Source organism: Haloarcula sp. Atlit-7R (assembly GCF_003666065.1).
In the GTDB taxonomy this organism is placed as follows: domain Archaea; phylum Halobacteriota; class Halobacteria; order Halobacteriales; family Haloarculaceae; genus Haloarcula; species Haloarcula taiwanensis.
On record NZ_QXIK01000004.1, the window covers coordinates 1 to 54,694 of the forward strand.

Annotated in this window: 59 protein-coding genes and 1 rRNA gene (1 of these 60 cut by a window edge); 28 read left to right on the plus strand and 32 right to left on the minus strand. The window is 64.8% G+C overall.

Annotated elements, in window-relative coordinates:
- From rrf to D3D01_RS10120, 3 genes are all read left to right on the plus strand, one after another.
- Window positions 1–117 (plus strand): 5S ribosomal RNA (rrf, locus tag D3D01_RS10110); the annotation flags it as partial.
- 145 nt (window positions 118–262) lie between these two features.
- The gene (locus D3D01_RS10115; RefSeq protein WP_101350316.1) at window positions 263–682 is read left to right on the plus strand and encodes a CopG family ribbon-helix-helix protein; all 420 of its coding nucleotides are present in this window, start codon (window positions 263–265) and stop codon (window positions 680–682) included.
- Between the two features lie 99 nt (window positions 683–781).
- On the plus strand, window positions 782–1,696 hold the full coding sequence (locus D3D01_RS10120) for a PLP-dependent cysteine synthase family protein (RefSeq protein ID WP_121512111.1): 915 nt from the start codon (window positions 782–784) through the stop codon (window positions 1,694–1,696).
- Here D3D01_RS10120 and D3D01_RS10125 read toward each other — a convergent pair.
- The 5 genes from D3D01_RS10125 to cyaB form a co-directional block, all read right to left on the minus strand.
- Window positions 1,693–2,538, minus strand: coding sequence for a winged helix-turn-helix domain-containing protein (locus tag D3D01_RS10125; protein ID WP_121512112.1), 846 nt, complete (start codon window positions 2,536–2,538; stop codon window positions 1,693–1,695). The two genes, D3D01_RS10120 and D3D01_RS10125, sit on opposite strands and share 4 nt — an antisense overlap.
- Before the next feature lie 124 nt (window positions 2,539–2,662).
- The gene (locus D3D01_RS10130) at window positions 2,663–3,172 is read right to left on the minus strand and encodes a DUF5804 family protein (protein WP_121512113.1); all 510 of its coding nucleotides are present in this window, start codon (window positions 3,170–3,172) and stop codon (window positions 2,663–2,665) included.
- A 27-nt stretch (window positions 3,173–3,199) separates the two neighbouring features.
- The gene (locus D3D01_RS10135) at window positions 3,200–4,387 is read right to left on the minus strand and encodes a tRNA sulfurtransferase (protein ID WP_121512114.1); all 1,188 of its coding nucleotides are present in this window, start codon (window positions 4,385–4,387) and stop codon (window positions 3,200–3,202) included.
- A gap of 47 nt (window positions 4,388–4,434) precedes the next feature.
- Window positions 4,435–5,637: a methionine adenosyltransferase gene (locus D3D01_RS10140; protein ID WP_121512115.1), complete on the minus strand. Its 1,203-nt coding sequence runs from the start codon at window positions 5,635–5,637 to the stop codon at window positions 4,435–4,437.
- Between the two features lie 59 nt (window positions 5,638–5,696).
- The gene (gene cyaB, locus D3D01_RS10145; RefSeq protein WP_233563305.1) at window positions 5,697–6,239 is read right to left on the minus strand and encodes a class IV adenylate cyclase; all 543 of its coding nucleotides are present in this window, start codon (window positions 6,237–6,239) and stop codon (window positions 5,697–5,699) included.
- A gap of 80 nt (window positions 6,240–6,319) precedes the next feature.
- Between cyaB and D3D01_RS10150 the strand changes: the two genes are divergently transcribed.
- The 3 genes from D3D01_RS10150 to D3D01_RS10160 all read left to right on the plus strand — a co-directional run bounded on the left by D3D01_RS10150 (window position 6,320) and on the right by D3D01_RS10160 (window position 8,706).
- Window positions 6,320–7,345: a threonine/serine dehydratase gene (locus tag D3D01_RS10150; RefSeq protein WP_121512117.1), complete on the plus strand. Its 1,026-nt coding sequence runs from the start codon at window positions 6,320–6,322 to the stop codon at window positions 7,343–7,345.
- Window positions 7,346–7,427: 82 nt separating this feature from the next.
- Window positions 7,428–8,375 carry a peptidylprolyl isomerase gene (locus D3D01_RS10155; protein ID WP_121512118.1) on the plus strand — a complete coding sequence of 316 codons (948 nt, stop codon included), beginning with the start codon at window positions 7,428–7,430 and terminating at the stop codon, window positions 8,373–8,375.
- Between the two features lie 130 nt (window positions 8,376–8,505).
- Window positions 8,506–8,706 carry a hypothetical protein gene (locus D3D01_RS10160; protein ID WP_053969274.1) on the plus strand — a complete coding sequence of 67 codons (201 nt, stop codon included), beginning with the start codon at window positions 8,506–8,508 and terminating at the stop codon, window positions 8,704–8,706.
- Window positions 8,707–8,708: 2 nt separating this feature from the next.
- On the opposite strand, the gene D3D01_RS10165 is transcribed toward D3D01_RS10160, so the two are convergent.
- The gene (locus D3D01_RS10165) at window positions 8,709–9,338 is read right to left on the minus strand and encodes a hypothetical protein (RefSeq protein WP_004960685.1); all 630 of its coding nucleotides are present in this window, start codon (window positions 9,336–9,338) and stop codon (window positions 8,709–8,711) included.
- 28 nt (window positions 9,339–9,366) lie between these two features.
- Window positions 9,367–9,993: a CDP-4-dehydro-6-deoxy-D-gulose 4-reductase gene (locus D3D01_RS10170; protein WP_121512119.1), complete on the minus strand. Its 627-nt coding sequence runs from the start codon at window positions 9,991–9,993 to the stop codon at window positions 9,367–9,369.
- A gap of 248 nt (window positions 9,994–10,241) precedes the next feature.
- On the opposite strand from D3D01_RS10170, the gene D3D01_RS10175 reads away from it, so the two are divergent.
- From D3D01_RS10175 to pyrI, 4 genes are all read left to right on the plus strand, one after another.
- A complete protein-coding gene (locus tag D3D01_RS10175) occupies window positions 10,242–11,180 on the plus strand; it encodes a sugar phosphate isomerase/epimerase (RefSeq protein WP_233563307.1) in 939 nt (312 codons plus the stop codon).
- Between the two features lie 60 nt (window positions 11,181–11,240).
- Window positions 11,241–12,377, plus strand: a complete 1,137-nt coding sequence (locus D3D01_RS10180; RefSeq protein WP_233563309.1) for a VCBS repeat-containing protein — start codon at window positions 11,241–11,243, stop codon at window positions 12,375–12,377.
- 135 nt (window positions 12,378–12,512) lie between these two features.
- Window positions 12,513–13,427, plus strand: a complete 915-nt coding sequence (gene pyrB, locus D3D01_RS10185) for an aspartate carbamoyltransferase (protein ID WP_121512120.1) — start codon at window positions 12,513–12,515, stop codon at window positions 13,425–13,427.
- Window positions 13,424–13,891 (plus strand): aspartate carbamoyltransferase regulatory subunit, encoded by a 468-nt coding sequence (gene pyrI, locus D3D01_RS10190; RefSeq protein WP_101350305.1) that lies wholly within the window; start codon window positions 13,424–13,426, stop codon window positions 13,889–13,891. The genes pyrB and pyrI overlap by 4 nt, the downstream gene beginning before the upstream one ends.
- A gap of 23 nt (window positions 13,892–13,914) precedes the next feature.
- Here pyrI and D3D01_RS10195 read toward each other — a convergent pair whose 3' ends face one another.
- The 7 genes from D3D01_RS10195 to D3D01_RS10225 form a co-directional block, all read right to left on the minus strand.
- A complete protein-coding gene (locus tag D3D01_RS10195; RefSeq protein WP_121512121.1) occupies window positions 13,915–14,919 on the minus strand; it encodes a PAS domain-containing protein in 1,005 nt (334 codons plus the stop codon).
- Window positions 14,920–15,163: 244 nt separating this feature from the next.
- On the minus strand, window positions 15,164–16,030 hold the full coding sequence (locus tag D3D01_RS10200; RefSeq protein ID WP_121512122.1) for a DUF58 domain-containing protein: 867 nt from the start codon (window positions 16,028–16,030) through the stop codon (window positions 15,164–15,166).
- Between the two features lie 49 nt (window positions 16,031–16,079).
- The gene (locus D3D01_RS10205; RefSeq protein ID WP_121512123.1) at window positions 16,080–17,021 is read right to left on the minus strand and encodes a MoxR family ATPase; all 942 of its coding nucleotides are present in this window, start codon (window positions 17,019–17,021) and stop codon (window positions 16,080–16,082) included.
- Window positions 17,018–17,974: a hypothetical protein gene (locus D3D01_RS10210; RefSeq protein WP_121512124.1), complete on the minus strand. Its 957-nt coding sequence runs from the start codon at window positions 17,972–17,974 to the stop codon at window positions 17,018–17,020. The genes D3D01_RS10205 and D3D01_RS10210 overlap by 4 nt, the downstream gene beginning before the upstream one ends.
- The gene (locus D3D01_RS10215) at window positions 17,974–18,636 is read right to left on the minus strand and encodes a DUF1664 domain-containing protein (protein ID WP_121512125.1); all 663 of its coding nucleotides are present in this window, start codon (window positions 18,634–18,636) and stop codon (window positions 17,974–17,976) included. Before D3D01_RS10215 ends, D3D01_RS10210 begins: the two co-directional genes overlap by 1 nt.
- Window positions 18,633–20,999: a VWA domain-containing protein gene (locus D3D01_RS10220; protein ID WP_121512126.1), complete on the minus strand. Its 2,367-nt coding sequence runs from the start codon at window positions 20,997–20,999 to the stop codon at window positions 18,633–18,635. Before D3D01_RS10220 ends, D3D01_RS10215 begins: the two co-directional genes overlap by 4 nt.
- Window positions 20,999–22,792, minus strand: coding sequence for a VWA domain-containing protein (locus tag D3D01_RS10225; protein WP_121512127.1), 1,794 nt, complete (start codon window positions 22,790–22,792; stop codon window positions 20,999–21,001). Before D3D01_RS10225 ends, D3D01_RS10220 begins: the two co-directional genes overlap by 1 nt.
- Window positions 22,793–23,025: 233 nt before the next feature.
- Here D3D01_RS10225 and D3D01_RS10230 point away from each other — a divergent pair, with 233 nt between their 5' ends.
- From D3D01_RS10230 to D3D01_RS10255, 6 genes are all read left to right on the plus strand, one after another.
- On the plus strand, window positions 23,026–23,664 hold the full coding sequence (locus tag D3D01_RS10230) for a helix-turn-helix domain-containing protein (protein WP_101350297.1): 639 nt from the start codon (window positions 23,026–23,028) through the stop codon (window positions 23,662–23,664).
- Window positions 23,665–23,893: 229 nt separating this feature from the next.
- Complete coding sequence (locus D3D01_RS10235) at window positions 23,894–24,136, plus strand: 4Fe-4S ferredoxin N-terminal domain-containing protein (RefSeq protein ID WP_121512128.1); 243 nt, start codon at window positions 23,894–23,896, stop codon at window positions 24,134–24,136.
- Window positions 24,129–26,624: a molybdopterin-dependent oxidoreductase gene (locus D3D01_RS10240; protein WP_121512129.1), complete on the plus strand. Its 2,496-nt coding sequence runs from the start codon at window positions 24,129–24,131 to the stop codon at window positions 26,622–26,624. The genes D3D01_RS10235 and D3D01_RS10240 overlap by 8 nt, the downstream gene beginning before the upstream one ends.
- A 2-nt stretch (window positions 26,625–26,626) precedes the next feature.
- On the plus strand, window positions 26,627–27,457 hold the full coding sequence (gene dsrO, locus D3D01_RS10245) for a sulfate reduction electron transfer complex DsrMKJOP subunit DsrO (RefSeq protein ID WP_121512130.1): 831 nt from the start codon (window positions 26,627–26,629) through the stop codon (window positions 27,455–27,457).
- Window positions 27,457–28,758, plus strand: a complete 1,302-nt coding sequence (gene nrfD / locus D3D01_RS10250; RefSeq protein WP_121512131.1) for an NrfD/PsrC family molybdoenzyme membrane anchor subunit — start codon at window positions 27,457–27,459, stop codon at window positions 28,756–28,758. Before dsrO ends, nrfD begins: the two co-directional genes overlap by 1 nt.
- Window positions 28,755–29,342 (plus strand): molecular chaperone, encoded by a 588-nt coding sequence (locus tag D3D01_RS10255; RefSeq protein WP_121512132.1) that lies wholly within the window; start codon window positions 28,755–28,757, stop codon window positions 29,340–29,342. The genes nrfD and D3D01_RS10255 overlap by 4 nt, the downstream gene beginning before the upstream one ends.
- Before the next feature lie 223 nt (window positions 29,343–29,565).
- Here the strand turns inward: D3D01_RS10255 and D3D01_RS10260 are convergent, their stop codons facing one another.
- The 12 genes from D3D01_RS10260 to D3D01_RS10315 form a co-directional block, all read right to left on the minus strand.
- Window positions 29,566–30,177: a trimeric intracellular cation channel family protein gene (locus D3D01_RS10260; protein ID WP_101350291.1), complete on the minus strand. Its 612-nt coding sequence runs from the start codon at window positions 30,175–30,177 to the stop codon at window positions 29,566–29,568.
- Window positions 30,178–30,369: 192 nt separating this feature from the next.
- On the minus strand, window positions 30,370–31,608 hold the full coding sequence (locus D3D01_RS10265; RefSeq protein ID WP_121512133.1) for a P-loop NTPase: 1,239 nt from the start codon (window positions 31,606–31,608) through the stop codon (window positions 30,370–30,372).
- A 2-nt stretch (window positions 31,609–31,610) separates the two neighbouring features.
- The gene (locus D3D01_RS10270) at window positions 31,611–32,462 is read right to left on the minus strand and encodes a HEAT repeat domain-containing protein (RefSeq protein WP_101350289.1); all 852 of its coding nucleotides are present in this window, start codon (window positions 32,460–32,462) and stop codon (window positions 31,611–31,613) included.
- Complete coding sequence (locus D3D01_RS10275) at window positions 32,459–33,310, minus strand: phosphate ABC transporter permease (RefSeq protein WP_121512134.1); 852 nt, start codon at window positions 33,308–33,310, stop codon at window positions 32,459–32,461. Before D3D01_RS10275 ends, D3D01_RS10270 begins: the two co-directional genes overlap by 4 nt.
- Window positions 33,307–33,987: a molecular chaperone TorD family protein gene (locus D3D01_RS10280; RefSeq protein WP_121512135.1), complete on the minus strand. Its 681-nt coding sequence runs from the start codon at window positions 33,985–33,987 to the stop codon at window positions 33,307–33,309. Before D3D01_RS10280 ends, D3D01_RS10275 begins: the two co-directional genes overlap by 4 nt.
- A complete protein-coding gene (locus D3D01_RS10285; RefSeq protein ID WP_121512136.1) occupies window positions 33,987–34,820 on the minus strand; it encodes an ethylbenzene dehydrogenase-related protein in 834 nt (277 codons plus the stop codon). The genes D3D01_RS10280 and D3D01_RS10285 overlap by 1 nt, the downstream gene beginning before the upstream one ends.
- A complete protein-coding gene (locus D3D01_RS10290) occupies window positions 34,813–35,889 on the minus strand; it encodes a 4Fe-4S dicluster domain-containing protein (RefSeq protein WP_101350286.1) in 1,077 nt (358 codons plus the stop codon). Before D3D01_RS10290 ends, D3D01_RS10285 begins: the two co-directional genes overlap by 8 nt.
- Window positions 35,886–38,744 carry a molybdopterin-dependent oxidoreductase gene (locus D3D01_RS10295; protein WP_121512137.1) on the minus strand — a complete coding sequence of 953 codons (2,859 nt, stop codon included), beginning with the start codon at window positions 38,742–38,744 and terminating at the stop codon, window positions 35,886–35,888. The genes D3D01_RS10290 and D3D01_RS10295 overlap by 4 nt, the downstream gene beginning before the upstream one ends.
- Window positions 38,737–38,919 carry a hypothetical protein gene (locus D3D01_RS10300; RefSeq protein WP_101350284.1) on the minus strand — a complete coding sequence of 61 codons (183 nt, stop codon included), beginning with the start codon at window positions 38,917–38,919 and terminating at the stop codon, window positions 38,737–38,739. The genes D3D01_RS10295 and D3D01_RS10300 overlap by 8 nt, the downstream gene beginning before the upstream one ends.
- A complete protein-coding gene (locus D3D01_RS10305; RefSeq protein WP_121512138.1) occupies window positions 38,916–40,310 on the minus strand; it encodes a cytochrome bc complex cytochrome b subunit in 1,395 nt (464 codons plus the stop codon). Before D3D01_RS10305 ends, D3D01_RS10300 begins: the two co-directional genes overlap by 4 nt.
- Window positions 40,310–40,966 carry a ubiquinol-cytochrome c reductase iron-sulfur subunit gene (locus D3D01_RS10310; RefSeq protein WP_121512139.1) on the minus strand — a complete coding sequence of 219 codons (657 nt, stop codon included), beginning with the start codon at window positions 40,964–40,966 and terminating at the stop codon, window positions 40,310–40,312. Before D3D01_RS10310 ends, D3D01_RS10305 begins: the two co-directional genes overlap by 1 nt.
- The gene (locus tag D3D01_RS10315) at window positions 40,963–41,538 is read right to left on the minus strand and encodes a hypothetical protein (protein ID WP_121512140.1); all 576 of its coding nucleotides are present in this window, start codon (window positions 41,536–41,538) and stop codon (window positions 40,963–40,965) included. The genes D3D01_RS10310 and D3D01_RS10315 overlap by 4 nt, the downstream gene beginning before the upstream one ends.
- 179 nt (window positions 41,539–41,717) lie before the next feature.
- Between D3D01_RS10315 and D3D01_RS10320 the strand changes: the two genes are divergently transcribed.
- From D3D01_RS10320 to moaC, 6 genes are all read left to right on the plus strand, one after another.
- Window positions 41,718–42,377, plus strand: coding sequence for a helix-turn-helix domain-containing protein (locus tag D3D01_RS10320; protein ID WP_101350280.1), 660 nt, complete (start codon window positions 41,718–41,720; stop codon window positions 42,375–42,377).
- Between the two features lie 85 nt (window positions 42,378–42,462).
- Window positions 42,463–43,128 carry an HD domain-containing protein gene (locus D3D01_RS10325; RefSeq protein ID WP_121512141.1) on the plus strand — a complete coding sequence of 222 codons (666 nt, stop codon included), beginning with the start codon at window positions 42,463–42,465 and terminating at the stop codon, window positions 43,126–43,128.
- Between the two features lie 120 nt (window positions 43,129–43,248).
- Window positions 43,249–43,566 (plus strand): DUF5783 family protein, encoded by a 318-nt coding sequence (locus D3D01_RS10330; RefSeq protein ID WP_101350278.1) that lies wholly within the window; start codon window positions 43,249–43,251, stop codon window positions 43,564–43,566.
- A 138-nt stretch (window positions 43,567–43,704) separates the two neighbouring features.
- Window positions 43,705–44,223, plus strand: coding sequence for a TRAM domain-containing protein (locus tag D3D01_RS10335; protein WP_101350277.1), 519 nt, complete (start codon window positions 43,705–43,707; stop codon window positions 44,221–44,223).
- 105 nt (window positions 44,224–44,328) lie between these two features.
- Window positions 44,329–44,889, plus strand: coding sequence for a molybdenum cofactor biosynthesis protein B (locus tag D3D01_RS10340; protein ID WP_101350276.1), 561 nt, complete (start codon window positions 44,329–44,331; stop codon window positions 44,887–44,889).
- 44 nt (window positions 44,890–44,933) lie between these two features.
- Complete coding sequence (gene moaC / locus D3D01_RS10345) at window positions 44,934–45,407, plus strand: cyclic pyranopterin monophosphate synthase MoaC (protein WP_101350275.1); 474 nt, start codon at window positions 44,934–44,936, stop codon at window positions 45,405–45,407.
- 24 nt (window positions 45,408–45,431) lie between these two features.
- Here the strand turns inward: moaC and D3D01_RS10350 are convergent, their stop codons facing one another.
- The 3 genes from D3D01_RS10350 to D3D01_RS10360 form a co-directional block, all read right to left on the minus strand.
- Window positions 45,432–45,707 (minus strand): HalOD1 output domain-containing protein, encoded by a 276-nt coding sequence (locus D3D01_RS10350; RefSeq protein WP_101350274.1) that lies wholly within the window; start codon window positions 45,705–45,707, stop codon window positions 45,432–45,434.
- Between the two features lie 8 nt (window positions 45,708–45,715).
- A complete protein-coding gene (locus tag D3D01_RS10355) occupies window positions 45,716–46,066 on the minus strand; it encodes a hypothetical protein (protein ID WP_101350273.1) in 351 nt (116 codons plus the stop codon).
- A 73-nt stretch (window positions 46,067–46,139) separates the two neighbouring features.
- Window positions 46,140–46,799 carry a helix-turn-helix domain-containing protein gene (locus D3D01_RS10360; RefSeq protein WP_121512142.1) on the minus strand — a complete coding sequence of 220 codons (660 nt, stop codon included), beginning with the start codon at window positions 46,797–46,799 and terminating at the stop codon, window positions 46,140–46,142.
- Between the two features lie 165 nt (window positions 46,800–46,964).
- Here D3D01_RS10360 and D3D01_RS10365 point away from each other — a divergent pair, with 165 nt between their 5' ends.
- Window positions 46,965–47,792: a molybdopterin synthase gene (locus D3D01_RS10365; protein WP_121512143.1), complete on the plus strand. Its 828-nt coding sequence runs from the start codon at window positions 46,965–46,967 to the stop codon at window positions 47,790–47,792.
- A gap of 28 nt (window positions 47,793–47,820) precedes the next feature.
- On the opposite strand, the gene D3D01_RS10370 is transcribed toward D3D01_RS10365, so the two are convergent.
- A complete protein-coding gene (locus D3D01_RS10370) occupies window positions 47,821–48,621 on the minus strand; it encodes an ABC transporter permease (protein WP_121512144.1) in 801 nt (266 codons plus the stop codon).
- Window positions 48,596–49,477 carry an extracellular solute-binding protein gene (locus D3D01_RS10375; RefSeq protein WP_121512145.1) on the minus strand — a complete coding sequence of 294 codons (882 nt, stop codon included), beginning with the start codon at window positions 49,475–49,477 and terminating at the stop codon, window positions 48,596–48,598. The genes D3D01_RS10370 and D3D01_RS10375 overlap by 26 nt, the downstream gene beginning before the upstream one ends.
- A 117-nt stretch (window positions 49,478–49,594) precedes the next feature.
- Between D3D01_RS10375 and thiC the strand changes: the two genes are divergently transcribed.
- Both thiC and D3D01_RS10385 read left to right on the plus strand, forming a co-directional pair.
- Window positions 49,595–51,031: a phosphomethylpyrimidine synthase ThiC gene (thiC, locus tag D3D01_RS10380; RefSeq protein WP_101350268.1), complete on the plus strand. Its 1,437-nt coding sequence runs from the start codon at window positions 49,595–49,597 to the stop codon at window positions 51,029–51,031.
- Between the two features lie 286 nt (window positions 51,032–51,317).
- Window positions 51,318–52,142, plus strand: a complete 825-nt coding sequence (locus tag D3D01_RS10385) for a hypothetical protein (RefSeq protein ID WP_121512146.1) — start codon at window positions 51,318–51,320, stop codon at window positions 52,140–52,142.
- A 19-nt stretch (window positions 52,143–52,161) separates the two neighbouring features.
- Here the strand turns inward: D3D01_RS10385 and D3D01_RS10390 are convergent, their stop codons facing one another.
- On the minus strand, window positions 52,162–52,731 hold the full coding sequence (locus tag D3D01_RS10390; RefSeq protein WP_101350266.1) for an NUDIX hydrolase: 570 nt from the start codon (window positions 52,729–52,731) through the stop codon (window positions 52,162–52,164).
- A 634-nt stretch (window positions 52,732–53,365) separates the two neighbouring features.
- On the opposite strand from D3D01_RS10390, the gene D3D01_RS10395 reads away from it, so the two are divergent.
- The 3 genes in view from D3D01_RS10395 to D3D01_RS10405 are tightly spaced (at most 7 nt apart) and all read left to right on the plus strand, a layout consistent with a single transcriptional unit that may run on beyond the window.
- On the plus strand, window positions 53,366–53,551 hold the full coding sequence (locus D3D01_RS10395; protein WP_004515500.1) for a hypothetical protein: 186 nt from the start codon (window positions 53,366–53,368) through the stop codon (window positions 53,549–53,551).
- Between the two features lie 7 nt (window positions 53,552–53,558).
- Entirely contained in the window at window positions 53,559–53,984 is a 426-nt protein-coding gene (locus D3D01_RS10400; RefSeq protein ID WP_121512147.1) for an RNA-binding protein, read from the plus strand.
- Window positions 53,984–54,694: the 5' portion of an RNase P subunit p30 family protein gene (locus D3D01_RS10405; RefSeq protein WP_121512148.1), read on the plus strand. The gene runs 9 nt beyond the window's last position; the window shows 711 of its 720 coding nt (coding positions 1–711); it begins with the start codon at window positions 53,984–53,986; the stop codon falls past the right edge of the window. The genes D3D01_RS10400 and D3D01_RS10405 overlap by 1 nt, the downstream gene beginning before the upstream one ends.

A 54,694-nucleotide genomic window follows, 5' to 3' on the forward strand; every position in this document is an offset into this window, starting at 1 on the left:
GGCCACAGCGGCGGGGTTGCCTCCCGTACCCATCCCGAACACGGAAGATAAGCCCGCCAGCGTTCCGGGGAGTACTGGAGTGCGCGAGCCTCTGGGAAATCCGGTTCGCCGCCACCATTCATACCTTTCATAGCCCACTCAGGAGAGCCATCCCTCCCCGGTGGGCTTTCTGTACGTATAGACGAGCGCATGCGGACAGCCGCAGCGCCGTCCGATGCGTTGGATATGAAATATTAATACCCCAACGCGACCGAGTTATTACATGGGCGTAGTCAGCATCTCGATGCCGGACGAACTGGAAGAGCGAATCGACACGTTCGCCGACGAACACGGATACACGGGTCGCAGCGAAGTAGTTCGTGAAGCAGTCCGGAACCTGATGGGCGAGTTCGAGGACAAGCGACTGGAGGACCGCGAACTGATGGCGGTCGTCACTGTGTTGTTTGACTACGAGACGACCACGGTTGAGGAGAAGATGATGCACCTCCGCCACGACCACGAGTCGATCGTCGCGTCGAACTTCCACAGTCACGTCGGCGACCGGTACTGTATGGAACTGTTCGTCTTGGAGGGACAACTCGACGACATCTCCGCGTTCGTCGGCAAGGTCCGGGCGACGAAGGACACGCTGTCGGTTGATTACTCGGTACTGCCGGTCGACGACATAAACATGTTCACCTGAATGGTGTCGACGCCGGAAAGCGCTGCCGCGGCCCGGGAGACAACGAACTGTTTGGGACCTTCAGTAGGCGTTTAAGTCGGGGCCGCGTAGCCGGCGGCGATGAAAGACTCCATTCTCGATACAATCGGGTCCCCGCTGGTCTCGGTCCGCGCGCCGGAGGGGGCAACCGTCGCGGCGAAGGTCGAGTCGTTCAATCCCGGCGGCTCCGCCAAGGACCGGCCGGCCAAGTACATGATAGACGACGCCGAGCAAAACGGGGCACTCGAACCGGGTGATACGCTCGTCGAACCGACAAGTGGGAACACCGGCATTGGGATGGCGATGGTCGGGTCGACGAAGGGGTACGACGTGGTGCTGGTGATGCCGGCCTCGAAGTCGCCCGAGCGCCGCCAAATAATGAAGGCCTACGGCGCGGACATCGAACTGGTCGAGGGCGACATCTCCGACGCGAAAGAGCGCGCCGACGAACTGTGTGACCGCGACGACCACGTCCAGCTCCGGCAGTTCGAGAACCCGGCGAACCCGCGGGCACACTACGAGACGACGGGCGAGGAGATACTCGAACAGGTCGGCGACCGGACCGTCGACGCCCTGGTCGCGGGCGTCGGGACCGGCGGGACCCTCACCGGAACCGGCCGCCGGCTGCGCGAGGCGTTCCCCGAGATGGACATCGTCGCGGTCGAGCCGGCGGACAACGCCGTCCTCTCGGGAATGGAACCGGGAACCGGCGAGGATAGTTTCCAGGGGATGGGGCCGGGGTTCGTCAGTGACAACCTCGACACCGACTTGCTGGACGACGTGGTGACGGTCGAACTCGCGGACGCGGAAGACGAGTGCCGCCGCCTCGCCCGCGAGGAGGGCATCCTCGTCGGTCAGTCCTCGGGCGCGTCGAACCTCGCCGCGCGGGAGGTGGCCGGGCAACTCGTCGCCGACGGCGTCGACGACCCGCTTGTCGTCACGGTCTACTGGGACAGCGGCGAGCGGTACATGTCGACCGGGATGTTCGACGACTAGTCGAGCGGGCGCGCGTCCCGCCTGTAGGCCTCGTACTTCTCGCGGGCCCACTCGTTCATCGCCGCGGTGTCGTTGTTGATGGTCCCCTTGATACCCGTCTCCGTGTAGACGACGATACCGCTGACGGCCCCATCGGCCCTGTCGGCGGTCCAGACCGCGTACGGCATCGGTTCCCCGGTCACGTACAGCGAGACGTTCGATAGGTCTTCCAGCGTCTCACGTCTGTCGGAGAGCGCGCTCTCCAGCGACTCGGCGACGGCTTCCGTCACCACCAGTTCGACGTCGACGGTCGTGTCGCTCCACAGGGACTCGATGACATCGACGTAGCGCGGGAGGACGGCCGGGCCGGTCCCCTGAAACGACGTCGTTCCGTCCAGGACGTCGACGGTCTCCTCGGTCGGGACGGTCGGTGCGGCCGGCGACGCGGTCTCTACGTCCGCGCCGTGGAGGACAGCCGGGTCGATGTCGACGTCGGCGGGCAGCGCGGAGAAGACGGGATGGGTACGCTGGAGGGCGTCGAGCCGGTCGCGGAACCCCTCGTAGGCTACTGTCGCCTGTCGGCCGGCGTAGGTGACGACGTACTCGCTGCCGGTCCGTTCGACGAGGTCGGCCTCGCGGAGCGCGCCGACCGCCCGGTCGACGGTGGACCGCGACCGGTCGAGTTCGGTCACGAGTTCGGGCTTCGTTTTCGGCGCTGATAACGCGACGAGAAACTCGTATCGCTTCGTGACGACATCGACCACCGGTGAGGGCTGTCCCATGTCCGTCTCATCGTTCGTCGCTATCCGGTATCGTTCTTGCTCTTCGCCCCAGTATTTCGGAAAACAGGCATTGATACTCATGGGTCGGGGACTTTACCGGCCATTCGGTATATACGGTTCGGACGAGTGGTGGGGACCGTGGGCAAACAGCCCGCCGGCAGCGCCCACTCGGAGTGCCCGTGCCTCTGACACCCGGGCGCTTTTTTCACGCACCGAACTCTGACTCGGTCACCCGCACGACGAGCGTGTCGTCCACGTCCTGCAGGTCGTACTCGGGAATCGTGTCGCCGGTCCGCGTCAGAAGCATCGGCTCGACCAGTTCCGGCGGTCGCTCGGCCGCTGCCTGGGTGTCAGCCGTCTCGTCCGCGTCCGATGTCTCGCTCTCGACGATGCCGTACACGTTGAGAAAGCGCCCGGTGTCCTCGGGGGCAATGTCGTCGTCCCGAATCGCGGCGGCGAGGTCTCGGGAGAGCCACTCCGTCTCGCTGATGGAGGGGTCGCGGACGAAGGCGGCGTCGGCGAAACGGACGAGATACCAGTTCAGGTCGTTCAGGAGCGCCACCGCCGCCCCCAGGCTCACGGTGTCGACGGCGACGGTGTTCGCGAACGGTTCCTGCAGGTCGTAGGTGGCAAGCGCGTTCCGTGCGGTCTCGCGCGAGAGGAGTTCGTACCGGAGGTTCACGTCCTCGCTCCCGACGAGACAGACCTGCGTCATGGCTCAACTCTGGCCCGCCCCGGAAATTTAGCTTTCGATGGGGACGACGGCGCGGTCCCGGGCGCGGGCCTCGGCTCGGTCGAGCAGGTCGTCGGGTTCGGCCGCTCGGACCGCTTCGAGCGAGGCGTTGGTCTCGGGGTGTGACGGCGCGACACGGTTGCAGCCGGTGTCGATTGTCGAGTCCTCGAAGGTTCCGATGGCCCGCGCGCGGTCGGTTATCTCGGATTTGTCGACGGTGAGGTTCGGCCGGTGGACCGGGAGCGTCGTCGCGGCGTCCGTGACCGCGATGTTCGCGCTGGTCTGGCTGGACTTCTGGCCGATGGCCTCCCCGGTGACGATGCCGACGGCGTCGCGCTCGCGGGCGATAGCCTCGGCGACCGCGAGCATGAACCGGCGGAGTGCGAGCATCCGGAGCGACCCGAGGTCTTCCGAGAGGTCGGCGACGACGTCCCCGGCGTCGACCACGGAAAGCGAGAGGTCGTGTCCAGGCGCGTAAGCGGCGAGCGCCTCGACGGTCGAACGGGCCCGGGCCCGGTGGTCGGGGCCGCCGTAGTCACCGAGGTCGACGTAGACGGGAATCACCGGCGCGCCGCGTTTCATGAGCTTCCAGGCGGCGACGGGCGAGTCGATGCCGCCGCTGACGAGCGCGACGACGGGTCGCTGGGTCCCCAGCGGGAGCCCGCCCGGGCCGGCGCGCTTCTCACAGAAGACGTACGCTTTGTCGGCGCGACACTCGACAAACAGTTCGAAATCGGGCTCGTCGAGGTTGACAACGGGCTCGCCGCCTATGTCGGTTATTGTTTCCCCGACAGCGGTCCCGCCGGTGGACTCGATGTCCGAACTCGAAAAGGGATGTGCCGATGGTGGCCCCGCCCGGCGGGCCTCAACGGCAAATGTGCCACCGTCGTACTGCTCTCGCGTGGTTTCGGCCAATGCGTCTGCGATTTCGGATAGCGTCGGGTCGGTCGTCGCGACTGCCGATGCGGAGGTGACGCCGAACGTGTCGGCCGCAGCCGCAGTCACGCCCTCGGGGTGGTCGGTGTGGATGAACAGTCGGTTCCGCCGCTGGTCGATATCTCCCGGCAGGTCGCGGGCGTCGAGCATCGCACGGAGGTTGTCCGCCAGCTGGTGTTCCATCTTCCGGCGGACCTGGTCGCTTTTGACGCCGAGCTCGCCGTGGCGGACGAGTACGCTGTCGGCGTCTGGGGGATGCATGTCTGCGAGTTGGCTACCAGCGAGTAAAGGGATATCGCTTGGCCGTCTCAGAACGTCGAGAGGTTCCCCTCGATGACTTGTCGCGTAATGTCGGTCACGTCGGCCAGTTCGTCGTCAATCGTGGCCTGAATCTCCGATTCGACGTCGCCGACCGCGATACCGTCTTCGGTGACAACTGTGGCATCGGCGACGTGGGGTTCGTCAATCGGTGACCCGATCTGTGAGAGAAGGCGCATCTGGACCTGTCGGATGCCGTCAACCTCATTCGCGACGGACTGTGCTATTTCTGTCGAGAGAAGATTATATATTTTTCCGATGTGGTTAACTGGGTTCTTGCCGGATGTCGCCTCCATGCTCATCGGGCGGTTCGGCGTGATGAGCCCGTTCGCGCGGTTTCCGCGCCCGACGGAGCCGTCATCGCCCTGCTCGGCGCTGGTCCCAGTGGTCGTGAGATAGATGGACTCGGCGTCGTAGTCGTCGGCCGTGTTGACGTGGACCGTTACGTCACGGTCGGTGTACTCCTCTGCGAGGTCGGTAACGAATGCTTGAACGTCCGAAACAGCGGTTTTGTACGCTTCGAGGTCCGGGACGTGTTCGTCGACCATTGCGACGGCCACGGTCACATCGATGTGGTCGCCCTCGCGCTTGCCCATCACCTTGACGTCCTGGCCGACGACCGGGTTTGCCTCGGCGTATTCGCCGGTCAGTTTCTGCTCGGTGTTTCGGACGATCTGTTCTGTTTCCGTTAGCGGAGCGTGGCCGACGCCATAGCTCGTGTCGTTTGCCATCGGAACTGCCGCCTCCTCGCCGAACACTGTCTGGAGATCGCCCGACCCTTCGCCGAACTGAACGTCGACGATGACATCGGACCCGAGGTCGAGATGTGGGAACTGCTCGTCGAGGTAGTCGCGTGCGGCCCGGAGAGCGATGCTTTCGGCCGGGATGCGTTCGCCGTCGAACTTCTTCGTCGCTCGACCGACGACCAGAATGTAGATCGGCTCAAGCACCTCGCCGCCGCCATACGCCGGGGCGGCGGTGCCAGCGACGAGCTGTGTCTCGTCTGTGTTGTAATGCAAGACTGTGCCAAAGCGGTCGATGTACGTCTGTGCCAGCGCACGCGACACCGTCTCCGCGATGCCGTCACAGATTGAGTCCGGGTGGCCGATACCCTTTCGCTCTACGACTTCGATGTCTTGATCTTCGACGGCGAGCCCGCTCGCGGGTTGGACGTGAATGTTCCGCTCAGTCATTGCCTCGACTTCGTCTGGCCGGGTTCTATAACTTACGGGAACAGATAACGGCTGAATGATTACTCGTTCGCATCGTTAAGTAGCATACCGAGATAGGAGGTCCGTTGCTGCTCGTCGGGATTCAGACCGAGGTCCCGAAGCACCCTGTAGGCCCCCTCTCGAACGGGTTCGATGTCGCCGTCGGTCTCTCGTTCGACTTCAACGAACTCGCCGACACCGTCGACCGCGTCAAGCGTGACGTCGTATTCCCGGACTTCGTACACCCGGCGGTTCTTCCGGACGGTCGCCGCCGGCTCGAAACCGAGGTGCTGGACGATTGCGTCGATATCGTCGCCGTTCTCGACGCCTGTTTCGAACTCCTCTCGGCTCTTCGACTCCGCTTCGAGGAGTGGGCCCTTATAAGTAACTTTCGCGTCCGTTTCGCCTTTTCTGGTTTCACGGCGGACCCGGAACGCCTCGTCTGTCTCGGCGAAATTCCGGTGGGGCGCATCGTAGTACGTGTCCGTCTGTATCACCGTATCGACCTGCTCGGCCCCGAGTTCGTCGAGTCGCTCCGCGACAGCCTCGATGTCCGCTGGCACTTTCACCTCGACTTCGTACATACTGTGGGGCTGGGCCGGGCCGCTGAAAAACGCTCCCGTCGACCGCGCCATTTACTGTGTCCGCTCTCTCGGGTAGTAGTATGGCCGGTCGCTACGAGCCGATCGACTCCCCGGACGAGACGACCCTCTTTCCGTACCACGACCTGACGCCGCCGACAGTTGCAACGGTCGCGCGCGCCCGGCAACGCATCCGGCAGCATCTCCCGGAAACGCCGCTGGTCCGCAGCGAAGCCCTCTCCGAAGCCCTCGACGCGGATGTTCTGCTCAAGCGGGAGGATACGCTCCCGACTGGAGCGTTCAAAGTCCGTGGGGGTGTAAATCTCGTCGCCTCCCTAGACGAGGAGTTCCGAGACGCTGGACTGCTCGCCGCGAGTACGGGGAACCACGGCCAGTCTATCGCCTGGGCCGGCCGCGAGTTCGACGTACCGGTCACCATCGGTGTCCCGGAAGAGGCCAACGCCGGAAAAGTCGATGCGCTGGAGCAACTCGGCGCAGAAGTCATTCAGCATGGCGAGGACTACGACGAGGCCCGCGAACACATCGAGACCCTGGCGACCCAGCGTGCGGCGCGCTACGTCCACTCGGGCAACGAACCGAAGTTGCTCGCTGGCGTCGGCACTGCCGGGCTGGAGGTCCTCGACGAGCGCCCCGATGTCGACCGCGTGTTCTGCCCCGTCGGCGGCGGCACCGCCGCAGCCGGGTACTGCATCACGCTCGGGGCGATGACCGACGCCGCCGTCGTCGGTGTCCAGGCGGCGGGTGCGCCCGCGGTGTACCGCGCTTGGAACGAGGAGACGCTGGAGCCCCTCGACAGCGTCGACACCATCGCCGAGGGCGTCGCGACCCGGGTGCCGTTCGCGCTCCCGACGCAAATACTGCAGGCGGGACTCGCTGACTTCCGGCTCGTCTCCGAAGACGAAATTGCGGACGCCGTGGCACGCCTGTTCGAGACGGACCGAATTGTCATGGAAGGGGCCTGTGCGACGGCTGTCGCTGCGGCGCTTCAGGCTGGAGACGAACTACGGGGTGAAACGGTCGTTCTCCCCATCTCGGGGCGGAACATCGGCCGAGAGAAGTTCGACCGACTGCTGGCTGAAAGCGAGTAGTAGCTGGTCACTTCCGAAGTTGCTCGACCGCTGTTGACCGGGAAACGTTGTCCTTAAGAGTGCCACGACTGACGAACAGGGTATGAGCAACGAGTCTGAGACTGAAGTCGATGAAGAAACCGCAGACGAAGAAGAACAGGCGGAGGGACTCCAGAAGGGCGATGTTGTCAAGCTCGCCTACACCGCCCGCACCGTCGACGGCGGCCAGCTTGTCGACACGACTGACGAAGCGGTCGCCGAGGAAGACGGCATCGATACCGAACAGCAGGAGTTCGGCCCGCGAACCGTCGTGCTGGGCGAAAACCACATCTTCCCGGACGTCGAGCAGGACATCTACGGCAAAGAGGTCGGCGACGAGGGCAACGTGACCGTTGCAGCAGCCGACGCCTTCGGCGAGTACGACGAGGAAGAAGTCCGGACGGTCTCAAAGGACAAGATCCCCGAGGATGACCGCTATCCCGGTGCACACGTCGACATCGAGGGCGAGCACGGTCACGTCGAGACCATCATCGGCGGGCGCGCGCGAGTGGACTTCAACCATCCGCTGGCCGGTGAAGACGTCGAGTACGACTACGAGATTCTCGAAGAGGTCACAGACCGCGAGGAGAAGGCACAGGGCATCATTCAGATGATGCTCGACATGGAACTTGACGTGTGGTTCCAGACCGACACCGTCGAGGAAGAACAGCTCGTCGAGAGTGAAGACGACGAAGACGAGGACGAAGAGTCCGAGCCTGAGTACGAAACTGTCGAAGTCGAGAAAGAAACGCTCTACATCGAGGCGACGCCGCAGCTGACGATGAACCAGCAGTGGATGATGGGCAAACAGCAGATCGCCCAGCAGCTCACCCAGCTGCTCGACATCGATCGCATCATCGTCCAGGAGGAGATCGGCGGTGGCGGCATGGGCATGCCCGGTATGATGGGCGGCATGGGCGGTGCCGGCGGCGCAGACATCGAAGACGCGCTGGAAGACGCCGACGTAGACGCCGAGGAGATCGTCGAAGAGATCGAAGGCGCTGAAGAGTAACTGCGCCGCGAACACGCCGATCGGGTCTGCAGGGCTGTGCGCCAGCGAGCGGCTTTATGACTCCGAGCGACTGCTATTCTCTGAGGACACACGGGCGAACCGTTATACGCACGACACGTCATCACTACGCATGCGAGTGTCGTTGGTGTACCCGTCACTGCTCGCGTTCCCGCCGGGAATCGCCTTCGGCGTCGGAACGGTCGTGTTGACTGGAAGCATCGGCACCGGACTGGCAGCGGGTGCCGGTGTTGGTCTCGGACTGTTCCTGTTGATACTTGTCGGTACTGAGTTCGGGTCGACAGACAGAGAGCCACGGCCCGGCGGCGAATAGAATCAGGCGATGTCGCGGCTGGTGTCGATGCTGACCTCTTCGACGAGGTTGAGCTTGATGATGTCTGTGGGGGCGCGCCCGCCACGGAACTTCGGAATCGCGAGGCGGTTTTCCACCTCGTCACCGTTCGTTGTGGTGTTGAGCTGGAACACCACGTCCGCGAAGTGCTCGGTCGTATCCCGGAGCGGTGGCACGTCACGTCCATCGAGGCAGTGAACGATAGCGAGGCTGCCGGTGTTGACGATGTGGTTCTGTAGGTCGTTCATGAACGCCCGAAAACGCGAGTGTGGCTCCTGTGCTTCCAGTACGTCTAGTGGGTCAACGATGAGGTTCGAGGTTTCCGGCAGCGCCGAGACGAGCTTGCCGGCGTTATCGAGGGGTGCTTCGCCGGAGATGTGCCGCACCGTCGGATCTCCAGTGTTGGCCGGCGTCTGCTCGATGCTCGCGATGACAGATTCGGCGGTCCGGTCGAGTGACAGCCACAGCGTCCCGCGCGTGGCGGTGAGTTCGTAGAGGAACAGCTCCGCCTGGCTAGCCGGCTGGGCAGAGAGCACGACGATACTCCCCGCAGGGATGCCACCATCGAGCTTTCTGTCGAGGACATCAATCCCCGTTCGCAACCGGTTGGCCATACCACTGAGAATTTATTTTCCCACGAGATTAAGTATTCCGCTTGGTGAGAACGTCCGCTATCTCGACGTATTGTGCCCTCGCCCGGTCCGATTCCAGCGGCTTCGACACCGACGGGACGTGAATCGTTTCCGGGCAGCACAGCAGGGTCGACGGGTCTACGGACCCGTCGCTGCCGACGAGGACCGTAAGCGCAGGCGGTGCATCGAGCGCGCGGGCCATCGCCGCAGTCTTGGCGGTGTCGGTGAGACTCTGGCGTGTTGGTGTACTTACGAGCACTGTTCTGTCAGCCCCCCGTAGCGGACGAGCGGCGTCCGGACCAGCACCGGCCGGGCAGTCGAGTACTACGGGCCGATCAGGTCGGGACAACCTGTTGATGGCATTGTCGATAGCGGTCCCGGCTGCGGTCTGACAGGGGAGTACGTCGACGCTTTCGACGGCCGTCGCGCGCTGTGCAACTGCGGTCGGCTCAGCCGAGGCCGTGACATCTGTGATTCCGGGCGACGGATTGACCCCAGCACGTCGGTGGAGGTTTGGCATATCACGGTCGGTGTCCACGACCAGCGCCGGTCTAGTCGGCGTCCCCAGTGCTTGCCCAACGCCGAGGGCAATGGTCGTTTTGCCACAGCCACCTTTGCCGCCAGCGATTGCGAGCATACTGTGGCTGGACTGTCTATCGGGTTTGAATCCTTGTGTCGGCCGTCACGAACAGGACTACCGTGGGCTGAAAGGACTGACTTACGACGGTTGGTTGTTGCCTACTTTTATACGGTCGTTGTTGGCACACCCCCTGTCCACGGTAGGTCTGTGCCTTCGATGGCGGCGATCCCAACAGGCGAACTGTTCGAGCCGTCCTCAGTGCGGGTTGATAACGTGTATGTAACAATAATGAGTACACTCCAACTATGGATATGTGCAGTGGACCAAACACGGCCCTTCAGTTATACAGTATCCGTACCCTATCCGAACCGCTCCCTGAAATCCTCCGCCGTGTCGGGGCTGCAGGCTACGATGGAGTCGAATTCGCACACCGGTTCCACGAGGAATCGCCCAGAGATATCGCAACGGCACTTGATGACGTCGGTCTTGAACCGGTTGCTGTCCACGCGGACCTTCCCGAGGTTGAGGCTGCGCTGGATGGTGAGTCAGACCTGCTGGTCCGGTGTCGAACAGTGGGGTGTGAGACACTCGTTATCCCACATCTCTCGGCGTCCGAGCTTCAGACCCGGAGCGACATCCGGTCGCTCTCCCACCGGCTCCGCGACGCCGCTGCCGGCCTCAAAGCGTGTGATATGCAGCTGGGGTATCATACGGGACGGCGGACGTTCCGCCCCTTGCTTCCGGACGCGGCGGGACGGCTCATCGACGAAACGCCGATACCCACCGCTGTCGGGGAGTACACACACCGGTTGCTGACCGCTCTCCGGGCACACGACCCGACAACGATACCGAGCGAGACGCCTATGTGGAACCTCGTTGCCCGGACCAAGCCGGCGGCGCTCATGTTCGAGCCGGAGGTCGCGGAGATTCGTGAAGCCGGCTACGACCCGTGTGCCCTCTTCTCGCTGTGTAGTGACCGAATCAGGATGGTCCATCTCCGGGACGTGGCCCCGGCCGGGCTGTTCCAGGGCTATGAGGATGTCCCGCATGGCGAGGGGGTTGTGGACATGCACGCAGTTCTGGACGCCGCGGGCGACGCCGGTGTCGACTGGGTGATCTACGAAAACGAACTCGACAGCGACCCGACGGCGAAGATCGATCACGGGGCGGCCACGCTGGATCGCCTCCTCGACAGAAGTGGCTCTTCGCGGAGCCCCACACGGATTCCTCCTACGAGTTCTTGATCGCCGTTGGTCGGTGTTAGCCCGGTCATAACAATAGCGATACACCCGAACGGCTGGGACATGAACCTCCATCACGAGCGCATCGAAGCCTCGCCGCCGGCGAGTACGATGAGCTTCTGTCTCACGACCGACCTCACGGGGAACGGTCGGCCGGATATCATCGTCGGGGCGCTCGGCGATGAGCACGAGGTTGAGTTCCCACTCGTGGATAAGTCAGTCGACTTGCTGTCCGTATTCGGCATGGGGCCGCTGGCCCGCTGGCTCCAGACGAACGTGTTCTGGTACGAAAACCCGGGCTGGGAGCGACACGACGTGGCCAGCGCACCTGAACTCTCCGTCGGCGGTTCGCTCGGTGATATCACGGGCAACGGCCGCCCGGACATGGTGGCCGGTCAGAACATCTACCGGCACAAACTGTGGTGGTTCGAGATACCGGACGACCCACGAGAGCAGTGGACGCGCCGGCTCATTACCGACGACTTCGAGAAGTATCACGACACCGCCGTGGCGGACGTGGACGGCGACGGAGAAAACGAGGTCGTCGGACTGTCTCAGGAGTCCAAGACGGTACTCTACTACGATATTCCAGAGGACCCGACACGAGAACCGTGGCCGGTGGCGAACCGCCATATTGTCGCCGAGGACCTCGATGTCGAGGGTGTCGCTGTCGAGGATGTCGACGGGGACGGCGAGGTCGAAATCGTCGCCGGCCCGAACGTCTTCCATCGGACGGCCGACGGCTGGGACAGAGAGCAGATCGCCGATGGCTGGCAGTGTACCCGCGTCGCTATCGCGGACATCGACGGCGACGGCGACTTGGAGATAATCCTCGTCGAGGGCGACGAACCGTATCTCGACGACCGCCCGGCCAGGCTGGGCGTGTTCGACCCGCCCGAGTGGGATCTGACCCTACTGCACGACGACCTCTCGAACCCACACAGCCTCGACGTGGCGGACTTCGACGGCGACGGTAACCCCGACATCTTCGTCGCCGAAATGGGTCTTGAGGACGGACACGAACCGCGACAGTTCGTGTTCCACAACGACGGGACGGGGACCTTCGAGCGCAAACAACTGAACACCGGCATCCCCACCCACGAGGCGAAAGTCGTCGACCTCGACGGTGACGGCATTCCCGACATCGTCGGCAAGGCGTACACAGAGCCACGCGTCGATGTCTGGCAGAGCAATCCCTGACTCGGACTGTATTCCCGCCGCTGGCAGTTCTGCCCTCGATTCCGACGCTCTCGAAGTAGACCCTGATGATGTAAGCGACCGTTCAATTCCCGTGTCGGGGGATTCAAGACCGTCCGGAGCGCGGTACCGAGTGAAATGCGGCACGACCACATCATCAGCGCGAAACAACTCTCGCGGGGCGACATCGAGACGGTGCTCGACCACGCGGCCGACATCGCGGCTGACCCGGGGGCGTTTGCGGACCGGCACAGCGACACCTTGCTCGGCATGCTCTTTTTCGAGCCGAGCACCCGGACGAAGATGAGCTTCACCACGGCGATGAAGCGCCTCGGCGGCGACATCGTCGACATGGGCTCGGTCGAGTCCTCAAGCGTCAAGAAAGGCGAGTCGCTGGCCGACACCGTCCGCGTCGTTGAGGGCTACACTGACGCGCTCGTGCTCCGGCATCCCATGGAGGGGTCCGCGAAGATGGCAAGCGAGTTCGTCGACGTGCCACTCGTCAACGCCGGCGATGGGGCCGGCCAGCACCCGACACAGACGCTGCTCGATCTCTATACCATCCGTGAGAACGCGGGCTTCGACGACCTGACTATCGGTATCATGGGCGACCTGAAGTACGGACGAACGGTCCACTCGCTGGCCCACGCACTCACGACCGTCGACGCCCGACAGCACTTCATCAGTCCCGAATCGCTCCAGCTCCCCCGCTCGGTCCGCTACGACCTCCACGAGGCCGGCGCGGAGGTCCGCGAGCACACCGACCTCGACGAGATTCTCCCTGACCTGGACGTGCTCTACGTGACACGCATTCAGGCCGAGCGGTTCCCCGACGAGAGCGAGTATCGCGAAGTCGCCGGCCAGTACCAGATCGACGCCGGTACGCTTGCGGCGGCCAAAGACGACCTGACCGTGATGCACCCGCTCCCGCGTGTCGACGAAATCGCTCACGATGTCGACGAGACCACCCATGCACAGTACTTCCAGCAGGCCCACAACGGCGTCCCGGTACGGATGGCGCTGCTCGACCTGATGCTCGGAGGCGACAAATGAGCGACAACGACCAGCAACTCCGCGTCTCGAAGATTCGCAACGGCACCGTCATCGACCACATCGCGGGCGGCCAGGCGCTGAACGTTCTGGCGATTCTCGGCATCGACGGAACCAGCGGCGACTCTGTCTCCGTCGCGATGAACATGCCCTCGGACCGCCTGGGACACAAAGACGTGGTCAAAGTCGAGGGCCGCGAACTCTCACAGGATGAGGTCGACGTGCTCTCGCTCATCGCCTCTGCGGCGACGATCAACATCATCCGTGACTATGATGTCGTCGAGAAGCGCCGCGTCGAGCGGCCGTCGGTCGTCGAGGGCGTCCTCGAATGCCCGAACCACAACTGCATCACGACAGAGGACGAGCCCGTCGATTCCCGCTTTGCCGTCGGCGACGACGGCGTCCGCTGTGAGTACTGCGATACGATAATCCGCGACGACTTGCCGGCACACATTCTCGCGGAGTGAGCGCTCCGACCGGACTGCGCTGATTACGTGACGGTCTCGACACCAGTAAACTCGAACCGCGCGCCGCCGGCGTCGCTTTCGCCGAGAGAAACGGTCCAACCGTGAGTGCGAACGATCTGTCGGATGCTGACCATCCCAAATCCGGTCCCGTCCTCTTTCGTTGAGAAGCCAGGCTTGAACACCTCGTCGGTAGTTCCGTCAGGGACCCCTTCGCCGGTGTCCTCGTAGTAGAATCCGTCCGACAGCGTCCCGATACGTATCCCGGCGTCCGGCCCGCCGTGTTCGAGCGTGTTCCTGACGAGATTCTCGGCCAGTCGGGCCAGCGCTTGCTCGTCTGCGACGATCTTGCGTGAATCGACGATATCTACCGACCGCGACACGGTGTCGAACTGGTCTAGCGACCGGAAGACGGCCGCGAAATCGACCGACTCCGGGTTGGTAACCAGTTCCTGTTGGCGCATGACGTTCGAGAGGTCGTCAATTAACTCGTCCAGCCGCGCCGCGGATTGCTTTGCCTCCGATAATCGGTCCATCTCACCGGTCTGTAACGCCAGTTCGATGTTGCCGCGTATGACCGACAGCGGGTTCTTGAGATCGTGTGAGACGACCTCAGCAAACTCATTCAGCCACTCGATCTGATCTTCCATCTCGTTGCGATGTGCGATGAGTTCGGTCACATCGCGCTGGAATCCGACGAAATGCGTCACAGTTCCGCTGTCGTCTTCGATTGGAGAGATTTCGAGGAAGTTCCAGAACGGGTCGCCGTCGGCGGTGTAGTTCAGCACTGTCGTCGATGTCGTCTCCCCCTCGGCGATGGCGTCCCGAATCGAGGCGACCGTCTCGGGGTCGGTTCCCTCGCCCTGCAGGAACCGACAGTTCCGACCCAGGATCGCGTCCCGGTCGTAGCCGGTGAGGTCCTCGAACCCGTCGTTTACGTAGATGAGCGGGTTGTCGTCTCGGTGCGGGTCCGTAACCGTCAGCCTCGGTGAGTCCAGCCGTTGGCTCGACCACCGTTGTCGTCTCCGCATCCGGCAGCTCCTGTTCTAGGAAGGTGGCAGAGAGATCGACCTGGTCCGCGTCGTCGTCGATAAGCAGTATCGACAACCGCTGGTCGTGCATCCCGAACGGAGCCGCATTGCCCAGTGGGGACGGGGGCATGACACATACCATGGCTGTGGTCTACTTAAACATCACACATAGGCCGATACTTGGCGCCGCTCGCCGTGAGTGACTCCCCGCTCGACCGCCTCGGAGGCTTGACCGCCACCGGCCTCACGTGAGCCAGATACTCGCAAACGAGTCGAAGTACTCTTTACCGGTATCGACCAGCACGTGGTCCGCGCCCAGCGCTGTCACGCGGTTCGACACCGAGTCGATGTGGGCGTCGAGCCGCGACTGATACGTCTCGGCCAGCGAGCCGCTGAAGTACGACCGGCGTGTCTCGTCGCTTTCCGGATCCGCGAACAACACGTCGCCGACGACGCCGGGGTCTCGCTCCTCCGGGGCGACCACGCGGACCAACAGTACGTCGGCGTTGTTGCGGGCAAGCGCGGCGATACCCGATTCGAGTGCCTCTGGCTCGGTCAGGCAGTCGCTGAACACGACGACGAGCGAGCGCGAGCGGATGCGCTGGGCGTACCCCTCCAGTGCCGACTCGAAGTCGGCCGTTCCCGCCGGCGGCACCTCGTTCAACTGGTCGATGAGCGACAGTATCTCGCCGCGGTTCGACTGGCCGGTGTCGATACGCTCGACCCGGTCACGGAACGTACAGAACTGGAAGTCGTTGTTCTCCTCCGCGGTGAGGTAGGCGAAACCAAGGCCGAGCTTGGCGGCGCACTCGAACTTGTGACTCGCCGCGTCGCCGAAGTCCATCGACGCGCTCGTGTCGACGAGCAGGTGGACGGTCAGGCTCCGCTCCTCTTCGTACTGCTTGATGAAGTACTCCTCCGTCCGGGCGAACAGTTTCCAGTCGATTCGCCGCGTGTCGTCGCCCGGCGAGTACCGCCGGTAGTCGCTGAACGTGAGCCCCTCGCCGACTCGGGGGGACTCCTGATCGCCCTGTCGAATCGAGGTCGTCTGGCGGTTCAGGGCGGCAGTGAACCGGCCGAGTTCGTCCAGGAAGTCGGGCTCGATAGTCACGGTCGACCCTCCAGGGGGCAGGCCCGCCAAACTGCGGTCACTGACTCGCTCATTCCAACAGCGACGCGATAAGGTCGTCTGCTGTCTGACCCGCTCGCTCAGCCCGGAAGTCCACAATGATCCTGTGGCGGAGGACGGGCGCGGCCAGCGCCTCGATGTCCGCGCCGGTGACGTGCGAGCGGCCCTGCAGGAAGGCCCGCGCTTTCGCTGTCTGGACGAGCGCCATACTCGCTCGCGGGCTGGCACCGAACTCGATATCGTCGGCCTCACGGGTCCGGCGGACGAGCTGGACCGCTCGGTCGCGCAGGTCGTCGGCGATTGGCATCTCGCGGACCAGCTGCTGAATCTCCTGAATCTCCGAGCGGGTCAGCGAGCGCTCGACCGGCACCTGCTCCGCGCCGGCGGTGTACATGTCGACGATTGTCCGCTCCTCGTCGTAGTCGGGGTAATCGACCAGCAGTTTCAGCATGAAGCGGTCGGTCTGGGCCTCCGGGAGCGCGTAGGTACCCGACTGGTCGATGGGGTTCTGCGTCGCCAGGATGAAGAAGGGACGGGGCAGTTCGTAGGTCTCGCCCGCAGCGGTCACCTGTTTCTCTTGCATCGCTTCCAGCAGGGCGGCCTGTGTCTTCGGCGTCGCTCGGTTAATCTCGTCGGCCAGCACCACGTTGGCGAACACCGGCCCCTTCTCGAAGACGAACTCACGCCCGCTGTCGGTCTCGCGGATGATTTCGGTCCCCGTGATATCGGACGGCATCAGGTCGGGGGTGTTCTGAATCCGGGAGAACTGAAGGTCGGTCACCTCCGCGACTGTCCGGACCATCGTCGTTTTCCCCAGCCCCGGGTTCGATTCGAGCAGGGCGTTGCCGTCAGCCAGGATACAGATGAGCAGTTGCTCCAGTACCTCTTCCTGGCCGACGATTCGCGTGCTGATCTGTTCACGTGCGTTTGCGATCTTCTGCTGTAGTTCGTCGATGTCTTGCTCTGGGCTCATGGGTCGGTATCCTCGTCGTCCGTGTCCTGCTCTCGAATCCTGAGATTGTACTCGCGGATGAGGTCCGCGTCCTCGATGTTTTCCTGGCCGGCAAACCCGGCCTGCTGGCTGTCGACTGTACCGCCGCTGCTCCCCGGCTCCCCGGTGTTCGGCGAGGATGGGAACGACTGGCTCCGGTCGATCTCTTCCTCGCCGCCGGTCGACTCGATCTCGGCGGTGAGGTTCTCGTCGCCCGCTTGCACGTCCTCGCTGTCGCCGAGTATCGCGTCGCCGTCCTCCAGCCCCTCGTACTCGCTTGGCCGGTCGGCTGGCGAGTCCGTCTCGACTGTGTCGCGGTCGAGCAGCCCGATGTCGACGACGGCGACCTGCACTGTCGCCAGACTCAGCAAGATTACGACAACAAGCGTCCCGATGAGTCGCCGGCTGTCGACAAGCGCGACGCTCGAACTCTGTTTCAGCCCGTCGAGGACATCCTCGTAGAGCCTGGCGGCCATCCGCGTCTCGGCCCCGTCCTCGACCGCGTCCCGGGCCGTCCGGAGCGCGTCGGTGACGTTCGCGTTCGCCGCCTCGAACTGCTCGACGAGGGGCTGGCGGACCCGGTAGAGATACTCGCCGACGAGCCAGGCCGCGCCGGCGACGACGCCGACGACCGCGCCCGTCGGGAGGGCCAGCCCCGACAGCGAACGGCCGACGGCCGCCCCGACCGGCTCGGTCACCGCCGCCGGAACCGACAACTGCGTCGGGAGTTCGGCCGGCGAAAGGACCGTCAGGAGGATGTTCACGAGGAGAAAGACCAACATCGCGTCGACGACGGCGTAGACGAACGCCGCCTTCTTGCCCTCGCGTCTAACCTCGGCGATGGCGGCGGCCATGCGTTCGCGGGCTTGCGCCCGCCCGTCTTCTGCGGGGCCCTCGCCGCCGGTTTCTCCGGTGTCTGTGTCTGGTTCGTCCATTAGTAGCCCTCACAGGTGGCTTTGTCTTGGTTCTCGGGCTGGCTACAGAGCGTCTCGATATCGTCTCGCAGCTCCTGGTTTTGGCTTTCGAGTTCTTCGATATCGCTTTCGAGCGTACTTATCCGTGATTCCAGGCTGTCGATCTCGTCTTGCAGGTCGGACACCTGGTCCTCGAGTTCGGCACGCTCGTCCTCTAGCTCCTCGTTTTCGCTCTCCAGATCGTCGATTGTCGACTCGAGGTCATCGACTTCGCTCTCGAGCGTGTCGCGCTCGTCTCGCAGGTCACCGACTGTCCCCTCCAGCTCTTCGACGCGGTCCTGGCTCTCGCGGAGCGACTGCCGAGTCTCCGCCAACTGGCTCTCTGTCGCGTTCAGTTGCTCTTCTGTCTGGTTCAGGTTAGTTGCGACCTGGTCGACGTCCTCCGACCGCGTCTCCAACTGGTCTTCGAGTTCGTCGACGCGGGTCCGGGTAGAGTCCAGTTCACTCCTGGTGTCATCCAGATCTTCCCGGAGGTCGGCGTTTTGCTGGCGCAGTTCCTGGTTCTGCGCACGCAGTTCGCTCGCTGAGTCCTGGTACAGCACCGTCGTTCCGCCGGTGCCGACTATCGACAGGACGACGAACACGACGAGTCCGACGTTGATGCGCCGGCCGATTGCGCTCACGGGAGACCACTCTCCAGGGAGGTGCGACCGCGGTACACTTGAACGCGCCGGGCGACCACCTCGCCGGTGAAAAGCAGGAGCGCGCCGAGCAGAGCGACCCAGTCCCAGTTCTCTCGAACGGTTCGGACTCGAGTGGATTTCTGGCGTGCCTCGCTGGCTATCTGTTCGCCCTGGTTCGGACTGAACGTCTGCCCGCCGGTCGCCTCGACGAGCGCATCGAGGCTCTCACTCGGCCCGAACGAAGCGTACTCGACGGGGTAGTTCGCCGCGTATTCGGTGTCAAGTGCCGTCTGATACCCCGCTTCTCTGGGCGTGAACTCACCACGATATCGCCCGTCACCGACCTGGCGGAAGGAGATGTTTGGCGCGGCAGGGCGGCTGTCTCCCTGATAGGTCAGCGTCGTCGGACTCCCGACCCGGGCATCGCCGACCGCTATGACGCCGGTCTGCGTGCGCATTGGGTCGCCCACCGCGTAGTTGACCGATTTGGTGACCACCAGCGAATCCGGCCGGTCGAGCAGGCCGCCCATCGTGTTGTCCGACTCGTAGGCGGTGATCGAGACCGCGCGGCCCAGCCCGAACCGCCAGGAGGCGATGGCCGGCTTCCCGTCGGCAGTGGCGACCTGATAGTCGGCCCCGGGCTTGACCTGCACGTTGTTCGCCTGGCCGGGATTGGCCGTCAGCTCGACGCCCGAGGTGATGAACGTGTCTTCAGTGACGATGGTGAGGTTCTCCCCCTGGTAGCGCCGCGAGGAACCGCCAAAGAGGAGCCGTAGCCGCTCTGTCTCGTCGGCGGCAAAGTACGAGCCGCCGGACTCGCCGGCGATCTGGCGCATCGTCGCGACGCCGACGCGCTTGCCGACGCCGACCGAGATGACGCGGGTCCCCTCGCGGCCGAGTTGGTTGGCGACGGCCGCCGGCGGGCCGAGCCGGTCCTGGCCGTCGCTGAGGAGGATGATCGTCCCTTCGCGGTCGCCCAGTAGTTCGTCGGCACCCTGAAGTCCGACGGCGATGTCAGTCGCGCCGCCGCTGTTGAGCCGCCGTATCTTGTCGACAGTCTCCGCGCGGTTCTGACCGAGCGCTTGCATCTCCGAGACGCGGTACGCGTTCTGGTTGAACGCGACGACACCAACCCGGTTCTCGTCGCCGAGCTGGTCGAGTACATCCAGTGCGACGGCTTTCTGTACCGAGAGACCGCTCTCGGCGCTCCCGGACACGTCGACGAGGATGACGATGTTCGACTCGCCGCCGGTCGCGTTCCCGACGCGGACCGGGAGCATCGAGGCCACCGGCGACGTTTCGTAGCCGCCGTTCTCGTAGGCGTTGTCGCCGCCCGCGACGACCAGCCCGCCGCCGTTGATGACGAAGTCCTGCAGCGCGGTCGTGTTCCCCATACTGCTCGACGGTGTGTCTTGGACGACGACGGCGGCGTAGTCATCGAGGTCCGCCGGGACCGACGAGGCCGTCGAAACGTTGTACAGCGAGTCGAGATAGTTCCGCAGTGGGTACTGGCCTTGCGAGACGTACAGCACGTCGGGCTGTTCGACGACGCGGACGCTCTTGTAGAACACGTCGTTTCGTGCGTACTCGTCGTCGCCGGAGAGTGTCGCAGTCACGCGGTGTGAACCAATCTCCTCGAACGTGTGGTCGACGGTGAGCGTGCCATCTGGCCGGAGTTCGCCCTCGGTGACCGTCTCGCCGTCGATAGTCACTTCGACGGGCACTGATTCGAGGACGCTCACGCCCGCCATCGAGACGGTGTACTGCGACTGGACGCCGCGGCTCACCGTCGACGGCCCCGCTATCGCCACAGCGCGCTCGGTGCGTGGCGACTGTGGCCGGACGCTGTGGACCGTGGCGTTGAGTGTAACGGCGTCCTCTGCGGCCCTCGACAGGCTCCGCCCCTCTGTGACGCGGCCGTCGGAGACGACGACGACCGTTCCGTTCTCCCGGAGATTTGCCGCTACGCCGTCGCCGAGCCGCGAACTCGACCCGCTGCCGACCGTCGCTTGCGTCACCGGAACACCCTCGTCCTCGATGTCCCGTACCAGTTCGTCGGTCGTGTTCGGATAGATGCCCATGCTCGCGGACTCGTCCGTCAGCAGTGTCACGCCCGGTTCGCCCGGCGTCTCTCTGGTCTGGACGGTGTACGGCCCCATCGCGCCGAGGACGAGCAGGCAGACGATAAACACGCGGCTGGCAAGCAGGAGCCGGCGACTCCGGTTCGAAGCCGACCGCGGTCCGGCGTCGCCACGCCGGACGAGGTACGCGAGGAGGCCGACGGCGACCGGCAGGACGACCAGCGGCCAGAGGTGCTCGACGCCGACGGTGAGCCCCTCCGCAACGGTGTACGAGACCGCCATCAGAGGTCACCCCGGCGGCGCAGATAGCCGACCTCGGCCAGTGCGAGCACCAGCCCGCCCAGCGCGAAGTACTCGGTCAGCGGCCGCGGCACTGACCGTCGCTCGGTCCGGGTGAGATTTCCAGCCGTCCCGGAGCGCTGGTCGAGCGCCTCGACGGCGGTGTTTGACTCGCTTTCGTCCAGCAGCGACGCGCTGACCTGCCGGGTCTCGCTCCGGTAGAAGCCGGCCCGCTGGAGCGGGACCGTGGGTCCGGAGACGGAACCGGACGGCCCTTCCACGGTGGTGTTGCCGAACCGGACGGTCTCGCCGGTCGCGTGGTTCAGGGCCGGGAGCTGTTCCCTGTCGGCGAGGTAGTACACCGCTCGTTTCCAGAACACGGGGTATTGGTAGTTGAACTTGAAGCTGGATCGGTCCTCGATGTAGCCGTAGTACATGACCCGCCCGCCGTTCCGGTCCTCCGTCGCGATGAGCGGCGTCCCGTCACCCAGTTGGACCTGGGCCGACCCGGAACGTAGCGACCCGGAAATGTACTCGTCCGGGGGCTGGAAGTCGATGCCGCGGGTGAGCTGTGTCTGTGCCGTCTGGCCCACCGTCGCGCTTGTCCGGGTCTCGCCGGGTTCGATGAGGAGGAGATCTCGGTATCGCTGCGGGAGGGTGTCCTGTGCCAGCACCGCAACGCCGCCGCCGTCTTCGACCAGTTCGCGCCCGGTTTCGACGTTCCCGGGGAGCAACGAACTCCTGTCGACGTTGCTGTACAGAATCACGTCGTAGTCGCCCTGAATCGTCGTCGGCGGCTGCCTGACCGTCACGTTCACCCGGTCGACGACCGACAGCGCGGTAATCAGGTACCGGTTCCGGTCGTTTGTCAGCACCAGCACGTCGACGGCCGCGTCAGTCGGCGCGGCGATATAGACGCTGTCGTCCGTCGTGAAACTGTCGCCCGGGCTGAGCCGGGCTTCGCTCCCGCCGGCGGGGACCGGTAGCGTCACTGACCCCACGTCGTCGGGCCCGAGCTGTAGTTCTCGCTGGGCGTTGCCGAGCTGAACAGTCCGGGTGACCGACGAGTCGCCGTAGTTTTTCACCGACAGCGTCACCGCCGAGCCAGAGAATCGGCGGTCGATGAAGCCGACGTTCCCGTCGCCCCCGCCGGCGAACTGCTGGAGGTCCACGGAGAGGCCACGTCCACGGGCTGTCGTGACCGCGGTGGTCCACTCGTCGCCCGCGAAATCGCTCAGAACGACGATTCTGGCGTTCTCGCCGGCTAACGAGGTCGCCTGCGAGATGGCACCGCTGAGCGCTTCCGGCGTGTCTGTCGGGCTGAGTCCGTCAAGCGTTCCCTCCGCCGCTGTCGGCGTACCGCGCTGTAGTACCACCTCCCCACCGCTGGTCGTGGTGACGATAGAGGTCGTCCCCGTCACCTCCTCCCGGGCGGCTGTGACGGCCCGCTGGAAGCGTGTCTGCCCATCGGCGGCAGTCTGCATGGACGCGCTCGTATCGACGACGATGACGGTCTCCTCCACTGTCGCCCGCTCGGAGACGGTGACATACGGTGTCGCCAGTCCGACCGCGAGTACCAGCACGACTAGCACCTGTAACAGCAGGAGGAGGCTGCGTGAAATCCGTTCGAGAAACGGCGTTGCTGACTGCTGGCGCTCCCCAGCGACGAGAAACTGGAACGTCGGTAGCGTGAGTTCCTGCGGGTCCGGTCGAATGAGGTATAGTACCACAATCGGCACCGCAAGAAGGAGGGCAGCTAGCCCTAGGGGGGCAAGCAACACGTCCGAGAGGACCATTACCTGTGTATCAGGCGGAGGCGGCATTTATCTTGTGACTCTGGTGACACCAATCCCACGTGCCAACCGACGCCGTCTACAGATCGCGACGAACCACACTGCACATCCGCGGCCGTCGTGACCGCTGGCGCGTATTTGTGCATGAACGTTTGATACGAACCCATCGCTGTCTACCGATTATGGCGATATACGACACAATGCATTTAAGTGAAGATAGTCGAGTGACAGTCAGAATGGGACACTCCGAAAGCGGGCCTACAGGGGCGACATCGGGGACCGCCACCGAACGGACCCTCAAGGTTCTGTTCGAAATTGAACTGTCCGATGACTGTTCGTGTCCACTTTCGGAGCCGGATGCAGACATCGAAAACGCTCAGAACCAGATCGACGATGGCGTCTGTCACGCGGAGGTGACTGTCACTGACGAGACCGGTACCGCACGGGTCCTCCATTCGACAAATCAGGTCGGTGACGCCTGTCTCTGTCTCGCGTTTAGCGAGGTCGGGTGTGTCCCACGAACGCGACGCGTAGACGGTGACTCGCTTTTCATCGAAACGTACGTCTCAGACCGAAGCGTCATCAGCGAGCTAGTCGAGCAGTTGCAATCGGCCGCCGAACGAGTCCGTCTGCGACGGCTGACATCCCGTCAAGACGACGAGACTGAGTCGGAGCCCGCGACTGTCGACCTCTCCTGTCTCACGACAAAACAACGGGAAGCTGCGATAATTGCGGTCGACGAAGGCTACTACCAGCAGCCCCGACAGACGACCCTCGACGAACTCGCATCGACACTCGGTATCTCGAAATCAGCCCTCTCTCAGCGCCTGAACGCCGTCGAATCGAAACTCGCGACGGCCGCCTTCGATCCGTAGACTCGCCTTTTCGGGCTGGATGCACTGGCGACGGAGAGACTTCCCCCAGTCACCGAACGACTTGCGCGTGAACAGAGCGTTCTCCGAGTGTCTGTTTCGGCTATGTCCCGGGTCTCTGGCATACGCTCGATCGGTCTGACCGCGGACGGGCACACCCGCCGGTACTTAAATCCCTTCATAATACAGCGCGCGTCCTACCGAGGTCCGAAAGAAATCGACAACTAGAGCCATGAATAACCCACAGCAGCCGAGATTGACGCCGATTGATGAGTGGGAAGATGAAGCAACAGCGATGCTTGACGGCGTCGAGTACGACACTGAGTTGGGGCTACGGATGGCTCGTGACGCGATTCGCGTCTCGAACGGGGAACTGAGCGACGCCGAATTCCATGAAAAGTACCACGAGGAGGTACTGGCGGAGTTCGGTGAAGACGAGCGGCCGACCAAACCTGAGGGATTCGACGATGACTGACGACGACGGCGTTTACCGACGTGACGTACTGAAAGCCAGCGGAGCAGCCGCTGCCCTCGGTCTTGGCGGGGGCGAGTTCTTCCAGACGCTGGCCGAAAGCGGAGACGGAACCGGGCCGTCAAACCGCGATTCCGGTATCGAGAGCTACGTCGGGCAAAACGAGGTCATCCAGACCGTCTGCTCGCCGAACTGTCGCGGGAAGTGTCCCATCGACGTCCACGTCCGCGACGGCCAGGTGAAGAAGGTCGAGCCACATCCGCCGGAAGACGAGCAGTACAAGCGGGCCTGTGTGCTCGGGCTCTCACACACCCAGCGTGTGTACGACCCGACAAGACTGAAGTACCCGATGAAGCGCACAGACTGGTCGCCCGACGCGCCAAACCCCGACGGACGCGGTCCGGACGCCGAGTTCGAGCGCGTCTCGTGGGACGAGGCGCTTGATCTGGTCGCCGCCAAGATGCAGTCCCTGAAAGACGACCACGGCGCAGAGAGCGTCCTCTTCCACGAGGGGTCGGGGAACTATGGGCAGACGGGTAAGTCGTTCAGCCGTCTGGCCGCTCTGTTTGGCGCAACCCAGTCTGCCTGGGGTATCGACGCCAACGTCGGTCGCGGATTCAACCGGGTCACCGGGACTGGGTTCTTTCTTCCGCCGACGAACGAGGCTGAGGACTGGGAGAACGCGAACACCATCATCGTCTGGGGGTCGGACATCTTCTCCAGTCAGTTCCAGATGGACGCTTCGAAGATTCTTGACGCCGTCGAGAGTGGGGCGAAACTTGTCGTGGTGGACCCGGTGTACACGACGACAGCGTCGAAAGCCGACCTGTGGCTTCCGGTCAAGCCCGGGAAAGATGTGCATCTTGCGCTTGCGATGATGCACACTGTCTTCGAAGACGGGACGTACGACGAACAGTTCCTTCGCAAGCGGACGACCGGTCCCGCGCTAATCCGAAAAGACACCGGCGACCTACTCAAGTCGAGTGCCGTCTTCGACGACGGCAGCGACGACCAGGTTGTCGCCGTCGAACGGGGCAGCAACACGCCAGTCGAACTCGAACCCGAGACCGACGGCCCGTACGCACTCTTCGGAGAGTTCACCGTCAACGGCATCGAATGTGAGACAGCACTGACCCGGCTCCGTGACCACGTAGCTGCCTACGCGCCATCGAAAGTCGCGACGAAGACCGGTGTCGACGCGGAGAATATCCGCACTGCAGTCCGATGGCTGGCGACTCGCGGCCCCGGTGGCATCGCCCCGAGCTACGCGCTTGGACGGTACAAACACGGGCACATTTTCGGCCAGACCTATGCGATGCTGATGGGGCTGACCGGTGACTACGGCCGGCACGGGAACATCCACGCGCACCACGCCGGCGGTGCGACGCTCAGCGCCGGTGGCTGGAGCGCTCCCGAGGACGCTGACCCCGGCCCGTCGCTGTTCTTCCCCGAGTACCCGGACGCGATACTCGACGGTGATCCACACAAGGTCAGGGCCGTCTACTCGATTGAGTCGAACATGATGGGCAACCAGTTCCCGGACCGGCAACGGTTCAGAGAGGCCATCAGGAGCCTTGAACTGTACGTGGTCGCGGATATGCACCACACGGATACGGTCCAGCATGCGGACATCATCCTCCCGGCCCCACACTGGTTCGAGCAGGAGGACATCACGTCCAGCTGGGGGTCCCATCCACACATCAGCTATCGACACAAGGTCCAGGAGCCGATGTGGGAGGCCAAAGACGACTACTACGCGATCCGCGGGCTCGCAGAGCGACTCGGATTCGGCGACTACTTCCCGGAGACGAAACGCGAAATGCTCCGGGAACTCGCCAGCCGGGACGATGCAATCGACTTCGAGACGCTGTTCGAACAGGGGACGCAAAAGAAACAGAACGTTCCCATCGTCAAATACACCGACGAGTTCCCCACTGACACGGGGCGCATCAAGATGTACGACGACGATGCGCCGAGCGAAGAGGGCGTCACGTTCGACGTTCCCCGCCCACTCGAAGACCGGACAGCTGACGACTACGAAAAGGCCGACGAGTACCCGCTGATGTTCATGCAGAAGCACAGTCGGTTCCGCATCCACTCGCAGTACGAGATGCTGAACTGGGTGCGTGAGGTCAACCCCGAGCCGCAGCTGGACATCCATCCATCGGATGCGAAAGCTCGTGGTATCGAGGACGGCGAGTACGTCCGGGTGTACAACGACCGCGGCGAGATGATCGTGAAGGCGAAGTACAACGAGGCGTTCCAGCCGGGGCTGGTAAACACTGACCAGGGGTGGTGGTCACGCGACTACATCGCGGGCCACCACAACGACCTCACGCACAACGAGGTCAGCGAGGTCGGCCAGACGATGGCGTTCTACGATGTCCGGGTCGAAGTCGAACCCGCCCCCGATGATGTCGACACGGATAAGTACGAAACCGATAACCCGCGCGGAGCAGGTGCCGACGCACCACGCGCAGGAGGTGACTAACGATGACGAACTACGGCCTAGTAATCGACCAGGAGCGGTGTATCGGCTGTCAGGCATGCGCAGTGTCGTGTAAACAGGAGAACAACGTCCCGATGGGACAGTTCTGGAACCGTGTCCTGACGGAGGGCGGCGACAAGATCGACACCCCGTCCGGTGGCTACCCCGAAGACGGGGGTAGCGGGTCGCTGGATATGGAGTACCAGCCGACGGCGTGCCAGCACTGCGAAAACGCCCCCTGCGTGAAGGTCTGTCCGGTCAACGCGACGTACACCCGGGACGACGGGATCGTCGAGATCGACTACGACAAGTGCATCGGCTGTCGCTACTGTATGGCCGCCTGCCCGTACAACGCGCGGGTGTTCAACTGGGACGAACCCGAGCAGATGCCCGAGGAGGGGACGGGCGACGTTGCCACGCGGCCACAGGGCGTCGTCGAGAAGTGTACGTTCTGTAGCCACCGCGTCGACGAGGGACTCGACCCGGCCTGTGTCGTCAACTGCCCGGCCGACGCACGCATCTTCGGCGACCTCGACGACGAGGGGAGTACCGTCTCGAAGTACATCAACGAGTACGAGACGGACCAGCTCCTCGAAGACCGCGGAACGGACCCGAAGACGCACTACATCAGCGGCGAGATGAGTCCCGGTCGGCCGCAGACGTCGGATAAGATGGAGAGCGAACTCGACGATGTTTCTCCGTGGTCCGATGGGACCGAGGACGTGCCATCTGAGGCCGGTGGCAGCGACAGTAGCGGCTCGGGTGGCAGCCACCACTCCATCGTGGGTGATGCAGATCCACACGTCCCGGCAGTGGGGTCCGGAGGTGATGACTGATGGCCGCTGACTCGTCACGGATCGCGATTCCGGCCTTCGGGACGAAAGGAAAGCTGTGGCTCGGGCTGCTCGCGACCCTCATGGTCGCTGGACTGGCAGCCTGGGGCTACCAACTTACCACTGGGCTGGTCGCCACGGGGATGCGCAACGTCTTCTCGTGGGGGCTGTACATCATGATGTTCGTCCTGTTCGTCGGGCTGTCTGCCGGGGGGCTCATCATCTCCAGCGCACCGAAGTTCTTCCATTCACACCGCTACGAGGGGTTCGCACGGCTCGGCGTGCTGGTCAGTCTCGCCTGTATCACCGTCGCGGGCCTGCTCATCCTCCCGGACATCGGGCGGCCCGAGCGGCTCTACCAGTTTGTCACCTCGCCGGACTTCCGCTCGCCGATGGTGTGGGACTTCGGCATTGTCATCCTCTATGGCGTGCTAAACCTCTGGTATCTGTGGCTCTTGACTCGCCGCGACCTTGCTGCGCGGGGGTCGCCGCTCGCACTGGGTGTCGATGACACCGACGCCGGACGCGAGCGTGACCGCACGCTCATGTTCTGGACCGCGGCACTCGCCCTCCCGACCGCCGTCGCACTCCACTCAGTGACCGGGTGGATCTTCGCGACGCAGATCGGACGTGGCGACTGGTTCAGCCCCCTCGTCGCACCCGTGTTCATCGCCAAGGCGCTTGTCTCCGGGCTCGGGCTGTTGCTGGTCGTGTCGGTACTCGCAGACCGGCTCACGAACTACGAGGTCGACCGCGAGGAACTCACGAGTCTCGGGAAGATACTCGGCATCTTCCTCGCGCTGCACGTGGTCTACCTGCTTGCGGCCGAGCGACTGCCCCACGCCTGGGCGAACCACTTCGAGTTCTGGGCCATCACCAGCAGCTTCCTCATCGGCGAGTCCGTCTACTTCTGGCTCTGGACCGTCGTCGGCGGGGCAGTCCCGCTCATCATGCTGATGATTCCATCGCTTCGGAAGCGCGTGTCGGTCATCTTCACCGCGAGCCTCCTCGCGGTCTTCGGCACGATGTTCGAAGGGATCCGGCTGGTGTTCACGGGATACGAAGTCGCTAACATCGACCTCCCACCGGGCATCTCGACCGGTGGCGAGTACGCCGGCATCACGACAGACATCTGGGCGACTGCGGGGGCCTACACCCCGACGCTGGTCGAGGTGGTTGTCACCCTCGGTATCGTCGCCTTCGGCGCACTCATCGTCACGCTCGGCCTGAAATACGTCCCGATTCAGCGAGTCGAGAAACCGGAGTCGTACGCGACTGACGGCGGTCGACAGGAGCGACAATGACTGGACAGACTGATGCCCCCGCCAAGCGTGAGCGAGCATCCGAGCGCAGCACAGACAGCGACGGATTCCGCTCGGACGCCGCAGCGACCTACGCCGTCCTCGCCGAATGCTGGCGGGAACCGACCGAACAGTTGGTCGAAGCCGTCGAGACCGGCGAACTGGTCCCGGTAGTCGGCGACGTTGGCTCTGTTGACCTTCGCCGTCTCAGCGCCGAGTACACCCGGCTGTTTATCGGGCCGGAAGGGCCACCGTGTCCACCCTACGAGAGCGTCTATCGCGACGGCGACGACCCGGACGAACTCGGCCCGGTCAAGGGACCAGCTACGATGGCTGTCGTGCGCTGGTACCGGGAGTTCGGCGTCCAGCCTGTGGCCGACCATCCGGACCTCCCGGACCACATTGCGACCGAACTGGAGTTCGCCGCTTATCTGGCAGAAGCGGGTCTCGACGAACGGCTTTCCCAGTTCCGTGCGGAGCATCTTGATGCGTGGGCTGACGAGTTCCTCGGCCACGTCGAGGCAGAGACACGCGAAGCGTTCTACGCGTCACTGGCAGCCACGACCCGGGAGATGCTCGGGCAATAGCGGACCTGCGGGGCACTGACCGGGTTCGTCGCGGCGGCTGACTGTTTCCTCATCCATTTTCGCGGTCAATACCCGCTCAGAGTCGTGTGCGCCGTCATCGCCATCGCGACGAGTACGAGAGACAGCTCCCGCAGGCGGTCGCACAGTCGGTCACAGCGACGAAGCCCAGCGGATGCAGGAGAGCGGGGCATGACAGACGAGAATCCGGAGCGGCGGCGCGGTCCTACTGTGCGTCGCGTCGTTCCCACGCCTGCACCGTCGGGAGCGACCATCCGCGACCGATGCCCAGCCCCCGGGCCAACAGCACCGCGAGCGCGCACCCGGCCGATGCTACGCTGAGCGGCACGCCCATCTGTGCCAGCGCCCAGAAGGCGAGACCACCGATAACGGCACAGGACGCGTAGAAGTCCTCGCGGAGGATGAACGGCGTCCGGCCCAGCAGCAGGTCCGATATCGCCCCGCCGCCGGCCGCGTTGACCGTCGCCAGCGCGACGACGGCAAACACCGGGAGGCCGGCCTGATGACCCAGCAGCGCTCCGGTGGTGGTGAACGCCGCCAGCCCGATGGCGTCGGCCGTCAGGACGACCGGATGCTGGTGGCCGTCGTCGAGGAAATGCACGAGCAAAACGGCGGCGGCGACGCCGAGGAGCGACAGGGCCACTTCGCCGGGCGACTGCAGGGAGTTCGGAACGCGGTTCAACAGCAGGTCCCGCGTCGTCCCGCCACCCAGCGCCGTCATCACGCCGACGACCGTGACGCCGAACACGTCGTAGCGCTCCTCGACAGCCTTCGCCGCGCCGACGAACGCGAACCCGACCAGCCCGATAGCGTTCATCACCGCAAACGCGTCGGTCACGCTACCCCTCCGACCCGCCGGGGCACGGTGCGTGCGCGACCCCGGGGGAGTCGACCCGCTGTCACGAGTATCGCGGTCATTATGCTACTACTACGGGTGCGGACAATTATGCCTTTAGTCCTGCCCGCGAGGTATGTCCCCGGCTATCACTGTCGACTGCCAGCGACCGTCCTACGGCTTGACAGTCTCCAGCACCCAGTCGGACGGTGTCGCTCGGCGGACCTCGAACGGGTCGAAGGCTTCTCGCGGGGCCTCCGCGAGCCGGCCCAGGAACTGCCCGACCGGCGTCGGGTCGCGGTCGCTGACGAGGACGAACGACTCGCCGCTGTCCAGCGCGGTGAACTGCTCTCGAACCAGATCCTTGCGTTCCTGTGGCGGCAGGCCCCGGATATCGGCGGTTGGTTCGACGCCCACCTCGCCGGCGGTGTCGAGGGCCGATTCCACGGCATCCCCCAAATCGCTGACCGCGCTGGGCACGTCGCCGGGTGCTGGCGTCCCCTGCAGGTCCTGCGAGAACGGGAGTTCGGCCAGCACCTCCGCGTCGAGGTCTTCAAGCGCATTACCGGTGAACAGGTCGTTGGGCTCGCCACAGCACTCACAGACGTACTCTGCCATGTTGACGACGGTTCCCAGGACCGGCACGTCGTTGTCGCGGAACAGTTCGACCGTCCGGCTTGTGTCGCTGACGCTGGCGTGAAACGGCGTCGTCACGACGACGACTCCGTCGACGGGGACCTCCTGTAGCGTCGTCAGCACCACGTCACCGGTTCCGGGGGGCAGGTCAAGCACCAGTATCTCGTCGTTGCGCCATGCGGTGTTCTCGAACAGGTCGTCGAGGGCGTCGTGGGCCATCGCGCCGCGCCAGGCCAGCGGCGCGCCGCTTCCCATCAGGCCGACGCTCATCACGTCCATGTCGCCCGCTCGGACCGGGAGCGGGTCGCCCTCCTCGCTGGAGTGGACCGGGCCGCTCACGTCAAGCAACTCGGGGACGTTCGGGCCGTGGATGTCGGCGTCGAACAGCGCCACGTCGCTGTCGGCGGCCAGCGCGCAGGCCAGATGCGTGGCGACCGTCGACTTGCCGACGCCGCCCTTCGCGCTGGCGACGGCGATAACGTGGTCGAACGACTCGACACCGGCCTGCCTCTCGCTCGTTGGCGTCGTCCGCTCGACGTGGACGCTGTCGACGCCGTCCACGTCGTCGACCGCGTGCAGCATCGCCTGGACGACCTGCGTGCTCGTCCCGCCGTCAAGCGCGGTCAGGTCGGCCTCAATCGTCACGTCGCCGTCGGCCGCGTCGATGTTCTCGACGAAGCCCGCGTCGAACACGGAGAGGTCGGCGTTCGGGTCGCGCACGTCTCGCAGTGCGGCTTCGATACGGTCGGTCAGTGTGGTGGGCGTTCCGTCAGTCATCGTCAGAGGTCGGGCATCCGATTGAGTCTGTCTTCGCCGGGCAGGAGTCGGGCGTCGTTCTCCAGCGCGCCGCCGAACTGCCGCCGGAACCGTCCGGGGTCCGCTTCGAGGGACCGCTCGGCGGTCTGGCGGACCACGGTTGCCGGGTCGTCGGTGAGTTCGCGGAGTCGCTCGCGAGCGCGGTCCTCGTCGACGCCGCCGAGCATGTGCGCGGCCCACTCGCGGACCCGCTCGCTGTCGTCGCGGCTCTGTTCTAACAGCAGGTCGGCCATCCCCTCGCCACGGAGTTTGAACAGCGAGATGGCCGCGTTGCGCCGGACCGCGTGGTGGTCGTCGTGTATAGCGGCCGCGATATCCTCTTCGTGGGCCTCGCGGTCGACGTTGTCGAGCGTGACGACGGCTTCGGCCCGGACCCACGGGTCGGGGTCGGAAAGCAGTTCCACCGCCACCGCTGCGGCCCGCTCACCGCCGTGGGCGGTCAGCGCCTCGACGGCGAACTGGCGCACGTCGCTGTCGTCGTCGGTCGTCGCGGCGCGGGCCAGTGCCGCCACGATTTCGCCGGTGGACGCGCGGTCTTTGAGTTCGAGCGCGGCGCGGCGGCGCTCGGTCTTTTCCCCGTGTTCGATGTCGGACAGCAGCGACGCCGCCGCGTCGTCCTCGACAGGTTCGGTGTCGCTCGCGGCCAGTTCCTCCGGTGTCGCCTCGCCAATCGTCACGTCTTCGCGGCTCACCTCGATGTCCTCCAGCGCCTCGATGTCGGTGTGCAGGCCCGGGCTGCGCTCGGGGTCCAGTTGCGGGTCCGGGTCCTCTTCGAGGTGCTTCTCGAACTCGTCGTCGTCGTGGCACCCAGTCATGGCTGTCCCTCCCCGCGCGTGAGCGCGGCGACCCCGAGCGCGAACGGGAGCGCCCGCGGGAGCGAGGCCGGGACGCCGGCGAACGCGACCAGCGCGACGCCGGCAAGCAGCGTCCAGCGGCGGGTCCGGCTGGCGGCGCTGGCCGTCGTCACCGCGCCGGCCGCGGCCAGTGCTACCACCGGGAGGCTCGTTCCGACAACGCCGCTGCCGGTGAGCGTGACCGCGCCGGTGACGAACGGGACGGCGCGGCCGACCGCGAGGACGACGGCGAAGGCGGCGACGCCGCCGAGTATCGCGCCCCAGTCCGCCGTCGACAGCGATCGCCAGTCCGTCGCGGCGAACGCCGGCGTCGCCGCGACCCCGAGCAGCGCCGCGGTCGAGGCCGCCGGTCGGAGCCCCGTCCAGCCGCCGACGCCGCTCGCCAGCCCGACGCTCAGCGCCGCGACGAGCAGGGCGGTCGCGGCCGCCGAGACGGGGTCCAGCCGTCGGCCCGAGACCGCCGCGACCGTCGCCGTCCCGAGGACGACGGCGGCGGCCGCCGGGAGCGCCACAGCGCTACTGACGAGGGACAGCAGGCCGAACACGCCGACGAACAGCAGGCCGACGCCGGCGGCCGGGTCGGCGTCGGTGACGGCGACGGTGACCGCCGCGGCGGCGACGACGGCCGTGGACGCGACCGTCAACGGGCCGGGCGCGACCGGGACCCCGTATCCCGGCGCGTTGACGAACAGAACCGCGAGGTAGCGGGCGGCCACCGCGACGGCCGCCGTGCCGACCGCGAGGTCCGCGAGCGAGCGGTCCCCGCCGAGCAGTAGCGGCCGGACTCGCTGCTGGAAGGTGGCTGTCATCGCTTCCCCTCCAGTCGGTCCGCGAGGTCGTTTCGGTCGGCCCGGACGAACGCCTCCAGCAGTTCGCCGAAGCCGCCGTAGATGTCGGTCCCCGGCTCGTCGGCCAGCCGGTCGGCGACGCCGGCCGCGGCGTGGCCGAGGTGGCGGTCGTGGAAGTCAAGCCTGGCACTTGCGGCGTCGTCTCCGATGGCGGCTTCCCGGCGGGCCAGGTAGCCCGCGAACTCCAGTTCGTAGGTCACGGCGTCGTGGTTGTCCCGGGTCTCCTGGTCGATTTCGAGGCCGTAGTGGCTGTAGGCCCGCGAGAGGTCGAGATTCACGTCGTTCCAGGAGTGGTCCGGCCGGTATTTGGACTCGTACAGCGGGACTGGCGGCCCCTCGGCCTCCAGCGAGCCGTCGGTGCGATCGGTGTACTCGCTGTAGCTGAGTTCGAAGATGTCGTTGTAGCGGGCCGCGAGCGTCTCGTAGTCATCACCGGTGGTGAGCGACGGGACGGTCACGTCGAGGCCTGTCCGGTCGAGACACGCTTGCAAATCCGCTTCCAGCGTCCCGTCGGCCGCCGCGCTGTGGAACGACTCCTCGGGGTACTCGAACGCCTTGGCGAGCGTCGCGTACACCGCGCCGCGGGCAGCGGCAGTCTCATCGAGGTCATCTATCGAGTCGGCTGGCGTGCTCGCCATCACTCGACCCCCCGTGTCCGATAGATGCCGAAGCCGGTGACGCCGACGACAGCGACGATGGCGATACCGGCGACGGTCCACAGCAGCGTCTCGTAGGGCGGGCCCTGCGGGCCGCCGCTGAACGGGTAGTAGTGCCACTCGCTGACCGCTTTCTGGCCGGACCGCTCGCCGTTGGAGCCGTTCCAGACGGCGAAGGCCACGTCGAGGTCGCCGTCGGTCTGCAGGTCGGTCCGGTTCTCGGTCGGGGCGTCAAGCTGGCGCGAGTAGACCACCGTCCAGGTGGCGTTGCCGCCGGTGCCGCTGTGACTCGCGTTGGCCGAGACGGTCGGGTTCTCGAAGGCGGTTGTCGAACCGACTCCGCCGGCCAGCAGTTCCTGCGTCCCGGTCGACCCGCTCCAGTACCAGACGTTGACGCGGTTGTCCGGGCCGCCCATCGCTATCGGCGGCCGGGAGCTCGTGTTGACCGGGAACTGGACCGCGACCGCGTCGGCGAACGCCCGTGTGGCGCTGGCGTTTGTATCCCGTGTCGCGTCGTGCCACTGCAGACGGACGTACAGGCGCTCGTCAGTCCGGGCCGCCTGCACGTCGACCGTCTCGACGGACGTGTCGTCGGCGTTCGGGACGCTACTCGGGGCGCTCGAAAGCGGCACGTCAGAGGCCGGCACCCCCGTCCACCCGTCGGCGTCCGGCTGTGCGAGGTCGGCCGTCGATACCTCCGAAACCGGGATTTCGTGTGCTGGCCGGGCGCTGGCCATCGGCGCGGCCACCGTCGAAACGACGATGAGCCCCGCCAGCACCGCCGTGAGTGTGAGCGTGTGTCGGTGGTCAGTCATCGTCAAAGACCTCCAATCGGTACTGTTTGGCCGGGTTCTTGTCCTGGAGCAGTTCCATCAGTTCGCTGTCTTCGCCCTGTCGGGCCCGCTGGCGCTCGCGCTCGATGGTGTCGAGGGCTTGGTCGACGCCGTCGCCGAACAGGTCCCGGAGGTACTGTCGTGGGATGCGGTCGATGTCGACTGTCTCCCCGTCCTCCGTGTGCTGGCCGGGCGCGAAGGGCGGGATGTAGTAGACGTTGGGCTGGGTCCGGAACTCCGGATGGAGCGGCAGGGCAACCTCGTACTCGTTGACAAGCTTGTGAATCGGACCCTCCTCGTCGTCGAGGAAGCCGACCAGCCGGAGCTGGGGCGGGCACTCCTCGGCACAGGCCGGCGCGAACGTCTCTCCATCGGGACCTTCGCCCTCGATGCGCGGGTAACAGAAGATGCACTTCTCCGATTTCTTCGAGACGGTGTTGTAGTACACCTTCTTGTACGGACAGCCCTCGACGCAGTAGCGGTAGCCCCGACAGCGGTCCTGGTCGACGAGAACGATGCCGTCTTCCTGGCGCTTGTACAGCGCCGAGCGCGGGCAGGCCTCGACACAGGAGGGGTGGGTACAGTGGTTGCAGATGCGCGGGAGATAGAAGTAGTAGCTGTTGGGGTACTCGCCGGCCCCCTGGTCCTCGTCCCAGTTGGGGCCCCATTCCGCGCCTTCGCGGGGCCGGAGCGGCTCGTCGCTGCCCTCGTACATGATTTCGCTGTGGTTGAACTCCCAGGCGCGGCCGTAGTCTTCCTCGTCTGGAATCTCGCCAGGTGAGCGGTCGGAGTGCTCGCTGGACTCCCAGCCGCCGCCGGAGTCCTCCCAGCCCCGCGGGTACCCCTCGCCGGGCTTGGTCTCGACGTTGTTCCAGTACATGTACTCCGACCCGCCGTCCTCCGTCCAGAGGCTCTTGCAGGCGATAGTACACGTCTGGCAGCCGATGCACTTGTTCAGGTCCATCACCATCGCGACCTGGTGGTCGACGCCGTCGGCGACGTTGACCAGCGTATCGTCCTCGCCCTGTTCGTCCTGTTGGTCGGTGCTCATTCGCTGTCACCTCCGGTCGGTCGGACGTCGACGCGCACGTCGCTGTTGACCCCCGTCGGCCCCCAGTAGTTCGGGAAGAAGTGCAGGTGCTCGCCGGTGTCTTCGGGGTACTGCACTAGCTGGGTCGGCTTCATGTACATCGGGACGAGCGTGTTGAAGTTGTCCCGGTCGGGGTACTGGAACTTCTCCCAGGAGAAGAAGTGCCGGACGGTCCCCGGCTCGCTGGACGGGTAGATTTTGGCCTGCACCTCGACGGCCCCGAGGTCGTTGTACACCTCGACGGTGTCGCCGTCCTCGATGCCGCGCTCCTCGGCGTCCTCGGGGTTGATGTACACCACCGGCTCCCCCCGCTGGAGACGGAGCATCTTGGGGTCGTCCCGCCACGTCGAGTGGATGGACCACCGGCCGTGGGGCGTGTTGTACGACAGCGGGTAGTCCCCGCCGGTGTTTTCCGGGCCTTCCTTGTGGGTCGGCAGTTCCTCGCCGAGTTCGAGGTACCAGTCGTGGTCGATGTAGTACTGCTGACGGCCGGTGAAGGTGGGCCAGGGGTTCTTGTCGTGGACGTAGTCCTGCCACGGGACGTACGCCTCCCCCTCCTTGATGTCGGAACTCCAGTGGTCGCCAGCTTCGAGGAACCGCTGTGGTTGCTCGTCGATGTCGTCGAACGTGATCTGCTCGTCGGTGTCCTCGGGGTTGGTCTCCTCGGAGTGTTCGAGGATGAACTCCGCGGCGGCCCTGTCTTCCTCCAGCGCCCCCTCCTCGCCGGTCTCCCAGTCGCGGACGTAGTCGTCGTGGATGGTCGTCAGGTCGATGGTCCGGTCGAACTTCCGGTCCTCGACCGGCTCGACGCCCCGTTCACGGGCCCGCTCCTGTATCTTCTCGGCGAGCAGGCGGAAGATTTCCCAGTCGGTCTTGGCCTCGCCCAGCGGCTCGACGGCCGGCGTGAACGGGTGCACGTAGGTGTGCATGTCCGTCTCCGAGAGGTCGTGTTTCTCGTAGTGGCTGGCCGCCGGCAGGACGATGTCCGAGTACATCGCCGTCGAGTCCATCCGGAAGTTGATGTCGACGACGAGGTCGAGTTTGGGCCAGAGCTGTTCCTCGACGGCGACGTTGCCCTTGGCCTGATTGAAGTAGTTGCCCCGCCAGATGAACATCGTCGACGGGTCCGGCCGGCTCCCGTCCTCGCGTTCCTCGGGGTAGACCGGCATCCATCCCTCGTCGATGGACTCGCGTATCTTCTCGGCGGTGTCGGGGTCGGTGTTGTCGAGGATGCCGGCGTGGAAGTACGTCCACAGCGTCGTCGGGACCCCGCGGACGCTGCCGGTCGGGAACGAGAGCACCTTCCAGCCGTGGAACGACCAGATCTTCTCTTGGCCGACGTAGTGGTCCAGGCCGGTGCCGGGGTCGCCCAGATTGCCCGTCAGCGTCACGAGCAACTGGATGGCGCGGTTGCCCAGATCGTTGTGGTACCAGTCGTTGACGCCCTTGCCGTGGATGATTTTGGCCGCGTCGGCCTCGGCGAACTCGCGGGCGACTCGCTGGTAGGTGTTCTCGCCGACCCCGGTCTCCTCGTGGACGAACTCCGGCGTATACTGGCTGAGTTCGTCAGTGAGGTTCTCCCAGACCGACCGGACTGCGACGCTGCCCGCGTCGGTCTCGACGGTCCGCTCGACCGACAACTGCGGGTCGAAGTCGAGTTCGATGCTCGCCGAGTAGTCCTTCTGGCCGTCCCGTTCGCCCAGCGAGCCGGGCGCGCGCCGGAGGGTGCCGTCGGCGTCGACCATGACGAACACCTTCTCGGGGTCGTCGGCGTCCTCGGCGAGGCCGACTTCGCTGGCCCGGAGGAACTTGCCGGTGTCCTCCCGGACGAGCAGCGGCATGTCGGTCTGCTCTTTGAGATGCTCCTCGTCGTACAGCCCCTCGTCGACGATGGTCTGGGCCATCCCAAGCGCGAGCGCGGTGTCGCTGCCGCCGTGGGGCGAGAGCCACTCGTCGGTGTGAATGGCCGTCTGGGAGTAGTCGGTGAAGATACCGACCCGCTTTGCGCCCTCGTAGCCGGCGTCGAGGAAATACTTCGCGTCGGGGATGCGCGTGACGTTGATGTTCGACCCCCAGGCGATGATGTAGTCGGCGTTGTGCCAGTCGGCGGACTCGGCGTTGTCGGTCTGGGTGCCCCACGTAATCGGCTGGCCCGGCGGCAGGTCCGAGTACCAGTCGTAGAAGCTGTGGGAGACGCCGCCGAGCAGGTTCACGAGCCGGGAGCCGGAGGCGAAGCTCACCGGGGACATCGCCGGAATCGGCGTGAACCCGGAAATCGCGTCGTACCGACCCGCCTGTACCTCGTCGATGACGTGGTCGGCGATTTCGGTCAGCGCCTCGTCCCAGCTAATCCGCTCCCACTGGCCCTCGCCGCGCTCGCCGGTGCGCCGGAGCGGGTGGAGCACGCGCTGGTCGGCGTTGACGTAGTCGGTGTAGCAAGCCCCCTTCTGGCAGCCACGCGGGTTTGGGTCCGGGAGGCTCTCGTCGAAGGTCGGGTAGTCGCCGGCCTGTTCCTCGCGCCAGACCTGGCCGTCCTTGACGTAGACGTTCCAGGAACAGGAGCCAGTGCAGTTGACGCTGTGGGTCGAGCGGGCGACGGAGTCCCAGTCCCACTCGTCGCGGTAGAGGTCCTCCCAGTCCCGGTACGGGTAATTGCCGATGGGGTCGTCGACCGCTTGCAGGCCGTCCATGCCGTCGTCGGCGAAGGACAGCCCCGTTGCGCCCAGCAGCGACGCGGCTCCGAGGCCGCGCACGAAGTCGCGGCGACTGATTCCAGCACTGTCCGCCTCGTCGTCGGTCGGGTCGTGTCTACTCATTGGTGATGAACACAGTCGCAGTCGCACAGGCAGTGCCGGCCACGGCTAGTGCGATGCCGGTCGATGTGCTGCCGCCGACTTCGAGGCCGGCGGCGACCAGCGCGAGGCCGACCAGTTTACTCGTCGTATCCAGCAGGCGATACTGTCGCTCGCTCAGTTCGACGCTCGTCGTCATCCGTCTCCCTCCCGTTCGGTGGCGTCCGCGTCGCTGTCGACAGCGCCGCCGTCGGCGGCCACGTCCCCTTCCCGGGACGGCGACGGCTCTCCGTCGCGCAACAGGAGGTACGTAATCCCGCCGAAGACGGGCGGGACGACCAGCAGCGCGGCCGTCAGGATGGGGTTGACCACACCGGTCGTCGTCCCAAGCACCTGGCCCGCGAGGATGTTGTTCATCCCCGCGATGGAGGCTATCATGATGAACGCGACGGCGGCCACGCCCACACCGGTCTGCCAGGCGCGGTCCAGCGGGTCCGCGGTGAAATGTGTCGGCTCGGTACGGTCGATGAACGGCCAGATTGCGACCGCGGCAAACACCAGTCCCGGGAGGACGATGCCGCCGACGAACTCCCCGTTGATGTGGGCGGGGCCGACGTTGAAGCTGATCTGTGGCAGGAGCTTCAGGAAGCCGTACACCCACATCAGGAACCAGTCCGGCATGATGAGTTCCGGCGTGGACGCGGGGTCGTTCGGGCCGTACTCGGCGACGTTGTGGACCGGCAGCAGGCCCGCCAGCGCCGACAGCGTTGCCGCGGTGACGAAAAACACCACCGCCGAGACGGCGGCCTGATTCGGGAACGCGGGCAGGCCGATGATGATGTCGCCGTCCTCCTCGTCGACGGGCTTGCGGCCGGCCGTCACGTCGCCGTCCCGCGGGGCCTCGGTGTGTTTCTGCCGGATGAGGATGGCCATGTGGACGGCCAGCCCCACGGCGATAGCCGCCGGTATCACGAGGACGTGCAGGAAGTACAGCCGCGGGATAGTGGCGCTGGAGGGGAACTCCCCTCCGAACACCACCTGGCCGAGGAAATCACCTAACAGGGGGATGGAGATGGTGAGGTTGTAGCCGATGCTGGTCGCGGTGGCGGCGAACTCGTCGAACGGCAGGGCGTAGCCGGTGTAGGCCGCGCCCATCGACAGGGCCGCCAGCCCGGTGCCGACGACCCAGTTCGGCTCCCGCGGATTACGGTACGCCCCGGTGAAGAACACCCGTAACATGTGCAACCCTATCGAGGCGACGAAGAGGTGAGCCGCCCAGTGGTGGAGCCGGCGGATGAACATCCCGAAGGGCACGTCGTAGGTGATGTGCAACACCGAGACGAACGCCTCGGGCATCTCCTCGCCCTGGAACTTCTGGACGCTGCCGTCGTACTCCACGTCGGACGTGGAGGGTTCGAAGAAGAACCCGAGGAAGACCCCCGACAGGATCAGGAGGAGGAAACAGAACAGCGCCACCTCCCCCAGCAGGAACGAGTCCTCGGCCGGGAACGCCTTGCCGAGGAACGTCTGGCCGTTCTCCAGGTCGAGGCGGGTGTCGAACCAGTCGTAGACGGCTTTGGCGCGGGACATTATCCACCTCCGGGGCCGACTGGCCCCTCGAAGTCACCCGTGGCGACGAGGAATCCGTCGCTGGTCACGGTAATCGGGAGCTGCGGGAGCGCCCGCCCCGGCGGGCCGCCGCTGACCGCTGCGCCCTCAAGGACGTTGAATTTCCCGAAGTGACAGGGGCAGACGACCAGGTCCTCCTCCCTGTCGGAGACCATACAGCCGGCGTGGGTACACACCTTCGAGAAGGCGGCGTAGCCGCTGACGGTGAACCCCTCCGCGACGCCGCTACCGTAGTCGGACTCGGCGTAGCGCACCAGCAGCGTCGGTGCGTCCTCGATGCCGGGCCGGGGCTCCGGGAACACGGTCATATGTTCGCCCTCGGAGAGCCGGCTTTCCGTGATGCGCTCGCCCTCGCCGTCGACGAGGTGGATGCCGTCGGAGTACACCGGCCCCTTGTACCCTCGCTCGAACACCTGCGTGGTGCTGGCAAGGGGTGCGGTGAGGCTGGCGACGGCAGTCAGACCGCCGACGGTCGCGAGGAACTTCGCGAAGTCCCGGCGGCGAAGCTCCGCGCGGGCGTCCCCATACAGCGTGGGGGACGTACCGCTGGCCCCGTCACACGAGCAGTCGTCGCCCTGTTCCTCGTCGTCTTCATCGGGTTTCGGATACTCTATCATTCGTGCCCCCTGAGTTCGGCGACTTCGACGTGCGGCATGAACCAGGCGTAGTACGCGACCGTCGAGAGCGCGAGCGAGAGAAACATCCCGGTCGCGTACAGCCCGAAGTACTGGGTCCGGGCGAGCGTGAGGTACTCGCCGGTGAACAACGCCGCGAAGACGATAGACAGGACCGTCAGTCCGCTCATGGCGACGAGTCCTTCGATGGCGTCCGAGGCGTCGTGGTACTCGACGACCCAGCGGTTCTCCGTGTCGAGCCACGGCAGCGAGACGGTTCCGCCGTCGGTGACCGGTTCGGCGTCGTCGGGTGGCCGGACCGCTCTGTTCATGAACTGGTGGGCGGCCGTCAGCACGCCCACGAGGCCGAACAGGGCGACCCAGACGACGACGCCGACCTGGCTCGGCGACAGCTTGTTCGGCGTCTCGACCGGGCCTTCGAGCGGCCGGATGTCGCTGACGCTCTCGTCGATAGCGATTTCCTCCGACGGTGGCTCGCCGTGCAATGCGACGTACCACATCGGCAGCAGCACCGCCGTTATCAACAGACCGATGAGTATCGTGTTGCGTCTCATAATCTTGTGTCATCTCGGTTCGCCAGCGATTCGAACGGCTATCTGCGTCGCTGTGTTCGGGGTTTGTCCCAGCACCCCGATGAACTGCCAGCCCGACATCTTAGGCCCATTATATGGCGGTTTTTTATACGAACATGTTCGCACAGACTCTTTTATGCTAGCCGGGGGATTCCCCACACATGTCGGGCCGAATGCTTGCCGAGGTCGAAGTGTTCGGCCCTCGGTCGTGTCAGGTGCAACCGCACGCTGACGAGGAGTGGTCGGTGTCGTCAGTCTCCCGGAGCGCAACGAGTGGCGGTGCTGGCCGGGTTGTCGAAGAGTTCACGCTCAAAGGCAGTGAGGGAACGCCGTCAGTGCTACAGAGTGCAGACCCAAGCGCCGACCACGTGTTCGCCTACGACCAGCGACACGTGTTTCAGCTGTCTCGGGCAGCCGGACAGGGCTGCGTGTGTGAACGTATCGAAGCAGCCGGCTGCGTCGTTCAGGAGTTCTCGGCAGACACCGACTCCATCGTCGTCACGTTCCTCGTTGACGACATCCCGACCCTGCGAGACATCGTCGACGACCTCGAATCCGAGGGTGAGACGGTCAAACTCCGACGGCTACTGGAGGACACGTCCACAGAGACGGACCAGCCGGTCGTCCTCGACCGAGCAAAACTGACCAGCCGCCAGCGTGAGGTGCTGACCAGGGCCCACGAGATGGGGTACTTCGAGCACCCGCGCGAGGCGACCGCCGGCGACGTGGCCGACGCGCTGGACATCTCTACCTCGACGTTCACCGAACACCTCGCTGCCGCCCAGCGGAAGCTCCTCGACGACCTGCTTGACGCCCGCTGAGTGGCACGCCCTCGAAAAATGTCAACGATGCAGACGTATTTCACAGCAGTTATTTCAGCCCGAACGCGAGGTGCCACCGCTGCCAATGACACAGGAACTTGGTCCCCTCGCTCGAACACTGTCGGTCCCGTACTACGAAGACGCCCTCCCAGCCCACGACCAGTTTCACGCCAAGCGAGTCAGAGACATCGCACTTCGACTCGCGGACGACTGCGACGGCTCGGTCGACCGGGATATCCTCGCCGCGTCGGCGTGGCTCCACGATATCGGTCGGCCCCGGGAGCGGGCCGGTGACATCGATGACCACGACGAATGGGCCACAGCAGAAGCCGCGCAACTACTCGCGGCCGAAGGTGTGGAACCTGATCGAATCGGCCGTCTGAAACACTGTATCCGAACACACAGTATCCGGGTGAGTTCCCCGGAACCGGAAACGCTGGAGGCGAAACTCCTCTTCGACGCGGACAAGCTGGACGCTGCCGGCGCGCGCGGCCTCATTCGACTGGCCTGTATCGTCGGCGAGCGGTCCGGGCGGATGGGTGAGAAATACGCGGTCATCGATGACACGTCAGCTACCGATGTCGAGTCCACCGATTCTCCGGATATCGCACTTCTCCGGGACTGGGCGCAGGAACGCGTCGATATGCTGTACACCTACCCCGGCCGGCGTCTTGGTCAGCAGCGTCGGGAATTCATGGACGAGTTCTTCACGCAATTCGCCGGTGAAATCGGGGTTACAGGGGAGCGATAGCCGGTGTCCGGCCGGAGCCGATAGGCACCGAAACCCGACTTCGAGCGCGTCGGTCTCGACCGGGTGTGCTGTCCCCGGCGGCACGGAACCCTTTACCCTCGCCCCGGCGACACTGCAGCCATGACCGAGTTCGACGCCGAGAAATTCGACGAGAAGTACGCCTACTACTTCGAGGAGCTCGAAGCGGCGTACTCGAACGCGTATCAGGAACTGCATGGGCAGTACGACTCCGAAGTCCTTCGCGGGATAGACCGGCAGATTCTCAGCGAGAGCGAGCCGGTGTACGAGGGGGACGGGACGTTCAGCATCCGGCTGCCCGACGACACTGCGGCGCGTGCGCAGTCTCTGCCGGGCGACGAAGCGACGTTCGACACAGTGCTGTCGGCGTTCACTGACGCCATCGAGCGCGAGCTCCGTCGGCTGTTCGAGTTCGAGTAATCCCCGATCGCTGCCCGACGGCTCGCTCGATAGCGGGCGTGCACAGCCTGTTCGCCTCCCCTCCGGTAGCGGTCGGCCCGGCGGATCGAAAACACCAGAATCAATGCAGTTCCGGTCCTAGCCGAACCAATTATACTAATGGCGACCGATTCAGATCTTCACTGTCTCTTTACCGCACCCGTCGAGGAGCACAACGACTCGTACGTGATCGAGATTCCGAAACAAGAGGTCGAACTGGGAACGCTGGCCTCCGAGACGCTGTACCGGATCGCGCTGTTCGAGCCGGCGGCCGAGGCACCCACACCCCAGTCACCGTCTCAATCCAGTCCCGAGCCTCGGTCCAATTCCCACTCGGAGCCCGGGCCTCGGTCCAATTCACAATCCAAGTCTGAGACCCAGTCCGATTCCCGGTCCGACAAACCGGGCGGGGAACCTGAGTTCGAACCGTCGTCCCCGCCCGTTGCTGAGGGTGAAACGCGTGTCGTCGAAATCGACAACATCGGCGACAAGGGCGACGGCGTCGCACGTATCGACGGCGGGTACGTCGTTATCGTCTCCGACGCCGATGTGGGGGAGCGCCTCCGTGTCAAAATGAATCAGGTCCGCGAGAACGTGGCCTTCGCTGAGATCGTCGAACGGCTCCCATACTACGAATAAGCACCGCTCATATCGACTGGCACTTGTCGTGGACGCTGCTAGAGTTAGTGCGACCGCCGGCCACGCAGCCGAGGGTATATTTTGCCGCCGACTGTCATCCCTTGTATGGGACACGACCACGACGAGGACGCCAACGACAGCGAGGTGGGACACGACCACAGGGAACACACCCACGACGACCATCACGCCCACGACGCTGAAGGGGTTGAAATAGGCGTCCTCACCGTCTCGACCTCGCGAACGCTGGACGACGACCCAGCAGGTGACAGCATCGCTGCGGCCTGCGAAGCCGCGGGCCACGAGATCGCCGAGCGTCGGCTCGTCGCAGACGAGATGGACGCTATCGAAGACGCCGTTGCCAGCCTGCTGGATGACGGGGTCGACGTGGTTCTGACGACCGGCGGGACTGGTCTCACGCCCGACGACGTGACTGTCGACGCCATCGAACCGCTGTTTGACCGGCCGATTCCCGGCTTCGGCGAACTGTTCCGCTGGCTCTCCTACGAGGAAGTCGGGCCGATGGCGATGGCCTCGCGGGCGACCGCCGGCATCGTCGACGACCGGCTGGTGTTCTGTCTCCCCGGCAGCGAGAACGCCGCTCGGACGGGCGCGGAGCGACTCGTCGCGCCCGCTGTGGGCCACCTGCTGGGGCTCGTCCGCCGGTAGCACGGACCCGCACGGTTTTGGGCCGGCATCGGCTACAGGGAGGTATGCCCGAGGAGTTCACGCACGTCGACGAGGAGGGGGACGCACAGATGGTTGATGTGGGCGATAAGGCCGAGAGCCAGCGCCGCGCAGTCGCGCGCGGACAGATTCGGCTCACCGAGTCCACGCTGGCGGCCATCGACGCCGACGAGGTGGAGAAAGGCGACGTGCTGACGACGGCCCGCATCGGCGCGATTCAGGCGGTGAAACACACGTGGGAGACGGTGCCGATGTGCCACCAGATCCCCATCACGAACGTCGAAGTCGAGTTCACCGTCGGCGACGAGGCCGTCGAACTCACGGTTGCCGTCGAGACAGTCGGCAAAACCGGCTGCGAGATGGAAGCGCTGGAGGGCGTGACGACCGGCCTCAACGTCGTCTGGGATATGGTGAAGGCAAACGAGAAAGACGCCGACGGCGAGTACCCGACCACGGCCATCGAAGACATCCGTGTCGTCGAGAAAACCGTCGAGCGGTAAGCCCTGCGAGGCGGACCGCCCCGGTTACTCGCTCCGGGACGCCGGCTGTACGTACACCGTCGCCGGGCTCTGGATGACGACGGCCCGGCCGGCGAACTCGAAGGACACCGTCAGGTCGCTGTCCGGCACGGGGAACAGTGCCTCCAGAACGTCCCCGTCGACGGTGTCCGCCAGCGGCGGCAGGTCGAGGGGGTCGCAGTCGTTCGCTGTCGAGACGGCCCGGACGACGACGCCGGTGACCGAGTCGTACGGCTCGGTCATCGCGTCCACGATCTCGTTATTGTCTGTGCTATCGACCATCGTCTCCGTCAGTCGCTCACCTGTTGGGTTTCAGTACCTTGGGCCGTGGTCACCGGCGCGGTCGTGATGGCTCCGACGGGGAGCTGGTACGCGAGTGTCGTCTCCCGGACGGTGCCCTGGTCGCGGCTCCAGACGATGAGCCCCGCGGCGTTGAGCTTCGGGAGGTGGACGTGGTGCAACTGGACGCGCGCCCGGCCGACCGCGGTGTCGTCGTCGCCGTCGACTGCGAGGTGTCCGGCCACGTCGTCTATCGTCACCTGGCCGTCCTCGTCGACCAGGAAGCTCAGGATGGCCCGCCGTTCGTCGTTCGCCAGGCAATCGAAGACCGAACTCCAGTTCAGCGTCTCTCTCTTGGACATCTGTTCTGAGGAACGTCCCGGAAGGGTAAGGCACTATTACCTGTTATATCACCCATTTATATGTCGACGCCTGTTATCGCTCCCATTTCGGCGAGTCGAACATCACTGAGTGGAGTACCTTGTTGGTCGCGCGGCGGATGCTCTCCGAGACCGACTGCTCCGAGATACCGAGTTCCGCCCCGAGTTCGCCCAGCGTCGTGCCACGCGGCACCTCGAAGTAGCCCGATTCGACGGCCAGGACCAGCGCCCGCCGCTGTGAGTCGGTCAGGTCGAACATATACCCGCCGTCGTACTCCTCCGCGAGCGTGTACACGCGGTCCAGCTGGAACACGATGTCGTGGTCCGTACAGAAGTTGTGGAAGTCCGTGAGCCCGCTGTGGTCGTCGAACCGGATACGGAAGAACCACTCGACGTTGCCTCTGGCCTCCAGAATCGTGGCGTTCGTCTCCGCCATGCCGTAGATGAGACTCTCCACGTCCTCGGCCCATTCGACGCGGTAGAGGGCGCTTTCCCCGATGCGGTCGAGCGAGCGCAGTGCTTGGACGTACTTGCTCGATTCGACGGCGGCTTCGAACTCGTCGAACCCGCCGCCGTGGACCCAGGTGTACGGCATCACCCGTCCCGAGGCGGGCACCACCCGCTCCATCTCCACGTGCGTGTTGTCGCCCCTCGCCAGCACCTTCCCGAGAATGAACTCGTCCGAGTCGATTGTGAACTCGGCCACGACAGTCATAGCGTCGCTATTCTCCGGTAGGTAATCAATATAGAGTACGACCACCCGCGGCATGCCCCCGTCGGACCGGTAGGAGCCGGGTACCGCGTCGGCTACTGCCGAGCGGTAGACACGGCCCCGCGGTCAGGAACAAGGCCTATCTATGTTCCTGTGTTAGAGGCGCGCATGCACGTGCTGGGAATCGTCGGCCACTCCGAGACGGGGAAGACCACGCTGGTCGAGCGGCTGACCGAGCGCCTCGCCTCGTCCGGCCGCGTCGCGACGGTGAAACACTGTACGCACCCGCCGGACGTGGACACGGCTGGCAAGGACACCGCCAGACACCGCGACGCCGGGGCGGCCGAGACCGTCGCGCTCACCGACGACGGCGAGTGGTACGCGACGGGACAGTCGCGGACGCTCACAGAGACGCTGGACGCCCTTGCGCCCGACTACGACTACGCGCTCGTCGAGGGGTACTCCGAGGCGACCATCCCGAAGGTGGTCCTCGGCGACCGCGAGGCCGCCGATCCCGTCCTCCACCGCGCGCCCCACGGCTCGGACGCTGACCTCGACGACATCGTCGCCGCGATGGAGGAACGGGACCCCTACGTCACGCTGGAGACGCTCGTCGCGGACGTAAAGCGGGACCCGGACGAAGTCTACTCCGGCGCGATTGCGACGTTCACAGGGCGCGTCCGCGCACAGGAGGGACCGGAGGACCCGCCGACGGAACTGCTGGAGTTCGAACGTTACGACGAGGTCGCCGCCGAGAAGATGGCCGCGCTCCGGCGGGACCTCGAGGCGCGGGACGGCGTCTACGCGGTCCGCCTCCACCACAAGACTGGCGTGGTCGACGCCGGCGAGGACATCGTCTTCGTCGTCATCTTGGCCGGCCACCGCGGCGAGGCGTTCCGCGCTGTCGAAGACGGCATCAACCGCCTCAAGGAGGAAGTGCCGCTGTTCAAGAAGGAAGTCACCGTCGACGAGGAGTTCTGGGCCCACGAGCGGTAAGTCGGCGTTCTTTTCTCGTTGCCGGCCGCTACCGCCACGGCGTCGCCCGGAGCGCGTGGACCACCAGCAGCGTTCCGAGCGCGACGCCCAGCAGGACGACCGCCACCGGCAGCGCCGCGTCCAACCCGTCCGAAATAAACGAGGCCCATATCTGGACGGGGAGCGTCCGTGGGTAGTACGCCAGCATCATCGTCGCGCCGAACTCGCCCATCGCGCGGGCAAACGTCAGGACGAGGCCGGCGAGTAGCCCGGGCTTTGCGAGTGGGACCGTCACCGAGCGCATCGTCCCAACCCAGTCGCGCCCGAGTGACCGTGAGGCTTCTTCGAGCCGGTCATCAATGCCATCGAAGGCGGCTTTGGCAGTGACGACGAAAAACGGCGACGCGACGAACGTTTGAGCGGCGATGACGCCAAGTAGCGACCGCGTCACCGCCAGGTCGGTGAGACCGCCGAGTCCGTTCGGGCCGACGACTGTCAACAGCAACATCCCGCTGACGACTGGCGGGAGGACGAGCGGGAGGACGACGGCACCCATCGCGACGGTCGCCAGCACACTCGTGGTCCGCGAGAGCCAGTAGGCCAGTGGCAGGCCGAACACGACAGCGATGACCGTACTGCCGAGTGCGGCAACGAGAGACGTGACTGCGGCGTTGATGACGTACGTCTCTGTCAGACTCGTCAGCAGCGCCGTCGGGGAGTACGTGAGAACGAGCACGAGCACCGGAACGACGAAATACAGGAGCAGCACCGCTCCCAGAACGGGAACGAGCTCGCGCACGCCGACCGTATGGCCGGCTCTGGTCTCACCGCGTGACAGTGCTCGGGACATCTCCCACCAGTCGAGGATACGCCTGACGGACGGTAAATCCGTGTGGTGCGAGCCAGTCTCCGGACAGGACTGCCTCGAAGGCTGTACGCGCCGGTTCTGCAGCAGCACGGCGGACAGCCCCGTACTCGATAGGGCTGCCAGTGAGTATCGTGCCGTTCGGCAGTTCGTAGCTGGCGGCCTGATACTGTTCGGCCTGCGCGGGGTCACCGAGGTGTATCTCCGGCGGGAACTCTCGGAACGGGTAGTCGCGTTCGACCGCCATGCTCCGGTAGACGAAGGCGGCGTCGACGGCCCCCGTCTCGAACTGCGCGAGCAGTTGTGTCTCGGGGTACGTCTGGTCCGGCGAAAGGATAGCATTGGACAGGTCGGGCTCGTCGTAATAGTCCGCCGCGAGGGCCAGCACGAACAGCGTTCGATAGCCAAGCGGGTCGAGCGACGGGTCGGTGCGGCCGAGCGAGACGCTGTCGCGTCTAAGCGGGGCATACCACGGCTCTGCGTCCGCGATGCGCGTCCCGTCGGTCGTTTCTGGGTTGTACGCAAGCACCATCTCGTTGCCGGCGATCACTGCGTGCCAGGCAGTGTCCATGACTCGGCTGAACAGGGTCGGGTCCGCTAGGGCGACAATAGCGGGGTCTCGTTTCCCGTCGGCAACGAGACGAGCAGCCTGTACTGATCCGCGGGCTTCGACGGCCAGCTCGATGTCTGTCTGGCCCTGGAGCGTCTCACTGGCTGCGTTCTGCAGACTCCCCGCGACCAGCACGTCCACTCGCCCTCGACCGAACGCCCCGCAGCCTGCAGTTGCGGCGATACCACTTCCCAGTGCCGCAAGCACTGCACGCCGGGTACGTCGGGCCATTATTCGGTCATTTCTTGTTCGGGTACATCTGTGTTGGGGTTGTTCCCAGTATTGACAGGGCGCCTTTCACATTTTTGACCACGGTGTTTTATAACTAAGTAGTATAACCTAGTAATCATGACGCAGATGGAAGCAGCGCAGAACGGGACCGTCACGGAGGAGATGGAGCGAGTCGCCGAACGCGAGAACGTCGACCCGGCGTTCGTCCGACAGCAAGTCGCTGACGGACAGGCGGTGATTCCCGCGAACGTCGGCCACGACGCGCTGGACCCGATGATTATCGGCCGGGAGTTTGCGACGAAAGTCAACGCAAACATCGGCAACAGCGAGGAGACAAGCGACATCGAGGGCGAACTGGAGAAGCTACACACGGCTGTCCACTACGGCGCGGACACCGTGATGGACCTCTCGACCGGGAGCAACCTTGACGAGATACGGTCGGCCAACGTCGAGCACTCGCCGGTCCCCATTGGAACAGTACCCATCTACGAGGCGGTCAAGCGCGCCAGCGACCCGGGTGAGATTACCCACGAACTGCTGCTCGATGTCATCGAGAAGCAGGCGAAACAAGGTGTCGACTACATGACCATCCACGCTGGCGTCCGGATGGAACACCTGCCGCTGACCGACGGCCGCAAAACGGGGATTGTCTCTCGCGGCGGGTCCATCCTGGCGAAGTGGATCGAGGAGAACGGCATGGAGAACCCGCTGTACACGAAATTCGAGGAGATTTGCGAGATATTCCGCGAGTACGACGTGACCTTCAGCCTCGGCGACGGGCTCCGGCCGGGCTGTCTCGCTGACGCCGGCGACGACGCACAGTTCGCCGAACTGGACACGCTCGGCGACCTCACGCGGACCGCCTGGGAACACGATGTGCAGGTGATGGTCGAGGGACCGGGCCACGTCCCGATGGACCAGATCACAGAGCAGGTCGAACGCCAGCAGAACGTCTGTGACGGCGCGCCGTTCTACGTCCTCGGCCCGCTCGTGACCGACGTTGCGCCGGGCTACGACCATATCACGAGCGCCATCGGCGCGACGGAGGCGGCCCGCGCCGGCGCGGCGATGCTCTGTTACGTAACTCCCAAAGAGCACCTCGGGCTCCCGCAGAAAGCCGATGTGCGGGACGGACTCGCGGCTTATCGCATCGCCGCTCACGCCGCCGACGTGGCAAACGGCCGCGAGGGCGCACAGGACTGGGACGACGCGCTCTCGGAGGCCCGCTACGCCTTTGACTGGCGCGAACAGTTCGAGTTAGCGCTGGATCCCGACCGCGCCCGCGAGTACCACGACCAGACGCTCCCCGGTGACAACTACAAGGAGGCGCGTTTCTGCTCGATGTGTGGCGCGGAGTTCTGTTCGATGCGCATCGACCAGGACGCGCGGTCCGGCGGCGAGATGGAGTCGCTAGACGCCGACGACCGGACGACTCTCGAAGACACGTCAGCGGCAGCGGTAAACCGACCGCCCGTCGGTACCCACGACGAGGCGGATATTCCCGGCTCTGACGCCGACACCGGCTCTGATACCGGCGAGCATGCCGACGATTAGCACGGCGATAGTTCTTTATAATCGGTGTTCGTTTGTTGAAATGATGCAAAAGAAAGTCATCGCCCTCGTCGCGGTCGCGGCGCTTGCCCTCGTGTACGTTGTCAAGCGGTAAGGCTGCCTAACTCGGCTGTATCGCCCTCTAAACCTACTGTCGGCCGCCCTGCCCACTGGTCCCCAACGGCGTCGTATGAGGGGGCCCGACGGTCGGCAGTATTCTCTCAGTTGTTTCGTCGGCAGTGCCGTCGCTTTCCGAACCCTTACCCGGTGAACCGCCGTACCAGCGTGTATGTACGGCGTCGTCACCCGTAACGAGGAGGAGACGGAGTGGTCCGAGTTCGACCGGGCGTTCTACGAGGTCAAGGACGTGACCGGCCGCGCTGTCGAACCGATTGCGGGCGCGGTCAACATGGTGTCCTGTTTTGGCGACAACGCGGTCGAGAGCGAGGAGGACCTGCTCGCGTTCGACGACGAAGGAACGCCGGCGACACGGAATCAGCCCTACTTCGACTGGACGTACGTCTGTCCGACCCACGACCGCTACCGCGAGGGACTGCTCGACATCATCGAGGAGGCGGCAACTGTCAACGAGGATGTCCGCCTCGACGATGTGGGCTTCCCCCGGGACGAGTACTGCCACTGCGACCGGTGCGAGCGGCGCTTCGCCGAGAGCGAGTTCGAGGACTGGTCGGCCTGGCGCACGAACGTCATCACGGAGTTCGTTGCCGAGGCCCGCAAGCGCGTACCCGGTGAGATGTACCTCACGCTGTATCCGGACCCCTATCCCGGCCATCTCGAAGCCCGCTCCGGCGTTGCTGTCGACGACATCGCTGAGTACGTCGACGAGTACGTCGTCCCCATCTACGACATGGCGTACTCGACGACTTACTGGCTGGAGATTCTCGCGAAAGGCTGGCAGGACCGCCTCTCGACCCCGTTCAGCATCGAGCTATACGCCGTCGACGTGGACGTTGACGACCTCTCGAAGGCTGTCGAGGTGGCTGACGAGTACGCCGAGAGCGTGCTGTTCGGGTACGACGCCAGCAATGCCCGCGCGACCATCCGGCGGATGAACGCCGATGCCCGCGAGGGACAGTCTTTCGGGCCGGAGTAGCGGGTTCAATCTCGACGGATTACGCCCCGTCGCCGAACCGCTGTCCGCGCCACTGCAGAATCTCCTCGCGGTCGCGCGTGTCGGCCGGCAGTTCGTCGAACCACCGGGCCTCACTGATTTCGTGGTCCGGGTCGTCGACGGCGATGCTGGTTGTCTCCGCTCTCGCCTCGTACACCGGTAGGACGCCCCAGGCCATGTTGCCGTCACAGTAGAACTCGACTCGTCCGAGCATCGCCAGTCCCTCAATTGTCGCTTCAATGCCGCTCTCCTCGTTTAATTCCCGCAGTGCAGCCTCCTGAAACGATTCGCTGGCGTCGAGTTCACCGCCGGGCAGAACCCACATGTCGACACCCTCGTGGCGGACAAGCAGTAGTTCGCCAGTGGGTCGGTAGGTGAGCGCGTGCGCGCCGTAGGGCGCACCGTGGTCCCGGGCGACGGTGGCCACGTCTCGAAACCGGTTCCGCGGGACGTTCCGATGGCGCGTGAACTCGACGAAATCCGTGTAGCGCTTCCGGAGGTCGTGATACGTCTGCTCGGCCGTTTGACAGGCTCCGTCGGAGAGGTACCACAGGTCGTCGACGCTCGTCATCTGTGTCCTATCTGTGTCTGACACCTCGACGAAACAACCGTCTCGATGGGGGAAGGCGGTGGGCTGACCATGTCGATTGATAGTTTAGAGAGTCCCATAACAGTTGTTGTGACAGATGGGCTGTCGTGGCTTCTCCCGGGCGATTCCGCCGCTGTATCCAATGCGCTGCTATCAATAAATAGACATATTATCGCGGATACATGGGGGGCTGACTCAGCCGAAGCGAAACACGGGAAGCGGTCCGAACAATGATAGCCACGCTCCCGTGTAGCAGGAACTCTTTGGCTGTTGTGACGACCTGACGGGTCGTTCTACCCACTCGATCTGTACGCCTTTGCGTTCCGTCAATCACGGAACGCACGCCAATGTGGAACTCCTGTCCACTTAATTCTATTTATCTAAGTAAATATTTAGACTAGTCTAATCTCGCCCATTTCGTAACGGAAGCGATAGAACCCAATCGAGGCGGTCGTCTCTTGTGGCCACACCGCCTACCCTACGTCCGACCGAGTTTTGTCGCCGTCCCGATTGGTTCAAACAGGACGTATCACGGTACACTTCCGACCACGTCCGCGGCTGAGTCGAGCAAACCCGAATCAGTCCCTTTTTGACGAGCCACCGAGTACCGCACGGTATGGCATTCGAAGAGGACGACAGCGTTATTCTCCACGACGAGCACAGCGACTACGACGGCGAGGAAGGCACTATCACGCAGGTCGTCGAGACGATGTTCGGCGACGCCAACTACACGGTTTCCTTCGAGGACGGGCAGGAGCAGGGCGTCCCCGAAGACAACCTCGAAGCCGCTGAGGACGAGTAGGGCCTCGATGTCGTCGGTTCCGTTCCACTACGTCGACCTTCGGACCTTTTGCTACGCGACGGAAGACGACAAACGTGTCGAGCAAGCGCTCCGAACGTTCCTGCCTGAGGACTACCCTATCGAGCGCGCACAGAGCGAGGGACACTACGGCGACCGTATCATCGTCCTCTCGGCTCGCGTCGAGAACGCCGACGATATCCGGCATGTGCTCACGCAGGTCGCGTCAGCGCCGGACATCGACGCGGTGCGTGCGGAACTGGACGACCGGGTCGACGACAACTGTTCGTTTTTCGTCACCTTCGATAAACAGGCCGCGTTCGGTGGCGACGTCGAGCGTGGCGACGGCATCACGCTCCGGGCGAAAGTCGAGGCTTACCCCGCAAAGCGGGAGAAAGCCGTCGCTAACGCCCGCGAACTCTTAGAGGAGTTGTGATGTACGAGGCCGTCTACGCCCACCCTGACGGTGACAGTACCGTCGCCCGGCACGCGCTGACGGCCGCCGATTCGGGCTACGACGGTATCGTCGTCAGGAACCACGGCGACAAGCCAGCTGAGTACGAGGCTGACGCTATCAGTGACGCGTACGGCGTCGATGTCGCGGCCGGCGTCGAAGTCCGGGCGGACGACCCCTCACGAGCGAGTGGGTTCGTCGGGAACTACCGAAGCGACCGGACGGTCGTCGTCGTCCACGGCGGCGACCGCCGCATCAATCGGTTCGCTGTCGAGCAACCGACCGTCGACGTGCTTGCCCACCCGATGCGAGGGGACGGCGACTTCAACCACGTTTTGGCGAACGCGGCGGCCGACAACGGCGTCCGCGTCGAGTTCGACTTCGGCCCGGTGCTCCGGGCCTCCGGCGGCACTCGCGTCCGGGCTATCAAGGAACTCCGGAAGCTCAGGGAACTGGTTGAGGACGCCGGCGCGCCCTTCGTCGTCTCGGCGTCGCCGAGCAACCATCTCCAGATTCGCGCACCGCGGGACCTCATCGCGGTCGGGGAGACCATCGGCTTCGACGCCGACACCGTCCGCGAGGGATTGACGGAGTGGGGCCGAGTCGCGGAGCGCAACCGCGGGCGCCAGAGCGACGCCGTCATCGAGCCGGGCGTTCGGATGGCAGACGACGCAAACGATGCCGACGGTGGC

Coding starts and splice junctions, on each gene's coding strand:
- D3D01_RS10115 (WP_101350316.1), top strand. CDS start 263: ATGGGCGTAGTCAGCATCTCGATGCCGGACGAACTGGAAGAGCGAATC.
- D3D01_RS10120 (WP_121512111.1), top strand. CDS start 782: ATGAAAGACTCCATTCTCGATACAATCGGGTCCCCGCTGGTCTCGGTC.
- D3D01_RS10125 (WP_121512112.1), bottom strand. CDS start 2,538: ATGAGTATCAATGCCTGTTTTCCGAAATACTGGGGCGAAGAGCAAGAA.
- D3D01_RS10130 (WP_121512113.1), bottom strand. CDS start 3,172: ATGACGCAGGTCTGTCTCGTCGGGAGCGAGGACGTGAACCTCCGGTAC.
- D3D01_RS10135 (WP_121512114.1), bottom strand. CDS start 4,387: ATGCATCCCCCAGACGCCGACAGCGTACTCGTCCGCCACGGCGAGCTC.
- D3D01_RS10140 (WP_121512115.1), bottom strand. CDS start 5,637: ATGACTGAGCGGAACATTCACGTCCAACCCGCGAGCGGGCTCGCCGTC.
- cyaB (WP_233563305.1), bottom strand. CDS start 6,239: ATGTACGAAGTCGAGGTGAAAGTGCCAGCGGACATCGAGGCTGTCGCG.
- D3D01_RS10150 (WP_121512117.1), top strand. CDS start 6,320: ATGGCCGGTCGCTACGAGCCGATCGACTCCCCGGACGAGACGACCCTC.
- D3D01_RS10155 (WP_121512118.1), top strand. CDS start 7,428: ATGAGCAACGAGTCTGAGACTGAAGTCGATGAAGAAACCGCAGACGAA.
- D3D01_RS10160 (WP_053969274.1), top strand. CDS start 8,506: ATGCGAGTGTCGTTGGTGTACCCGTCACTGCTCGCGTTCCCGCCGGGA.
- D3D01_RS10165 (WP_004960685.1), bottom strand. CDS start 9,338: ATGGCCAACCGGTTGCGAACGGGGATTGATGTCCTCGACAGAAAGCTC.
- D3D01_RS10170 (WP_121512119.1), bottom strand. CDS start 9,993: ATGCTCGCAATCGCTGGCGGCAAAGGTGGCTGTGGCAAAACGACCATT.
- D3D01_RS10175 (WP_233563307.1), top strand. CDS start 10,242: ATGGATATGTGCAGTGGACCAAACACGGCCCTTCAGTTATACAGTATC.
- D3D01_RS10180 (WP_233563309.1), top strand. CDS start 11,241: ATGAACCTCCATCACGAGCGCATCGAAGCCTCGCCGCCGGCGAGTACG.
- pyrB (WP_121512120.1), top strand. CDS start 12,513: ATGCGGCACGACCACATCATCAGCGCGAAACAACTCTCGCGGGGCGAC.
- pyrI (WP_101350305.1), top strand. CDS start 13,424: ATGAGCGACAACGACCAGCAACTCCGCGTCTCGAAGATTCGCAACGGC.
- D3D01_RS10195 (WP_121512121.1), bottom strand. CDS start 14,919: ATGCGGAGACGACAACGGTGGTCGAGCCAACGGCTGGACTCACCGAGG.
- D3D01_RS10205 (WP_121512123.1), bottom strand. CDS start 17,021: ATGAGCCCAGAGCAAGACATCGACGAACTACAGCAGAAGATCGCAAAC.
- D3D01_RS10210 (WP_121512124.1), bottom strand. CDS start 17,974: ATGGACGAACCAGACACAGACACCGGAGAAACCGGCGGCGAGGGCCCC.
- D3D01_RS10220 (WP_121512126.1), bottom strand. CDS start 20,999: ATGGCGGTCTCGTACACCGTTGCGGAGGGGCTCACCGTCGGCGTCGAG.
- D3D01_RS10225 (WP_121512127.1), bottom strand. CDS start 22,792: ATGGTCCTCTCGGACGTGTTGCTTGCCCCCCTAGGGCTAGCTGCCCTC.
- D3D01_RS10230 (WP_101350297.1), top strand. CDS start 23,026: ATGGGACACTCCGAAAGCGGGCCTACAGGGGCGACATCGGGGACCGCC.
- D3D01_RS10235 (WP_121512128.1), top strand. CDS start 23,894: ATGAATAACCCACAGCAGCCGAGATTGACGCCGATTGATGAGTGGGAA.
- D3D01_RS10240 (WP_121512129.1), top strand. CDS start 24,129: ATGACTGACGACGACGGCGTTTACCGACGTGACGTACTGAAAGCCAGC.
- dsrO (WP_121512130.1), top strand. CDS start 26,627: ATGACGAACTACGGCCTAGTAATCGACCAGGAGCGGTGTATCGGCTGT.
- nrfD (WP_121512131.1), top strand. CDS start 27,457: ATGGCCGCTGACTCGTCACGGATCGCGATTCCGGCCTTCGGGACGAAA.
- D3D01_RS10255 (WP_121512132.1), top strand. CDS start 28,755: ATGACTGGACAGACTGATGCCCCCGCCAAGCGTGAGCGAGCATCCGAG.
- D3D01_RS10260 (WP_101350291.1), bottom strand. CDS start 30,177: ATGAACGCTATCGGGCTGGTCGGGTTCGCGTTCGTCGGCGCGGCGAAG.
- D3D01_RS10265 (WP_121512133.1), bottom strand. CDS start 31,608: ATGACTGACGGAACGCCCACCACACTGACCGACCGTATCGAAGCCGCA.
- D3D01_RS10270 (WP_101350289.1), bottom strand. CDS start 32,462: ATGACTGGGTGCCACGACGACGACGAGTTCGAGAAGCACCTCGAAGAG.
- D3D01_RS10275 (WP_121512134.1), bottom strand. CDS start 33,310: ATGACAGCCACCTTCCAGCAGCGAGTCCGGCCGCTACTGCTCGGCGGG.
- D3D01_RS10280 (WP_121512135.1), bottom strand. CDS start 33,987: ATGGCGAGCACGCCAGCCGACTCGATAGATGACCTCGATGAGACTGCC.
- D3D01_RS10285 (WP_121512136.1), bottom strand. CDS start 34,820: ATGACTGACCACCGACACACGCTCACACTCACGGCGGTGCTGGCGGGG.
- D3D01_RS10290 (WP_101350286.1), bottom strand. CDS start 35,889: ATGAGCACCGACCAACAGGACGAACAGGGCGAGGACGATACGCTGGTC.
- D3D01_RS10295 (WP_121512137.1), bottom strand. CDS start 38,744: ATGAGTAGACACGACCCGACCGACGACGAGGCGGACAGTGCTGGAATC.
- D3D01_RS10300 (WP_101350284.1), bottom strand. CDS start 38,919: ATGACGACGAGCGTCGAACTGAGCGAGCGACAGTATCGCCTGCTGGAT.
- D3D01_RS10305 (WP_121512138.1), bottom strand. CDS start 40,310: ATGTCCCGCGCCAAAGCCGTCTACGACTGGTTCGACACCCGCCTCGAC.
- D3D01_RS10310 (WP_121512139.1), bottom strand. CDS start 40,966: ATGATAGAGTATCCGAAACCCGATGAAGACGACGAGGAACAGGGCGAC.
- D3D01_RS10315 (WP_121512140.1), bottom strand. CDS start 41,538: ATGAGACGCAACACGATACTCATCGGTCTGTTGATAACGGCGGTGCTG.
- D3D01_RS10320 (WP_101350280.1), top strand. CDS start 41,718: ATGTCGGGCCGAATGCTTGCCGAGGTCGAAGTGTTCGGCCCTCGGTCG.
- D3D01_RS10325 (WP_121512141.1), top strand. CDS start 42,463: ATGACACAGGAACTTGGTCCCCTCGCTCGAACACTGTCGGTCCCGTAC.
- D3D01_RS10330 (WP_101350278.1), top strand. CDS start 43,249: ATGACCGAGTTCGACGCCGAGAAATTCGACGAGAAGTACGCCTACTAC.
- D3D01_RS10335 (WP_101350277.1), top strand. CDS start 43,705: ATGGCGACCGATTCAGATCTTCACTGTCTCTTTACCGCACCCGTCGAG.
- D3D01_RS10340 (WP_101350276.1), top strand. CDS start 44,329: ATGGGACACGACCACGACGAGGACGCCAACGACAGCGAGGTGGGACAC.
- moaC (WP_101350275.1), top strand. CDS start 44,934: ATGCCCGAGGAGTTCACGCACGTCGACGAGGAGGGGGACGCACAGATG.
- D3D01_RS10350 (WP_101350274.1), bottom strand. CDS start 45,707: ATGGTCGATAGCACAGACAATAACGAGATCGTGGACGCGATGACCGAG.
- D3D01_RS10355 (WP_101350273.1), bottom strand. CDS start 46,066: ATGTCCAAGAGAGAGACGCTGAACTGGAGTTCGGTCTTCGATTGCCTG.
- D3D01_RS10360 (WP_121512142.1), bottom strand. CDS start 46,799: ATGACTGTCGTGGCCGAGTTCACAATCGACTCGGACGAGTTCATTCTC.
- D3D01_RS10365 (WP_121512143.1), top strand. CDS start 46,965: ATGCACGTGCTGGGAATCGTCGGCCACTCCGAGACGGGGAAGACCACG.
- D3D01_RS10370 (WP_121512144.1), bottom strand. CDS start 48,621: ATGTCCCGAGCACTGTCACGCGGTGAGACCAGAGCCGGCCATACGGTC.
- D3D01_RS10375 (WP_121512145.1), bottom strand. CDS start 49,477: ATGGCCCGACGTACCCGGCGTGCAGTGCTTGCGGCACTGGGAAGTGGT.
- thiC (WP_101350268.1), top strand. CDS start 49,595: ATGACGCAGATGGAAGCAGCGCAGAACGGGACCGTCACGGAGGAGATG.
- D3D01_RS10385 (WP_121512146.1), top strand. CDS start 51,318: ATGTACGGCGTCGTCACCCGTAACGAGGAGGAGACGGAGTGGTCCGAG.
- D3D01_RS10390 (WP_101350266.1), bottom strand. CDS start 52,731: ATGACGAGCGTCGACGACCTGTGGTACCTCTCCGACGGAGCCTGTCAA.
- D3D01_RS10395 (WP_004515500.1), top strand. CDS start 53,366: ATGGCATTCGAAGAGGACGACAGCGTTATTCTCCACGACGAGCACAGC.
- D3D01_RS10400 (WP_121512147.1), top strand. CDS start 53,559: ATGTCGTCGGTTCCGTTCCACTACGTCGACCTTCGGACCTTTTGCTAC.